This is a genomic window from Arthrobacter sp. UYEF3 (genome assembly GCF_040546245.1).
Lineage (GTDB): Bacteria > Actinomycetota > Actinomycetes > Actinomycetales > Micrococcaceae > Arthrobacter.
The window spans coordinates 1-55,963 of record NZ_JBEPNK010000027.1 but is presented as its reverse complement, the minus strand read 5'-3'; the positions used below and the strand labels follow the sequence as shown (position 1 = coordinate 55,963).

Here is a 55,963-nt window from a genome sequence, read left to right as displayed (position 1 = left end):
GGTTCTAGACAAGCTCCATTTTCCTTGAAAAGACGGGCATTCTCGGTTTAAATCGCCGTCGGCGCCCCGATCAACATCGGTGGATCAAGGCTAAGCAGCCGTTCGCAGCCTGGGAGGACCACGCATTTGCCCGCGAGGCCAGGGACCTGAAGAGCACGACGTTCCTGGCCCACGTCCGGTATGCCAGCACGGGCGCGCACACGATGGTCAACACGCACCCGTTTGAGCAGGACGGGCGGCTGTTTGCCCACAACGGTGCGTTCGGTGGCCTCGAGCGGCTCGATCAGCGCCTGGCCGCGCTGGGGGTCGCCGGTCTCGTGCGTGGACAAACCGACAGCGAACGCCTCTTCGCGCTCATCAGCGCTGAGAGCCGCCGGGCCGGCGGCGTGGCAGACGGCATCGTCAGGGCGGTCACGTGGATCGCCGAGGAGCTGCCCGTCTACAGCCTGAACCTCGTTATGACGACGGCGACGGATCTGTGGGCGGTAAGATACCCGGCCACCCATGAGCTGCATATCCTGGAACGGGACCCGGCAGCCGCTACAGTTCCGGCGCCGCTGGAGGCCCGGAGCGCACGCATCCACGCCCGCAGTGAAGAACTTGCCGGCTCCCCGCACGTCCTCATCGCCACCGAACCGATGGATCAGAGCCCTGGGTGGCGTCTCATGGCGCCGGGTGCATTGCTGCACGTCGGACCGGATCTCGCTGTCACAACCACCTTGCCGTTCCCGGAAACCGTTGCCTATCCGCTCGCCCTTTCCGATCTTGAGCCGTCCGCGGCGGCATCCCAACGCCCCTGACCCCGCCGCCCGGCCCGGGAGCTCAGACGCGCCCGCTCCAGAGCGCCTTTCGGAGCAGTCCCTTCAGCTCGCCGGCCTCGGCATCGCTGAGCCCGGCCAGGGCCGCGGATTCCGCCGCCCGCGCGGCAGCCTCGGCCCGCCGGAAGACGGCCGATCCTTTGGGGGTGGCGGAGACAATCTTGGCCCGGCGGTCCAGCTTCCCGGGTGCACGGATCACCAGGCCGCTCTTCTCAAGTTCATCAATCAGGGCGACAATCTGACTGGGGTCCAGGCTGAGGAACTCCGCCATTTCGCGTTGCGTGGGCTCCAGTTCGCTGTTGGCCAGCGCCAGGACCGAGTAGGAGCGCTCCTTGAGTCCAAACTCGACCAGCGCCCGGTTGTTAAGGACCGAGCCTGCGGCGTGCAGCTTGGCCAGCAGGAAGCCCACGTCGCGGCTGATTGACGCCGCCATAAGCTTGTCCGCCGGCCGGAGGACCGACTCCTCTTCTACTTCTGTCGTCATGCCCACTCCAATAGACCAATAAATAAATCATTGACATTCTCAATGATCCATACTTTCATGGATACAGAACAGCATCCCATGCCGCAAGGCGGAATGCCCACAGCAGCTAGCAAAGGAGCAGCGATGAGCCTGTCAGGAAAAGTAGCAATTGTCACCGGAAGTGGACGCGGCCTCGGTTTGGCCTACGCCCGCGAGCTGGCCAGGCAGGGCGCCGCCGTCGTGGTCAACGACGTGGACGCGGACGTCGCTGCCGAGGCGGTGCGGACCATTCAGTCCGACGGCGGCAGGGCCGCCGCCGTCGTCGCTCCGGTGGGCAGCTCCGAGGTCGCCAAGGAACTTGTCCAGGCAGCCGTCAGTGAGTTCGGACGGCTGGATATCCTGGTCACCAACGCCGGGATCCTGCGGGACAAGAGCCTGCTCAAGATGACGGATGACGACTTCGACGCCGTCATCAACGTGCACCTGAAAGGCACCTTCACGTGCGCCCGGGCGGCGTTCGGCTATTTCAAGGAGAACGGCATCCCCGGCCGCATCATCACCATCGGCTCACCGACCGGCCAGCGCGGCAACTTCGGCCAGACCAACTACGCCGCGGCGAAGGCCGGAATCGTCGGCATGGTCCGCACCTGGGCACTGGAGATGAAGAAGGCGGGCGTCACCGCCAACGCCGTCATCCCGGTGGCGGCCACCGCGATGACCAAGACCGTCCCGTACTTCCAGAAGGCCGTCGAGGCCGACGAACGCGGCGAAACCATGCCGTCCTTCTTCCGCCACGACCTCGGCTTCGGCACCGCCGACGACGTCGCCGGGCTGGTGGCGTTTCTGGCCTCCGACGCCGCTGCCGGAGTCACGGGGCAGGCGATCGGCGCCGGCGGGGACCGGCTGCAGCTCTGGACCCATCCGGAGGCCGCCGCCACTGAGTACCGTGACGGCGGCTGGGGATACCAGGACCTCGTGGACAACTTCGGGGCGCTCTTCGGCGACAAGCTGCAGAGCGTAGGGGAGGAGTTCCTGCCGCTGCCGGAAGACCTCAAGCCCGAACCTGCCGAGGCGCGCTGAGATGTCCGCCGCCCGGTATGAACTAGGCATTGACGCCGCGAAGCTGTCAGCGATCGACATGCACGTCCACCTCGAAGTGGACGGCCATGGCCACGAATCCCTGCCGCAGGCGCTGACCGAGGCCTCCGCCAAGTACTTCAAGGCCGAGGAACGGACGCCGTCGCTGGATAGGATCGCGGACATCTACCGCGAATTGAACATGGCCGCCGTCGTCTTCACCGTGGACGCCCGCACCCAGCTCAAGCATGAGCCCAACAGTATCCCCGACCTGATTGCCGGGGCCGCGCGGAACAACGACGTGCTGATTCCGTTCGGCAGCGTCGACCCCCGCACCGGGCCCGAAGCGATCCGCGGCGCCGTGCACCAGGCCGAGGAGCTGGGCGCCCGCGGCTTCAAGTTCCACCCCAGCTTGCAGGGCTTCGACCCCTCCGCCGAGCAGTTCTACCCGCTCTGGGAGACTCTCCAGGAACTGGGCCTGCCGTCAATCTTTCACACCGGACAAAACGGGATGGGGGCCGGCCTGCCCGGCGGCTACGGCATCAAGCTGGGCTACTCCAACCCGCTGCTGCTGGATGCGGTCGCCGCGGACTTCCCCGAACTGCAGATCATCATGGCCCACCCGTCGGTACCGTGGCAGGACGAGGCGAACTCGATCGCCACGCATAAGTCAAACGTGTTCATCGACCTGTCCGGCTGGTCCCCGAAGTACTTCCCGGAGTCGCTGGTGAAGATGGCCAACTCCGTGCTGCAGGACAAGGTGCTGTTCGGTACCGACTACCCGTTGATTACCCCGCAGAAGTGGCTGGGCGCCTTCGCGGACCTGCCACTCAAGGACGAGGTCCGGCCCAAGATCCTCAAGCACAACGCCGTACGCCTGCTCGGTTTGGAAGGCTGAGATGAGTTTGGAGACCGCCGTCGCCGCCCAGGAGCGGCTTTACGGTGTCTGCGACTACTACGACGCCGAGTCCCTCCTGACCGCCGGGGAGCGGAGGGTGCTGGGCCGGCTGCGGGTCTTCCTGGACGAGCAGGCCCGTCCGTTGCTCGCCGAGTACTGGGAACGCGGTGACTTCCCGGACCAGTTGGCCCAGCCGCTGATCGACCTTGACCTCATGGAGCCGGTCGAACTGACCGGAGCCCCGGGGGCAGAGCAAACGCCTGCCCGGGGGATCTACCAGGGCTTCCGGATCTTCGAACTCGCCCGGACCGACGCCTCACTGGCCACCTTCTACACGGCCCAGGCCGGCCTGTTCCGGACCGCGATCAGGGTCGGTGCCTCCGCGGAGCAGCAGGCCGAGTGGATGCCCAAGGTAATCGATTTCTCGCTCAAGGGCGTGTTCTCGCTGACCGAGCCGGAGTCCGGCTCGGATATCGCCGGCGGACTGTCCACGAGCGCCCGCAGGGAAAAAGACGGTGAGGGGGACACCTGGATCTTGGACGGGGCCAAGCGGTGGATCGGTGGAGCAGCCAGCGCCGATGTCCTGGCGGTCTTCGCCCGGGACGAGGCCGACGGCCAGGTCAAGGCGTTTCTGGTCGAGCGCGAGGCGGCCGGCGTGGCGCTCGAGAAAATCCATGGCAAGACTGCGCTGCGGATGATGCAGAACGCAGACATCACCCTGACCGGGGTCCGCGTTCCCGAGTCGATGCGGCTGCACAACGTCAACTCCTTCCGCGACGTCGCCGCCATGCTGCGGGCCATGCGCTCCGACGTCGCCTGGATCGCGACCGGCATCGCCGCCGGCGCGTTCGAAGCCGCGCTGCGCTACGTCAAGGAACGGCAACAGTTCGGCCGGCCGCTCGGTTCCTTCCAGCTGGTCCAGGAGAAACTCGCCCGGATGCTGGGCAACGTCACCTCGGCGCTGTCCCTGGTGGTGCGGCTGACGGAGCAACAGGCCAAGGGCATCTACCGGGACCAGGATTCGGCCCTGGCCAAGATGCAGACCTCACTCCTGATGCGCGAGACGGTGGCGCTGGCCCGCGAAGTGGTGGGCGGCAACGGCATCACCCTCGAGACCGACGTCGCCCGGTTCCATGCCGACGCGGAAGCCGTCTATTCCTATGAGGGCACGCACGAAATCAACGCCCTGATCATCGGACGCGCCCTCACCGGCGAAAGCGCCTTCACCCGCTAAACCCAGCCACCTGACTGACGCAACACCCGCACCCGGCGCCGGCGCCGGACAGTTCCCTACCCCACCCATCCCTCCAGGAGGACACCATGCCCAATCTCGTCGTCGACTTCGACAAACTGCTCACCCTCGCCGGCACCGACCTCGGCGCCACCGACTACGTTGAAATCACTCAGGAACAGATCAACAAATTCGCGGACGCCACCGGCGATGACCAGTGGATCCACGTGGACCCGGAACGCGCCAAGGACGGCCCGTTCGGCGCCCCGATCGCCCACGGCTTCCTCACCCTCTCGCTCATCATCCCGTTCTGGGGCGAACTGTTCGACGTCGACGGCGTCACCACCAAGGTCAACTACGGCCTTGACAAGGTCCGCTTCACATCCCCGGTGAAGGTGGGCTCCCGGATCCGGATGCAGGCCACCATCGCCGAGGTCGCCGAGGTCAAGGGCGGCGCCCAGATCAAGGTCGCCTGCACCATCGAAATCGATGGCCAGGAACGCCCCGCCGTCGTGGCCGAATTCCTCGCCCGGTTCTACAAGTAAACCCGCCAGCCCCTCCGCCGTAAGGAACAATGATGTCCCAGAAATCGCAGCTTCAGGCCATGGATACAGGCGCCCGGCGCAAGGAAGTACGCACGGTCATCGCCTCCAGCTACCTGGGCAGCACCATCGAGTACTACGACTTCCTTCTCTATGCCACAGCCGCAGCGGTGGTCTTCCCCAAGGTGTTCTTTAGCGGCATGGATGACTGGGTAGGAGTCGTGGCCGCCTACGGCACCTTTGCCGTCGGCTACGTGGCCCGTCCGCTCGGCGGAATCGTCTTCGGCCACTTCGGTGACAAGATGGGCCGCAAAAACATGCTGATCATCTCCATGCTGGTCATGGGCATTTCTTCCACCCTGATCGGTCTCGTACCGGGAGCCTCGGTGATAGGGCCCTGGGGGGCAGTACTGCTGGTGATCCTGCGCGTCTTCCAGGGCATCGCCGTGGGCGGCGAATGGGGCGGAGCCGCCCTGATGGCACTGGAGCACTCCGACTCCGGAAAACGCGGCTTCGCGGCATCCTTTGTCAACGCCGGGGCCCCCACGGGGGCCGTGCTCGGCACCTTCATCTTGGGCTCCTTCTCCGCCCTGCCGAACGACCAGTTCCTCGCCTGGGGCTGGCGGGTGCCGTTCCTGCTCTCCTTCGTCTTGCTGGGCGTGGGCATGTTCGTCCGGCTCAAGGTTTCCGAGAGCCCCATCTTCAAGGCTGCCCTGGAACAGGAAAAGGCCGAGAAAGCAATGGCCGAGCGGGAAGCCAGCCAGCAGGGCATCACCAGCAAGCGGGACATCCCTTTGCTGGTAGTTCTGCGACGCCCCAAGACCCTGATCTTCACCATGCTGGCCGGGGCCGCAGGCTTCGCCCTCCAGGTGGTCCTGGCGACGTTCTCGGTGACCTATGCCGTCTCCAAGGGCGCTGACCGCCAGGGTGTGCTGTACGCGTTTGCCGCAGCCTCCCTGCTCTCCATCGTGTTTGTGATCATGGGCGGAAAGCTCTCCGACAAACTCGGCCGGCGGCCGGTGATGATCGGCGGACTGGTGCTCTTCATCATCTACCTCGTCCCGATGTTCGCACTGCTCTCCTCCAACAACATCATGCTGATCTTCGTGGCCTTCGCCATCGGCCTGATGATCCACTCCACCCTATTCGGGCCCTTGGCGGCCTTCGTGTCCGAGCAGTTCGGAACCACCTCCCGCTATACCGGGGCATCACTGGGCTACCAGCTGGCAACCCTGCTGGGCGCCGGCTTCACCCCGGGGATCGTGGCGCAGATCTTCAAGGACTCCGGCCAGGACACTGCATCGGTGGCCACATACCTCGCAATCATGTCGGTGGTCTCCATCGTCTTCATCGTCCTGACTCGGGAGCCGAAGAACAACGACCTCCAGACGGTCCAGGCCTGATCCAGCAGCGACAGACTAACCTCACAGTAGAAAGGATTCGCCGTGGACAATTTTGGCATCGGCTCGTGGTTGCCACGTCGTCGCCCGAAGTCCGGCAGCAAAACCGCCCTGATCAGCGGAGACCGCGAACTCAGTTATAAACAGTTCGCGGACCGCAGCGCCCGGCTGGCCAACGCCCTTAGGGACCGCGGGGTGGGCAAGGGGGACAGGGTGGCGTATCTCGGTGAGAACCACCCGTCATTCCTGGAAACCCTGTTCGGCTGCGCCAGCCTCGGTGCCATCTTCGTCCCGCTGAACACGCGGCTTGCTCCTCCGGAACTGCGGTTCCAGCTGCAGGACAGCGGGGCCATGGCCCTGATCCACGCCGGCAGCCTGCGCGAACTGGCTGCCCGCGGGGCGGAGGGCACCGCCGTGGCGAGGCTCATCGCCGTCGACGATTCCATTGACGGTGCGGAGGCTGACGGCGGCGAGCCGGCCGCCCTCGGGGCGGACGGAGCGGCGGTGGAAGACTTCGAGGAGGTGCTGGCCTCCGGCGCGGACCAGCCCATCGATGAACCGGTGACCCTGGACGACGGCGCCATGATCCTGTACACCTCCGGCACCACAGGGCGCCCCAAGGGCGCCCTGCTGACCCACGGGAACATCACGTGGAACTGCATCAACGTGATCGTGGACTTCGACTTCTCCTCGCAGGATGTGGCGCTGATGATTTCGCCGATGTTCCACGTGGCGTCCCTGGACATGGGGGTCCTGCCAACGCTCCTCAAAGGCGGAACTGTCATCCTCGAATCCAAGTTCGATCCCAGCCGGATCCTTTCCCTGATCGAGCAACACAGTGTCACCACGATGAGCGGGGTGCCGACCACGTACCAGCTCATCTGCGAACACCCGGCGTGGGCAACCACAGACCTCAGCTCACTTAACAAGCTCACATGCGGGGGGTCCGCACTCCCGATGCGGGTGCTGGACGCCTATGAGTCCCGCGGCCTCCAGATCGGCAACGGCTACGGCATGACCGAAACCGCGCCCGGAGCGACAGTCCTCCCCACTGCACGGTGCCGCGATAAGGCCGGTTCCGCCGGGCTTCCGCACTTCTTTACGGATGTCCGGATCGCAGACCCAATGGCTGGAATCGCGGCGCCGGGGACTGTGGGGGAGATCCAGATCAAGGGTCCCAACGTCATCCGGGAATACTGGGACCGGTCCGACGCCACCGCCGAATCCTATGCGGACGGCGGCTGGTTCAAATCCGGGGACCTCGCCTACAAGGACGAGGAGGGCTTCGTGTTCATCGCCGACCGGCTCAAGGACATGATCATCTCCGGCGGGGAAAACATCTATCCGGCCGAAGTGGAACAAGCCATCACGGAACTCGACGCGGTGGGAAGCGTGGCAGTGATCGGCGTGCCGGATGAGAAGTGGGGCGAAGTGCCACGCGCCGTCATACTGCTGCGTGAGGGGGCCCGGCTCACGGAAGAGCAGTTGCGCGCCCACCTGGAGGGCCGGCTGGCACGGTACAAGATCCCAAAGTCGGTGGTCTTCGTGGCCGAAATGCCGCGGACCGCGAGCGGTAAGATCCGGAAGGCCGAGCTGCGGAAGCTCACGTCCGGGGCCGCCTGACCTGACGAAGGGAGCAGCATGGCCGTCGAATGCTCGCCGGACAGTGCCCCGAGTCCTAGTGAATCAGGGCCAGCAAAATGCCGACGGCCATGAACAGGACGCCGAACGTCCGGTTAAGGATCCGCTGGCCGCGGGCGTCCTGGGTGAAGCGCTGGAACGTCGTGGCCGCCGCCGCGAAGAAGAACCACATGACCAGGATGTCGATCACGATCACGGTCACCGACAGCACGAGGTACTGCGGCAGCAGCGGCCGCTCCGGACGGATGAACTGCGGCATGAAGGCGAGGAAGAAGACGATCGCCTTCGGGTTGAGCAGGTTGACCCACAGGCCACGGCGGAACATGGACGCCGCCGGCTCGTTGCGCAGCGCGGCGGCTTTCTCCCGGTCCAGGTCGGGCTTGTGCCGGAACTGCTGGATGCCGAGGTAGACGAGGTAGGCGGCGCCGGCGTAACGGATCACGTTGAAGGCCAGCGGTGAACTCGCCACGAGAACGCCGACGCCGAGCGCCACGATCAGGATGTGCACCACCAGCGCGGCCTGCTGGCCCAGGATGCCCCAGATGGAGCGCCGGAAGCCGGAGTTCAGCGAGTTACTCATGGTGTTGATGGCGCCCGCGCCGGGAGTGAAGCTGATCAGGACGCCGGCGCCGGTCAGGGCCAGCCAAAGGGAAGGTTGCACTGAGCCAGTTTAGGGGCGCACCGGGGGCCAGTCAGATCAGCGGCCAGGGGTAACGCATTCCGGTGCGGTCAACCGGCAGCACGCCCTCGTGCCGTAAGCGCTGCACCCGGCGCCGGAGCGCGGCAACCTCCGCGTCGTCGAGGAGTTCGGCCACCTCGGGCGGCACGGCCTCGGCGAGCGGAGCGATGTCCTCAAGCAGGGCATCGGGGATGGGGTCGCCCGCGAAGTCCCAGATCACGGTGCGCAGTTTGAAGCCTGCCGAGAAGCACAGTCCATGATCAATGCCCCACACGCGACCGTCCTCGCCGCGCAGCACGTGCCCGCTCTTGCGGTCGGTGTTGTTGGTGATGCAGTCGAACAGGGCCATTTGCGACAAGACGCGATGCGTCTCGGGGGAGTCCGCGTACAGGGTGAAGTAGTGTTCACCGAAGTCATTTTCGATGAACCACTGCAGCGATCCGACCGCCAGGGGAGCGTCCTCACGGATTACCGTCGGCGGCACGAGGCCCCAACCCAGATGCTCGCTAAGTAGGTAAGCTGCCCGTTCCCGACGGTGGAGCCCGGGCTCGAAATCGGACAGCGGCCGTTCGCCGGCCTCCGGTTTGTAGACCGCCCAGGCCGAGTCATCTCCACAGGAGACCTGGACGAGGAACGTCTCGTTACTGCTGCGCAGGATGCGTCCGAGCATCTCGATCCGGCCGTCAGTGAGCAGGGTCAGCTCCCGTTCGGACACCGTAACCCCCAGCTCATGAAGCCCTCAGCCCGCTGAGAGGTTCCGTTGTCGAGTTCACCAGGAGCACCGCGGGATCCTTGCCATCCACAAACGAGATGGCCGACACCGAGCCCGGGCTGATCACGATGCGCTGGAAGAGGTCCAGCGGGGTGCCCAGGGCGTGGGCCAGGCCCGGGAAGCGGAAGGCGGATGGGCTGTGCTGCACGGGCTGCCACTGCGGCAGTGCCGCCAGCTCAGTGATCGCGGCGCCGGTCCAGTCGCCGACGTCACACTCAAAGAGCCCGTCGTCATGGTTCCCGTCGTCGGCGTCTGCCCATGGCGCACCAGCAACAGGAGCGTTCCCGGCCGCTCAGGTGGGGGACCGGACGGCGGTTCCGGCGCAGTTACAGCAGTCATCAATATCCAGCGTACGTTCGTCACAGCCCAGCGCGCAGGAATCTCAAGAAATCCCTCGATCCCGGTACAGGGGAGGTCTACGGTAGAGGAGTGAGTGATCGCCCCGAAATCTTCACTGTTGGTGAACTGCGTGCAGCCGGCCACGTGCACAAGGACCTGCGCCGCGAAATCCGCGACAACCTGCTCGCCGCGCTCGCCGCCGGCCGCGACCCCTGGCCCGGGATGTTCGGCTTCAGCCGTACCGTCCTCCCTCAGCTGGAGCGGGCCCTGCTCGCCGGGCACGACGTTGTCCTGCTCGGCGAACGCGGACAGGGCAAGACCCGGCTCCTCCGCACTCTGGCCGGGCTGCTTGACGAGTGGTCGCCGGTGATCGAGGACTCGGAACTGAACGAACACCCCTACGAACCGATCACGGAACACTCCCGCGCCCGTGCTCTCACCGAGGGTGACCGGCTGCGGGTGGCGTGGCGGCACCGCTCGGAACGTTACGTCGAGAAACTAGCGACGCCGGACACCTCCGTCGCCGACCTGATCGGCGACGTCGACCCGATGCGGGTGGCCGAGGGCCGCCGTCTCGGGGACCCGGAAACCATCCACTACGGCCTGGTCCCGCGCTCCAACCGCGGCATCATCGCCATCAACGAGCTGCCCGACCTCGCCGAACGGATCCAGGTTTCGATGCTCAACGTGATGGAGGAACGCGACATCCAGATCCGCGGCTACGTGCTGCGGCTGCCGCTCGACGTCCTGGTGGTCGCGTCCGCCAACCCGGAGGACTACACGAACCGCGGCCGGATCATCACGCCGCTGCGGGACCGCTTCGGCGCCGAGATCCGGACGCACTACCCGATGGAGCTCGACGACGAGGTGGCCGTCATCGAGCAGGAGGGGCAGCTCGTTGCTGGCGTTCCGCCCGTCATCCTGGAGATCCTGGCCCGCTACACCCGGGCATTGCGGCAGTCCCCGGCGATCAACCAGACTTCGGGAGTGTCCGCGCGGTTTGGCATCGCGGGCGCCGAAACCGTCGCCGCGGCAGCCCTGCGCCGCGCCAGCGTCCGCGGTGAGGACCAAGCCGTCGCCCGGATCATCGACCTTGGCGCCGCGGTGGACGTGCTCGCGGGAAAGATTGAGTTCGAGTCCGGTGAGGAAGGGCGGGAACAGGACATCCTGGACCACCTGCTGCGCATGGCCACCGCGGAAGCCGTGCGGGCGCACCTCCACGGGATCGACATGGGTGAACTCGTGGCCGCCCTCGACGGCCACTCCACGGTGACCACCGGGGCGCTGGTCACCGCCCGCGAGTTCCTCGGAAACCTCCCGCCACTGAATGGTTCCCGGCTCTACGACGAGATCAGTGAGCGGCTGGGCGCGAGCAACGACGGGGAGCGCGCCGCCGCCGTCGAACTGGCACTGGAAGGCCTCTACCTCGCCAGGCGGATCTCCAAGGACTCCGACGACGAGGCAACGATCTACGGGTAAGTAGAGGAGACTCTGATGAGCACTCACAATCGATCCCGGTACGGCCGGTACGCGGGCGGCCCGGATCCGCTCGCCCCGCCTGTGGACCTGGCCGAGGCCCTTGACGCGGTCGCCGAGGACGTCATGGCCGGCTACTCGCCCGGGCAAGCCCTGCAGGAGTATCTGCGGCGCGGGGGCCGGAACCGGGAAGGGCTCGATGACCTCGCCGGCCGTATTCAGCAACGCCGCAAGGACCTCCTAAGCCGGCACAATCTGGACGGCACCCTGAATGCAGTCCAGAAACTGCTCGACACTGCGGTACTGGAGGAGCGCAAACAGCTGGCCCGCGACGTTCGAATGGACGACACCGACCGCGCCCTCCGGGAGATGCAGCTGCAGAATCTGCCGAAGTCTGCGGCCGCAGCGGTCAACGATCTCGCCTCCTATGACTGGCAGTCCAGCACGGCACTGGAGGCCTACGACAGGATCAAGGATCTGCTGGGCCGCGAGGTGCTGGACCAGCGGTTCGCCGGCATGAAGCAGGCGCTCGAGGGCGCCACTGAGGAGGACCGCGCGGCCGTGGCCGAGATGTTGCAGGACCTTAATGCGCTCCTCGACAAGCACCGCCGCGGCGAGGATATCGACGCCGACTTCCAGGAGTTCATGGCGAAGCACGGCCAGTTCTTTCCGGAGAACCCGCAGTCTGTCGAGGAACTGGTGGACGCGCTCGCCCAGCGCGCGGCCGCTGCCCAGCGGCTCCTGCAGTCCATGTCCCCGGAGCAGCGCGAGGAGCTGATGCGGCTCTCCGCGCAGGCGTTCCGCTCGCCCGGGCTTATGGCACAGCTGGGCCAACTCGACGCCAACCTGCAGGCCCTGCGACCCGGCGAGGACTGGAGCGGCTCCGAACGCTTCGAGGGTGAGGAGGGGCTCGGGCTTGGCGACGGCACCGGAGTGCTGCAGGACCTCGCCGAGCTGGACGAGTTGGCCGAACAGCTTTCGCAGTCCTACAACGGGTCACGCCTGGACGACCTGGACCTGGACGCCCTCGCCCGCCAGCTGGGGCAGGATGCCGCAGTGTCGGCCCGCACCCTCGCGGAGATCGAGCGGGCCATGCACGACGGCGGCTTCCTCCGCCGCGGGGCCGACGGCGATCTCAGCCTCTCACCGCAGGCCATGCGGAGGCTCGGCAGGTCGCTGCTGCGGGACACCGCCAAGCAGCTCTCCGGCCGGCAGGGGCGCCGGGAAACGCGGGTTGCCGGCGCGGCCGGGGAGCAGACCGGCTCCAGCCGCCCGTGGGAGTTCGGCGACGCCGAACCGTGGGAGGTCACACGCACTATCACCAACGCGATCCGCCGCACGATCGCAGACGGCGGCGACCCGCGCAGTGGGCTTCGTCTGGCCGTGGACGACATCGAGGTGACCGAGACGGAGGCCCGCACGCAGGCCGCCGTCGCCCTGCTGGTGGATGTGTCGTTCTCGATGGCCGCCGAGGGGCGCTGGGTACCGATGAAACGCACCGCGCTGGCCCTTCACCATCTCGTTAGCACCCGGTTCCGCGGCGACCGGCTGCAGCTGATCACGTTCGGCCGCTACGCGCAGTCCATGGACATCGGCGATCTCACGGCCCTGCCGGCCCTGCGGGAACAGGGCACCAACCTGCACCACGGCCTGCTGCTGGCCGGCCGGTTCTTCCGCCAGCACCCGTCCATGCAGCCGGTCCTGCTGGTGGTGACCGACGGCGAACCCACCGCGCACTTGCTGGCCGGCGGCGACTCGTGGTTCAACTGGCCGCCCGATCCCGAGACCGTCCGCGTCACAGTCGCCGAGCTGGACCGGCTGGGGCGCGCCGGCACCCAGGCCACGTTCTTCCGGCTGGGCGAGGACCCGGGCTTGGAACGGTTCATCCAGAAGATGGCCCGCCGTATTGACGGCCGCGTCGTTGCGCCGGAGGCGGGGGATCTGGGTGCGGCCGTGGTGGGGGAGTACCTCCGCGCCCACTTTCGCGGCCGCCCCTACGGCGACGCCGACTGGGCTTCCTAGGCGCGCGGCCGCCCGGACGGGTCAGCCGGCCCGGAGCCCGTAGTTCAGGATCATGTTGCCCTTGCTGGTCTGCTGGGACGACTGCAGCTCAAGCCGGGACAGTGGATCGCCGTCGTTGAAGAGCCGCCGGCCGCTGCCCGCGATCACGGGATGAACGATCAGCATCAGGCTGTCGAGCAGCCCGGCGAACAGCAATTGGCGGACCAGCGAGATGCTGCTGAAGACCCCGATGTCGCCGCCGTCGCCGTCCTTCAGTCCCGCAACGAAATCCTCCAACGGTCCTTGTATCAGTTGCGAATTTTGCCACGCCAACTCACCGGTCAGGGTCCGGGACGCCACGAATTTGGGCATCGGATTGATGAACCCGCCGAAGTCGGCGTCGGCGTCGGGCCAGTACTCGGCCCATTGCTGGTAGCCGACGCGGCCCAGGAGCCCGGCATCAATCCGGCCCATCATCTCGCCCATCCCGGCCCCCAGCTCCTCGTCGAAGCTGTCGAATTGCCACCGGAACGGGTCTTCCACGACACCGTCCACGGAGCTGAACAGGCCGGCCGTTACTTTGCGCATGGTTCTCCTCGCCTCAGGGTCTTTGACTGCACCCTAGCGGGAGATCTGAAGCCGGGGAATACCCCGGAGCGTGGGGGTGCTGGCAGCGACGGTCTGCCGGGGCCAGTAATACCGGGCCGGCCGACGTCTGCGGCTGTTACCAGCTTGGTCCGCGGAGATTTGGCAGGACTTTGGCGCCACCGTGGGGGTGCTGTGAAGTGGGCTCAGCCACACTTACCCAGCTTCGAATGAGCCCAGTGGAACATGGTCCGGGGAAGATCCTCGTAGCCTGGATACTGGTCGAAGAAGGACCGTGCTTGGGCTGACATATAGCCCGTTTCGTCGATGGCAAAGTGGCCGATCAGCTGCATGCCCCGTTCGGCTGCCTTCGATGCCAACGCGCGGGCCTCGTCAATGATCGGCTCCGAAACGTCATACTCGCTGAACCTGCCAGGATGTGCGATGGCAAAATATCTGGTGTGTTCCGGGTCCAGCGCAAACAAGACAGCGTCCTGGAAAGGTGCCAGCGACCCGGAGAAATCGTCGGCGACGACCTCAACGCTGTTGAACCGCATTTCGGTATCCACACAAATCACCACCAGGTGTGGCATGAGTTTGCCGTCTTGGACGATGAACGGGCGGGCGAGTACCTCGAAGTCGAAGCCTGCTTGAATGATCATGTCCTGATGTTAGGAAACCCGCCCCAGGACCCGTCAGGGGTGACTTCGGCTATGTGGACAACGGCCCGCGGGTCAGGCCCGTGCGATCACTTCGCCGTTGGGAATCAGGAACCAGCCGTCGTCCGTGGAACCCCAGCGGTGCCAGCCTGCAGAGATCCGGGCCAGGTCTGCCGCCGTGGCGAAACCGTATTCGAGGGCCTGGTCCGCGAAGGCCGAATGCAGCACCCGTTCGCCCCAAACCCGGGCCTGCCAGCGCCGCTGCTGCGCGGTCGCGTAGAGCCAGTTGCTGCTGGTCGGCGCGGCGTCGGCGAACCCGGCTGCCTGCGCCCAGGATACGAGCCGCCGACCGGCGTCGGGCTCGGCGCCGTTCCGGCGTGCGATCCGCTGGTAAAGCTCCATCCATTCGTCCAACTCTGGGACGACGGGGTACCAGCTCATGCCATGGAAGTCGGCGTCGCGGACGGCCACGATTCCGCCGGCTTTGGCCACCCTGCGCATCTCCGTGAGCGCGGACACCGGATCGGTGAGGTGCTGCAGCACCTGGTGCGCGTGCACGACGTCGAACGTCTCGTCCCCGAAATCAAGGTCATAGATGTTGCCGGCGACAAAGCGGACGTTGGCCACCCCGCGGCCCGTGGCCAGGGCGCTCGCCTGGCTGATGATCTCGGGTGAGCGGTCCAGGCCGGTGACCTCGCCGGGGGCAACCAGCCCGGCGAAATCGCAGGTGATGCTGCCCGGCCCGCAGCCGACGTCGAGCACCGACACCCCCTCCGTCAGGTACGGGAGCACGAACGCCGCGGAATTCTCCGCCGTCCGGGAGGCGTGCGCGCGGACCACTGACTCGTGGTGGCCGTGGGTGTAGACATCGTCAGGCTGCTGGGCACTCATAAGGGAACGCTACGCCGTCCCCGCCTGGAAATGGCCCAACTGACCCGCACTTGTTGTCGTTTGGACGCCCCGGAACGGCAGCAAGTGCGAGCTACCCGGGTTACGGCGAGGGTGTGCGGGAGCCATCCCGGGCCGCTTCTTCTCCGGCGCGGACGGTGGCCTCGATCATGGCACTCATGAACCGGGTGGCGACCGCCAGTTCCTCCGGCGAGAAGTCCTGCATCGCGGCGCCGATATGCCGGGCCAGCGGCCGGAACATGGCGCCGCCGTCGCGATAGGCCTTGGGTGTCATCCGGAGCTGGACCTGGCGGCGGTCCGTTCCCTGCCGTTCCCGGACCACATGCCCGGACTTGTTCAGTCTGTCGATCAGGGCCGTGGTGGCGGGGGAGCTGAGGTGGAGTTCCTTGCGCAACACGCCCGGGGTGACCACCCGGTTCTTGGCGGTGTACTGCATGATCACGGCGAGGGCATTGAGGTCGGTGCGGTGCATGTCGTTGCTGCCGCCCGCGGCATCGACGTAACGGTTGGACTCGAGGCTGAACTCCTGGAGCAGATGCACCAGTGGCGGCGGTCCAGCGGCGCGGGGGCGTCCCGGTGCTTCAGCTGTCACGGCGGTCCTCCTTTCTTGCTCTGCTGTTTCCTGCTGCGCGGAATACCTTCCCGTCCTCAGCGCCCTCCGGAGTTTACTTCAAGCACCGCTGCCGGGGGCCTGTCGGGAGCCTGCGGGAAAAATCATTTCAAAGCTTTATCTCTATGATGGAGATAGTCTATGATGGATTCAATCGTACTCTTCCGAGGCCGCACCCGAAGGACGCCATGAAACACAACCTCAAGCACGCCACCCGTGTCCCGTTCTGGCTGCGCTGGCTCGTTCCCATTGTTCTGGTGGTCGCCTGGCTGGCCATTGCCGGGATCGGCGGACCCACCTTCGGGCGGCTGAGCGAAGTCTCCTCCAATGACCAGGCGTCCTTCCTGCCAGCGGGTGCCGAGGCAACAGCGGCGCAGGACTGGCAGGCCAAGTTCCGCGATTCCAAGGAGATCCCGGCCGTCATCGTGATCGAGGGCGATTCTGCCTTCACCCGGGACCAGCTGGGCCAGGCCGCGGCGCTCAAGGGCAAACTCGAGGCCCTGAAGGTCGGCAGCACGGTGATCGGTCCGATTCCGTCCAAAGATTCAAAGGCTGTGCAGTTTGTGGTTCCGATCGATTCTTCCGGCGTCGTCAAAGACGTCGTCAAAGAGCTTCGGTCGGAGGTAACCGCGTCCGCGCCGGACGGCACGCGGACCTTCGTGACCGGACCCGCCGGCCTCACCGCGGATCTCGTCAGCGCCTTCGCCGGCATCGACGGCATCCTTTTGCTGGTTGCCCTCGGGGCTGTGTTCCTGATCCTGCTGATCGTCTACCGCTCGCTGCTGCTGCCGGTCGCTGTGCTGTTCACCTCGGTCTTCGGGCTCTGTGCCGCCATCCTGCTGGTCTTCGGGATGGCAAAGTTGGGCTGGATCCAGCTCAACGGACAAAGCCAGGGCATCCTCTCCATCCTGGTGATCGGTGCCGCCACGGATTACGCCCTGCTTTACGTGGCCCGATTCCGCGAAGCCCTGACGCACACCACCAACCGCACCGCCGCCGCGCTCACGGCGTGGAAGAAATCCTGGGAACCCATCCTGGCGTCCGGTGCCACGGTCATCATCGCCTTGCTATGCCTGCTGTTCTCGGACCTCAACTCGAACAAGGCCCTCGGCCCCGTGGCGGCCGCGGGAATCCTGTGTTCGCTCTTTGCCGCGCTGACCCTGCTGCCGGCGATGATGGCGTTGCTGGGCAGGGTCGCGTTCTGGCCGTTCCGCCCCAAGCTGCTCCCGGCCACCGAGCGGGAGCCTGAGCTCGTCACCGGGCTTGAAGGCCAGAAGGGCCTATGGCGGGCCACGGGCTCCCTCGTTTCCCGCCGGCCGCGGACCGTCTGGGTCGCCTCCGTACTGCTGCTCCTGGTTGCCTCGGCCGGCATCCTGCAGCTCAAGGCCAACGGCGTCCCGCAGACCGACGTCATCCTGACCGCCTCCAACGCCGTCGACGGCCAGGCCGCCCTGGCCCGGCACTTCGACGCCGGCTCCGGCAGCCCCGCAGTGATTGTCGCCGACGAGGCAAAAGCCCAGGACGTGCTGGCCAAGACCAAGGCGGCCGACGGCGTCGGCGACGCGTATCTGCTGGCCGAGGGCAGCGCCCCGATCATCACCGGCGCTCCCGGCGCCCCGGCGGCCCCGGCAGTCCGGGACGGCAAGGTCCTGATCAACGCGACGCTGAACTTCGCCGCCGACTCCAACGACGCCGAGAACGTCGTGGTGAACCTCCGCCAGGAACTCAAGAAGGTCGACGACGGCGCTCTGGTTGGCGGCGTGACCGCGACCGCCCTGGACACGAACACCACCGCCCAGCGTGACCTCGTCACCATCATCCCGGTAATCCTCGCGGTCATCCTCGTGATCCTGATGTTGCTGCTTCGCTCCGTGCTGGCACCGGTCCTGCTGGTCCTCTCCGTGGTGCTGTCCTACGGCGCCGCCATGGGCGTCTCCGCCTTCGTGTTCAACCACATCTTCGGCTTCCCGGGAGCCGATGCCACCGTCCCGCTCTTCGGCTTCGTCTTCCTGGTTGCCCTTGGCGTGGACTACAACATCTTCCTGATGAGCCGGGTCCGGGAAGAATCCATCAAGCACGGCACCCGGCCCGGCATTCTGCGCGGGCTGGGCGTCACGGGCGGGGTCATCACCTCCGCCGGTGTGGTCCTCGCCGCCACCTTCGCGGCCCTGGGAGTCATCCCCATCATGTTCCTGGTGCAGTTGGCGTTCATCGTTGCCTTCGGCGTGCTGCTGGACACCATCCTGGTTCGTTCGCTGCTGGTGCCGGCCCTCGCCTTCGACATCGGCCCGAGGATCTGGTGGCCGGGCAAGCTGGGGCGTCCCGAGGCCGACGCAGCCGTTACCCGTCCGGCTGCAGCGGAGCCGGAATCCGCGGTGTCCGGGGTCCGCTAGCCGGTACCCCGCTCCCGGAAACCCCCGACCGCAGCCGTCGTCACCTTCCCTGGTCCCCCCACCAGGCGACGGTGGCGGCGGCTGCTTCGTTCAGCGGCGTCGGATGCAACCCCAGAGCCACCTCGCTGGCGTGCGAATCCATGACGAAGGGGCGCTCGAACTGGTACAGGGTTTCGGCCAGTTCCCGCATCCCGGGCGCGAAAACGCCCATCGTCCGCACCGCCCAGCCGGGCACGGCAGCCACCCGCGGCGTCCGGACGCCGGCGGCAACGGCGAACGCCTCGACGAGCTGGCGCTGGCTCACTGCAGGGCCGGTCGGGGCGTGCCACACCCGGTTCCACAGCTGACGGTCAGCGGCCGCCGTCATCATGGCGGCGGCCAGGTCGGGGACGTAGGTGAAGGAATGCGGAAGGTCCGCACTGCCTAACACCACGACCGATGTGCCTGCCGCGACCGGACGCAACATGCGCTCGCCGGCGTGGGAGAACCGGACCCGAGGTCCGAAGAAGTCGCCCGCCACAACACTGGCGGTGTCGGTCGCGGATGCGGTCCGTGCGGCGAGCAGTGCAGTCCGGACACCACGCTTGCCGCCTTGGGCCAGCCGCGGGCTGTCCTCGCTCATGACTTTTCCCGGCTCGCTGCAGGAATACAGGCTTTCCGGGAAAACGACGACGGCGCCTGCGTCGCCGGCCGCGGCCAGCACCACCTGCTCGGCGGCGGGCAGCTCAGCCGCCCAAGCCTTGGCGGTGTACCGGGAGCCGTGGACGCAATGGAAGACGGCGCGGGCGCCCCGGAACAGCTCTCCAAGCCGCGCCGGATTCGAGACATCCACGGCAAACCGCTCGACCAGCGGGTGGCTTGGGCCGCTGCCTGAACGCGTCAGGACCCGCACGCGGCGGCCCTCAGCGGCCAGTCTTTCCGCGACGGTCCAGCCCACCGGCCCGGCGCCCGTGACGAGGTAAAAGGCGTCTGCCCGCGGGGAAATGGCCTGGGACATGGTGTTCTCACTTTCGCTGTGACCGCCCGGACGGCTGCTGCCCGGGGTTTCTGAATCTCATTGAGAGCAGTGCTCTCAAAACTCAGGATGCGGCCGATCCCTAAAAGTGTCAAGAGCACTGCTCACATTTGTTGACACTGCTCTGGTTTATGAAAAGCTGGAGCCATGACCTCCGGATCTGCCGCGCACGCAAAGCCGCCCACGCCCCGCGAGCGTGCCCGGGAGCGGACCCTCCAGGACATCGTGCGCATCGGCCGGGAGCATCTGGCCCTGCACGGGGCCGCCGCACTGTCGCTGCGCGCCGTCGCCCGGGACCTCGGCGTCGTCTCCTCTGCTGTCTACCGGTACGTGGAGAGCCGTGAGGAGCTGCTGACCCTGTTGCTAATCGATGCCTACAGCGAGCTGGGCGATGCCGTGGATGCTGCAATCGGGACCTGTCCGGAGGATGCTTTCACCGGCAGGTTCGAGGCGCTGGCGGCTGCAGTCCGGAACTGGGCGTTGGCCCACCCGGCCGGCTACGCGCTGCTTTTCGGCAGCCCGGTGCCCGGCTATCAGGCGCCGGCTGACCGGACCACGGGCCCCGGCACCAGAGTTGTTTACGCCCTCATGACAGTCCTGGACGGCGCCTACCGGGCCGGTCAACTGACCTCGGACGGGCAGGACGCTGCCTTCACCCCACTGCTTGCCGCGGATCTGGCGCGCATTCGCGAGGAAGCCGGGCTGCAGGTTCCCGGCGACTTGCTTGCCCGGGGTGCGCTGGTCTGGACGTCGCTGTTCGGGGCCATCAGTTTCGAAGTCTTTGGTCAGTATGGCGCGGAAACCTTCGCTGCACGCGACGAACTCTTCGCGCGCCACTTAGCTGTCTTGGCCCGGGTGGCCGGTCTGCGGGCCTAGGCGCGGCGGGGCTGGGCGCGGCATTTTTCTACACCGCGTTCCCGAATGGACCCCTTTTGCCTCCCGCTAGTGCTCGATAGACTGCGATTGCGCCCACGCGGACGCCCAACGCTTGCAGGAGGGATCCAAACATGTCTGAAAACAGTGAGTTTGATCAAACAGCAGCGCAGAAGCGCCATGGCGCCAGCACGGCTTCGGCCGCGGAAGAGCCAGCCGCAACCCGCGTGACGGGCGCTGAGGAGCCGGCCGGCGACGAACCGGCGGCCGAGGGTGACGCCGGCCAGTACGTCGAGGGCGACTACGGGCACGCGGGGGTCGCGGGCGAGAACCCGGCGGCCGCTCCCGAGGGCGAGTACGCCGAGGGGGACTACGGCAACGCGGGCGTCGCCGGCGGCACGACGGTCGGGTCCGAAGCGGGCGACTATCCCGAAGGCGACTACGGACAGGCGGGCGCCACCGGCCCGGACGCCGTCGCCGGCGAGGAGGGCGAATACCCCGAAGGTGATTACGGCGCCGCGGGCGCCGCGGGTGCCGGGCGCACCGGCCGCCGCGCCGCCGAAGAATCTGCCGCTGACGAATCCACCGGCGACGGCACTGACCGCGACGCTACCGTCCGGGACGCTGCCGGCCGGGACGACGTATAGATCCACCCCTACCGTCTCGCCGACCGTTCTCGCACAGCGAAATCTTGTCCAAAGGAATTTGGCGCTGCCTAAAAGCCGGAGAAATCCGCGCTGTGGCGGCCGCCCGGATTCGTGCGTGGCCATGCCTTGGGCCAACTTGAGTCAGGTTGGCTCAAGTTCGGATTGACATCGCAACGTGCGTCTGTAAAGTTGAGTGCAGAGCGCTCAATAAGTGGGCGCGCCTCGTTATCGACGGGCTCGATCCCCGGGTATGGCCCGGTCGCCGGGCACCCGCCCGATGTCCGGGGCCAGCAAGTTTCCACGGAAAGAAGGAAGCAACACATGTCACGAGCAGTAGGTATTGACCTCGGAACCACGAACTCCGTCGTCTCCGTTCTCGAAGGTGGCGAGCCCACCGTCATTGCCAACGCCGAGGGCGGCCGCACCACGCCGTCGGTTGTTGCATTCTCCAAGTCGGGCGAAGTGCTGGTCGGCGAGATCGCTAAGCGCCAGGCCGTAAACAACATCGACCGCACCATCGCATCGGTCAAGCGCCACATGGGCACCGACTGGAGCGTAGCGATCGATGACAAGAAGTACACGGCCCAGGAAATTTCCGCCCGCGTCCTGATGAAGCTGAAGAACGACGCCGAGTCCTACCTGGGTGAGAAGGTCACGGATGCCGTGATCACCGTTCCCGCGTACTTCAACGACGCCGAGCGCCAGGCCACCAAGGAGGCCGGAGAAATTGCGGGCCTCAAGGTCCTGCGCATCGTCAACGAGCCCACCGCGGCCGCCCTGGCGTACGGCCTGGACAAGGGCAAGGAAGACGAACTCATCCTCGTCTTCGACCTCGGCGGCGGAACCTTCGACGTGTCCCTCCTCGAGGTCGGCAAGGACGAAGATGACTTCTCCACCATCCAGGTGCGCTCCACCGCCGGTGACAACCGCCTCGGCGGCGACGACTGGGACCAGCGCGTCGTGGATTACCTGCTGAATCAGCTCAAGGTCAAGGGCATCGACCTGTCCAAGGACAAGATCGCCCTGCAGCGCCTCCGCGAGGCCGCCGAGCAGGCCAAGAAGGAGCTCTCATCCTCCTCAAGCACCAACGTTTCCCTCCAGTACCTCTCCGTCACCCCCGACGGCCCGGTCCACCTGGACGAGCAGCTCACCCGCGCCAAGTTCCAGGACCTCACCAAGGACCTGCTGGAGCGCACCAAGAAGCCGTTCCACGACGTTATCAAGGAAGCCGGAATCAAGCTTTCCGAAATCGACCACATCGTGCTGGTGGGCGGCTCCACCCGGATGCCCGCCGTCACCGAGCTGGTTAAGGAACTCGCCGGCGGCAAGGAGCCGAACAAGGGCGTCAACCCGGACGAGGTCGTCGCCGTCGGCGCCGCACTGCAGGCCGGTGTCCTGAAGGGCGAGCGCAAGGACGTGCTCCTGATCGACGTCACTCCGCTGTCCCTGGGCATCGAAACCAAGGGCGGTGTCATGACGCACCTGATCGAGCGCAACACGGCCATCCCCACGAAGCGCAGCGAAACCTTCACCACCGCCGACGACAACCAGCCGTCCGTGGCGATCCAGGTCTTCCAGGGCGAGCGCGAGTTCACCCGCGACAACAAGCCGCTGGGCACCTTCGAGCTGACCGGCATCGCGCCGGCTCCGCGCGGCGTCCCGCAGGTCGAGGTCACCTTCGACATCGACGCGAATGGCATTGTGCACGTCTCCGCGAAGGACAAGGGCACCGGCAAGGAACAGTCGATGACCATCACTGGCGGCTCCAGCCTCTCCAAGGAAGACATTGACCGCATGGTCCGTGACGCCGAGGAGCACGCGGCAGAGGACAAGGCCCGACGCGAGGCGACCGACACCCGCAACACCGCCGAGCAGCTCGCCTACTCCGTGGACAAGCTGATCGCCGACAATGCCGACAAGCTGCCGGAAGAGGTCAAGACCGAGGTCCAGGCCGACGTCGACGCCCTCAAGGCAGCGCTCGAGGGCACGGACGACGCCGCCGTCAAGACCGCGTTTGAGAAGCTCCAGGCTTCCCAGACCAAGCTCGGCGAGGCCATCTACGCCCAGCCCGGAGCCGCAGACGGCGCCGCTGGTGCCCAGGATGCCCCGGCTGGCGAGCACGCAGCTTCGGACGAGGACATCGTCGACGCCGAGATCGTTGATGAAGATGAGAAGAAGAAGTAGCCATGCCGCACCACGGTAACGAAGAAGAGCACAGCGCCTCCGGGGACCGCCGCGACGAGCAGCGGCAGGACGACAGCCAGAAGCCGGTGATCCACGATAACCGCAAGGTTGATCCGAAGACCGGTCAGGCACGCCACCCCGACCAGGAGCGCACCACCGCAGGGGAGCCGGAGTCCGGGGACGCACTGTCCCAGGCCGAAGACATCCTCAATAGCGTGGACGTCCCGGCGGCCGACTCGGTCGCCCAGGGGGTCAACGCCGCGGAGGCGGAGGAACTGAAAAACGACCTCCGCCGCCTGCAGGCAGAGTACGTCAACTACCGCAAGCGCGTCGAGCGTGACCGCGCCGTGGCGGGGGAGATGGCCGTCGTCGGCGTCCTGAACTCGCTGCTTCCGGTGCTGGACGACGTCGACGCCGCCCGGCAGCACGGCGACCTCGCGGAAGGCCCCTTCGCCTCGATCGCCGTAAAGCTGGAGAACGCGCTGAAGACCTACGGCCTGGTGCGTATCGACGAGACCGGCGTGGAGTTCGATCCCACGATCCACGAGGCCCTCATCCAGCAGCCCGGCCAGGACGTCGAAACCGACACTGTCAGCCAGGTCCTGCGCTCCGGCTACCGGGCCGGCGACCGGGTGCTCCGAGCAGCCCAGGTCATCGTGGCTGTACCGGCGTAACAACACGCCATCGAGATGACAGTTCGCGTCAGTGTTTCGCGGAAACATTGGCGTGAACTGTCATCTCGGCACACAGATTTGAAAGGAAACGCTATTGGCTAGCCAGGATTGGGTGGACAAGGACTTCTACAAGATCCTTGGTGTTGCCAAGGACGCTTCTGACGCTGACATCAAAAAGGCCTACCGGAAGCTGGCGCGGAAGCACCACCCGGACACTAACGCGGGGGACACTGCGTCGGAGAAGAAGTTTAAGGACATCTCCGAGGCCTATTCCGTGCTGTCCGACGCGGACGAGCGTCAGCAGTACGACGCCATCCGGGCGATGGGCGGCGGCGCGCGCTTCGCTCCCGGCAGCGCCGGCGGAGCAGGTGGCGGCGCCGGGTTCGAGGATCTCTTCGGCGGCCTCTTCACCGGCGGCGGTGGCCGCCACCCCGGCAGCTACAGCACGGCCGGCGGCATGCCGCCCGAATTCGCCGACCTTTTTGGCGGCGGCGGCCAGTCCTTCCAGCGTGCACCCCAAAAGGGCGCCGACCGCACCGCCGCGACCAGTATTTCCTTCGCCGGCTCCATCCGCGGCACCACCATCGGGCTGCGTGAGCCGGACGGCGAAGTGATCGACGTGCGCATCCCGGCCGGCATCAAGGACGGCCAAAAGGTCCGTGTCCGGGGCAAGGGACAGTATGGACCGGCCGGCAATGGCGACCTCATGGTCACGGTCGGCGTAAAGCCGCACGGCTTCTACACCCGCGACGGCGACAACCTGCGCATCCACGTCCCGGTCACGTTCGCCGAAGCCGCCCTGGGCGCCGACATCGAGGTCCCGACCATCGACGGCGAGAAGGTCAGGGTCCGCGTTCCGGCCGGCACCCCCGCCGGCCGGACCCTGCGAGTCAAGGGACGCGGCGTCAAGCACACCAAGGCCACCGGGGACTTGCTGGTCACCATCGACGTCGCGGTGCCGAAGAAGCTGAGCAAGGACGCCGAGGACGCTGTGAAGGCATTCGCGGCCGCCACCGCCGGCGAGGATGTCCGCGACGGCCTGGCAGCCAAGGCCCGGCTCTAGGAGTCCCGCCGTGGACATCGAGTTCGACCAGCCGATTTTCGTCATCTCCGTCGCCGCGGAACTGGCGGACATGCACCCGCAGACGCTGCGCCAGTATGACCGGCTCGGCATCGTCTCGCCCAGCCGGGCCCCCGGCAAGTCCCGGCGATACTCGCAACGGGACGTCAACCGGCTCCGCGAGGTGCAGCGCCTCTCCCAGGAGGGCGTCTCGCTGGAGGGCATCAAGCGGATCCTGCAGCTGGAAAACCAGGTTGCCGCGCTGCAGCGCCGGGTGGCCGAGCTGACCGAGGAAGTCGGCCGGCGCCGGCAACCGCTGGACTCCCGCATCTTCGCCGCGGGGGCAGCGGGCGACGTCGTCACACTGGCCCGCGGCCAGCGGCCCCGGGCCCGCTCGCAGGCTCTCGTGGTGTGGCGGCCGGGTGCGTTGGATAAGTAGGCCCTGCCGGCTGGGCCCTGCACAGACGGGGCCTTGGCCTGAGCCGCTTGAGGGGCATGGACTAGCATGATTAAGCAGGCCGCGCGCCACCGGGAGCCCCCTGCGCACGGCTGCCTATCCTTCCGGATCGGGGCCGCCTACGTCCCCGCACCCTGACGCCGGCCTACGTGGCCAACCGGAGGAGGACTTCATGGCTGAAGAAGCAAGTGCACGCCGTCCCGGGAACGGTCCCCCGAAAACGCTGATCCAACGGACGCTGCTCGGCGGCACCGACCGCCGCAACAACGTTCCGGACTTCGAGAACCGGCCGCCGATCTCCAGCCAAGAGCTCAGCAGGGGGCCGGCCGAACTGATCGAGGACCGCCGGCCCAAGGTCAACTGGCGCGTCTTCATCATCGCGTCGTGCATCATCATCACCTTCTCCGCCTGGGCCATGGTGACGCCGACAGGTGCCGCCGCGACCATGAAGAACGTGGTGGCGTGGATCGCCCAGAACCTTGGCTGGTTCTACGTCCTGACCGTTACCGTGGTGATCGTGTTCGTCCTCTGGGTCGCCTTTTCCAAGGAAGGTTCGGTCCGGCTCGGCCCCGACCACTCACGCCCGCAGTACAAGCTCTTCACCTGGGTGGCCATGCTCTTCGCCGCCGGCGTCGGGATCGACATGCTCTTCTTTTCCGTCACAGGACCCATCAGCCAATACATGAAGCCGCCGTCGGGACCGGGCCAGAGCCAGGCGTCAGCCCAGGACGCTGTGGTCTGGACCATGTTCCACTACGGCATTGCCGGTTGGGCCATGTACGCGCTGCTCGGCATGGCCATGGGCTATTTCGCTTACCGCTGGGGCATGCCGCTGTCCATCCGGGCAGCCCTGTATCCCCTGCTGGGCAAGCGCGTCCGCGGCGGGATCGGTGACACCATCGATATCCTCACCCTGGTGGGCACGGTCTTTGGCGTGGCCACGTCCATGGGCATCGGCGTGGTGTTGTTGAACGTCGGGTTCGCCCTGCTGTTCGGTCTGCAGCAAGGCCTGGGCCTGCAGATCGCCCTGGTGATCGTCGCCGTCGTGATGACCATCGCGGCGTGTACCTCCGGAGTCGACAAGGGGATCCGCTGGATCTCCGAACTGAACATCTGGAGCGCGGCCGCCATGCTGCTGTACATCCTGGTCACCGGCCAGACCTCCTTCCTGCTCAACGCCCTGGTAGAGAATATTGGCCGGTTCATTTTCACCCTCCCCGACCGCACCCTGCAGACCTTCGCCTACGAGGCGGGCGGCTCGGAGTGGATGGCCGGATGGACGCTGTTCTTTTGGGCCTTCTGGATGGCCTGGGGCCCGTTCGTGGGCCTGTTTCTGGCGCGCATCTCGCGCGGCCGTACCCTGCGCGAGTTCGTCATCGCCGCCATCACCGCCCCGGTGCTTTGCGACTTCCTGATCGTGAGCATCTTTGGCAACAGCGCCATGCATGAGGTCCTCAGCGGAAACACGGAGTTTGCCCAACTCGCCATAGCCAGCCCGGAACAGGGCTGGTACGCGCTCCTAAAGATGTTCCCCGGCGCCGGTTTCCTGATCGGCCTGGGTACCCTGTCCGGCCTGCTGTTCTACCTCACGAGCGCAAACTCTGGCGCCATGGTGATGTCCAACTTCTCCTCCTCGATCCCGGACCCGTCCCAGGACGGCGCCAAGTGGCTCCGCATTTTCTGGGCGGTGCTGACCGCGCTGCTGACCATTGCAATGCTGGTGGCCGGCGGCGTGACCACCATGGAATACGCCACGCTCATCTTCGCGCTGCCGGTGACCATCATCGCGTTCCTGGTGATGGCCTCCTTCTCCAAAGCCCTGCGGATGGAGCGCGCCGAACGCGAAGGCCACGTCCTGCGCCGCCAGGCGACTGCCGCGCATGGCGGGCTCGTGCCCGAACGCAGTTGGCGCCAACGGCTGGCCGGGATGCGCTCCTATCCGTCCAAGAAACAAGCAGCCCAGTTCATGGAGCGCGTGGCGCAGCCGGCCCTGGCCGACGTGGTCAGGGAGTTCAGCCAGCAGGGCTACCAGGCCACGCTGGACAGTATCCCGAACGAGGAGACCGGAATCTCCAGCCACCGGCTGCTGGTCATCATCCCGGACCACCGCAACTTCGACTACGAGGTCCAGGCACTGGAAGTACCGGTGCCCATGTTCGGCGGCCGCATGTCCCGCGAAACGGACGTCTACTACCGGGTGGAGGTGTTCACCCAGACAGGTTCCGAGGGCTACGACCTGATGGGGGTGACCCACCAGCAGATCATTGATGACGTCCTGGACCGCTACGAGGCGCACCTGGGCTTCCTGACGTACTCGAGCCAGCACGACTACGCCTCCGTACTCACGCCGCCGCCCGCACCCGCCACCGGCGCCATCGACAGGGTGGAGCCGGCGGAGGACGGCGGCCAGGAAAGTCCCGCCCCAAAGGACTGAAGCGGTCCGGCCGCACCGGCCGCGGTTCAGTCGTTGAACAGCCCGGCCAGGTCCTCCGCGGTCAGTGCCCCGCCCGACAGCGCGTCGCCCGCCATGACATCCGCGAACAACTGTGACTTTTTGGCCTTGAGCGCCATGACCTTCTCCTCGATGGTGTCCTTCGCGACCAGACGGTACACCATCACGTTGCGCGACTGGCCGATCCGGTGGGTGCGGTCCACGGCCTGCGCTTCCGAGGCCGGGTTCCACCACGGGTCCAGCAGGAACACATAGTCCGCCTCGGTCAGGTTCAGGCCGAAGCCGCCGGCCTTGAGGCTGATCAGGAAGACCGGCGCCGCGCCATTCTTGAACTCGTTGACGACGTCGGTGCGGTTGCGGGTGCTGCCGTCGAGGTAGCAGAACTCGATGTTTTCCTCGATCAGCCGCTCCCGGACCTTGCCGAGGAACCCGGTGAACTGGCTGAAGATCAGCGCCCGGTGGCCTTCCGCGACGAGGTCCTGCAACTGCTCGAACAACACGTCGAGTTTGCTCGAGCGCACCCCTGAGAGGGACGGGTCGATCAGCGACGGGTCGAGGCTGAGCTGCCGCAGCAGGGTCAGGGACTGGAAGATCGTGAAGCGGTTCTTGTTGACGTCCTCGATCAGGCCGAGAATCTTCTGCCGCTCGCGCTGCAAATGCGTCTGGTAGACCTTCTGGTGCCGCGGGTTGAGCACCACTTCGAGGATCTGTTCCTGCTTGGGCGGCAGGTCGTGGATGACTTGCTCCTTGGTGCGGCGCATCATGAGCGGGCGGACCCGGCGCCGGAGCTTGTCCAGCTGCGCCCGGTCCCCGTTCTTCTCGACCGGCTTCTGGTAATACTCGGCGAAGCGCTTGGGGCTGGAGAAGAGCCCCGGCGCCACGATCGAGGTCAGCGCCCAGAACTCCATCAGGTTGTTCTCCAGCGGCGTGCCGGTGACCGCCAGCTTGAAGTCGGCGGGCAGCTTGCGGGCGCACTGGTAGGCCTTGGACTGGTGGTTCTTCACGAATTGCGCCTCGTCCAGCACCAGGCCCGCCCAGGTCCGCGCGGCGTAGGCCTCGTAGTCGATCCGGAACAGCGCGTAAGAGGTGATCACGACGTCGGCCCCTGCCATCGCGTCGCCCGGCACCGAGCCGCTCTTGGCGAAGGTCTCGCTGATCGCCCGGACCTGAAGGCCCGGTGCGAAGCGTGCGGATTCGGCCTGCCAGTTGCCGACCACACTGGTGGGGGCTACGACCAAAAAAGGGGCAACTCCGGGGGCCCCGCCGGCGGCTGGCGCGGCGCCGACGGCGTCCGACCCGGCGGCCTTCCCTTCCGGCCCGGCGGCGGCAGGCGCGGCGTCCTTGGCGGCGCAGATCAGCGCCAGCGTCTGGACGGTCTTGCCCAGGCCCATGTCGTCGGCCAGCACTCCGCCCAGCCCGTGGCGGTAGAGGAAGCTCAGCCAGTTGAAACCTTCGAGCTGGTAGGGGCGCAGTTCCGCGTTGAGCGATGAAGGCAGCGGAAGACCGTTGACGCCGCCTTCGAGCAGGCCGCCGACCGCTTCCCGCCACGCGGCGGCCTGCTGGTCCACGATGCCCAGCTGGGCCAGCTCGTCCCAGAGCCCGGCCTGGAACCGGCTGATTTGCAGCGGCGCGTCCTTGTTGCCGGGGTTGTCCTGCAGGATGCGGGCTTCATCGATCAGGGCCCGCAGCTGGTGCAGCTCGGGCAGGTCCAGGGAGAAATATGCGCCGCTGGGCAGCAGCATGCGGGTCTGGCCGGCGGCGAGGGCGGAGAACAAGGCCGAGAAGGAGACCGGCTGGCCCTCGAGTGTGATGACGATGCCGAGGTCAAACCAGTCGCGGCTGTCGGTGGCTTTGGTGGAGATGGCGACCACCGGCGCTTCCTCGGCCTCCCGGTAGTCGGCAATGTCGCCGGCTGTGTCCACGGAGACGTCCGCAAGGTCGCGGAGCCGGGGGAGGACCTCCTCGGTAAAAGCCAAGGTGTCCAGGCCGGTGAGTTCCGCGGACGCCGCCAGCCGCGGTGTGCCCCAGCCTCCGGTGGCGGATTCGCCGAGCTTCGGCACCACGTCCCAGGGCTGGCCCACGGTTTCCAGGATGCGGGCTTCGGCGGCATCGTCGCGGTAGCCATGGTCGCCGGGGTGCCGCCACAGGGGCTGGGCCGTGACCAGGGTGCCGGCCTTGTAGTGCCACTCCCAGTGCAGCCGGACCCGGTGGTCGGCGCCGTAGTTGGCGAGCACGGAGAGGGTGGGCACGGCCAGGGCGGGCAGCTCGACCGAATCATCGGTGGCGGTCACCCGGGCGGTCTGCTTGAGCTTGGGATAGAACCCGGTCAGGAACCGGCCCTCATCCCGGGCAGGAATGTGCAGGGTGGTGCCGGCGGTGACGAACGTCAGGAGTTCGTCGCTCAGGCCGCCTTCCAGGGGCGCGAGGGTGATCGCGGCGTCAGCCGGGCCCACGCCGGGCAGCACGCCCGCGTCCGAGCTCACGAAAATCCCGTGGGCGGGGTGGCCGATCGTTCCGACCGAGGCCGGGTCGACCACCCCGCCGTCGACAGTGATGTTCGGCGCGAGCGCCAGCCCGCCGTCGTCGGACGTCTCCGCACCGAGACGGGTGAGGTTGAGGCCGACGGCGGCCGGTTCGTCGGCCAGCCGCACGGGTTCGTTGCCCCGCCCGTGCACCAGGGCCAGGCCGATCTTCCCGGCCTCGGCCAGTAAGCTCCACAGGTTCTTGCCGGCGTAGGTGTTCAGCCCCAGCCAAGGCGCGGTGCCGGCGTGCTGGCGGTTCGCCAGGGCGGTGTGCGAGGCGAGGAACTCCTGCATCCACTCCACGTGGGCTTCGTTGCATTCGCGACGGTAGTTCAGGTAGCTCAGGGTGTTCCAGGAAACGTCGCCCCGGATCCATTTGCCCTTGGAACCCATAATGACGGGCCGGGCCTTCAGCTGGCGCACGCTGCGCAGCGGATCGCGGCGTCCCGTGTAGGAGAAATGCGGGGCCGGTTCCTCCAGCTCAAACTGCAGGGCCAGCGGGACGCCGTTGCTGGACTTGGTAATCCCCGGCCGGGCGAGCAGCGGGCTGAGGGCCTGCTCCCAGTCCGGCAACTCCAGTCCGGCGGGGGGGCGCGACAGCCGGGAGGATTCCGGCGGGGCCAGCAGCTGGACGCGGATCGCCGGGTTGTCCTCGGCGGCGAAGAGCAAAGCGGCGACGTGCTTGCAGTCCTTGCGGACCGGGCAACTGCAGACGCCGACGGTGCAGCTCCAGCCGCCGCCCTTGCGGACCAGCTTCGCCGTCGTCGAATAGGGCACAGCGGCGCCGCCGCGGACCTTTCCCAGCATCAGCCCGGTGCCGGCGTCGAAGGACATCCCGGAAACCCGGCTGCCCATGGCGTAGGCGAGCCCGGCCGCCAGGGAACGGTCGTTAATCGCGGGAGTCTGTATTGCCAGTGCCGCACTCTCGTCCGGATGGGAAGGCATGTGGGCACTACTTTCAGCGGTTGGTCATCTGATCCATCTTAGCCAGCCCGGCGGGGCCCGGAAACTTCGCCTGACGTTCACTTCACGCTCCGGCCGTCCGGGTCGGGGCGGGCCTACCGTGGAGGGGAACGGAGCAGCACCCGCCACCACCGTGAGGATTCCCATGAGCAGCAGCCTGACCTCGAACCCGACCGCCACCGAACACGCCCCGGTCCTGACCAAGGAGAGCCTGCACGGCGGCAACGTGGACGTCGTGGACGCCAACGTCGACGTGGTCAACGCCATGTACGCGGAACTGCTCGACGCGGACGAAATCGCGCCGAACGCCCTGCGCAGCTACTACGTGGACTTCTACCTGACGCAGGCGCTCGGCGGCGGCTTCGCGCAGTACGTCTTCACGGTGCCGGAGCGCGAGGAAATCGACAACTACGTCCGCGAAGGCCTTGCCGGCATGGGAGCCACCGCACACCTGGACCTGTTCAACCGCAGCGTGGCAGCCTTCGACTCGCTCTCGGACGAGGAAGCCGACTCCTACCTCGACGGCGATGCCGAGCCTGGCTTCGACGCCGACGCCGACGCCGACGCCGACGCCGACGCCTCCGGTACCGACGGTACCGGTGCTGAGGCACCGGAGGCGGTCCGGCTCCTGGAGCAGCTGGACGACGCTTTCGAGCCGCTGCTGGAAACCGAGGACATCGTCGCGCTCAACGCGGCCTGGCTCCGCAGCCAGCCGGACCTGCTGGTTCTTGACGAAGGCGAACTCGACCGGCATATCCACGAGCGGGTGTCCCGGATCCCCAACCTGGCGGAGCGCCAGGCGGAGGCAGCCGAAGAAGAGCTCAGGAGCGCTCCTGAGTTTGAACTGATCATCCGGGAACTCTGCGAGGTGGCCGGCCACACCCTGGTGAAGATCACCATGGGCGACCCGAACTACGACCACAACGGCGAAAGCGTCCTGGCGTGGCACTTCACCACGGACCAGGGCGAGTTCCTGATGGTGGAGGACGACGAGGAGGCCTTCATGATCCACCCGGACACCCGGGAGATCCTGGCCGCCGTCGAGTTCGAGTTCGACGAATCCGAATCCGACACCGGCACCGACGACTAGCCGGCGCCGGCTTATAGCAATCCCCGCCAGCTCAGTATCCCCCGACGGCGGCGGGCTTAATCATGTCACCGGCGGGGTCCACGAGGTACCAGACGCCGCCAACGCCCTGGCCGGCGATGTCACCGGGGGCCCGGTCCTTGGCGAAGTGATACACCGGCATCCCGCCGATGGTCAGCTGCTTTTTCCCGTCCGGGGTCGTGATGGTGCCGAGCCTGGCAGTGACTCCCTCCGCCGCGGGTGCGGCAGAATCGGTAAGCACCGGGGGCCACGCAGCAGCACAGGACCCCGTGCAGGCGCTCGTGCCGGCGCCCTTCGTGTCCTTGGTGAAGACGTAGACGCTCATGCCCTTCGAGTCGACCACCGCCTGCCCGCCGCTGGTCGACGCGGTCTTGAGGTCGGCGGCCCCACCGGGGGCGGTGGGCCCGCTGGCGTCCGGCGCCGACGTCATCGGCGCGGAGGAGGCGGGCGCAACTGTGGCGGACGGGCCCGACGGCGGGGGAGGGGACGCCGTCGTCGTTGTCCCGCTGCCCCCTGCGCAGCCGGAAACGACGACGGCGAGGGCAAGCGCGGACAGTGTGGCGCCGATGTGCTTACTCATTTTTTGCTCCTTGGCTGGATGCCGGCCATCGTGCGGTCCGGCTAGCTGATACGACGCCGCCGGGTGAAGAATGGTTCACGCGCGGTCCGTTGAACTTTTGCGCCGGGACGTACGTCCTAGTGGGCAGCAGGACCAAGCCCTGGAGGTTCCGCATGCCACTGGATGAAGACGTGGTCGCCGCGATCTACCGCGACCACGGGACCGCGCTGCGGCGGTTCGTCCTGGGCGCCTGCCACGATCCGCAGGTGGCGGACGACGTCGTGCAGGAAACGGTGCTTCGGGTGTGGCAGCAGGCGCCGCAGATCACCGGCAGCCTGCGCAGCTACCTGTTCCGGACGGCACGGAACATCATGATAGACAACTACCGCAAGGCCCAGCGCCGGCCGCGCGAAGCCGCGGAGCGTGAGGTGGCCGCTCCTGCCGGGGCCACCGAACGCGTCGATGAACTGCTCAACAGGGTCCTGATGGAGGAGGCCCTGCTGCGCCTTAGCGCCGAGCATCGGAACGTGCTGGTGGCCCTCCACTACCGCCGCCTCACCGTCCGGGAGGCCTCCGTGCACTTGAACATTCCTGCCGGCACGGTGAAATCCCGCGCCTTTTATGCCGTCCGCGCCCTGCGGACCATCCTCGACGAAATGGGGGTGCAGCGGTGAGCGGAACAGAACTCCACCGGCTGCTGGGCGCGTACCTGCTCGGTGGCCTGGATCCGGACGAGGCCGCGGCGTTCGATCGGCATCTGGCCGATTGCCGGGACTGCCGGGCCGAGCTCGACGAGCTTGCCAGTCTGCCCGCGCTGCTCGACGCCGTCCCGGTGCCCGACGCGGTGGCGCTGACCACCCCCGGGCGGCCCGCCCCGCCAGGGCCGCCCCCTCCGGGTCTGCTGGCCGCCCTTGCGGGCCGACGCCGCCGGAGCCGGCTGTTGTGGTCGGCGGCGCTGGCTACTGTTGCCGCTGCCTGCCTGGCACTCGGTGTCCTGGCCGGTCCGCTGCTGGCGCAGCATGCCGGCCCCGATGCCAGCTATTCGGTCGCGGCCGCCAACGGCCCCCGGTTCACCGTGGACCTGGTGAAGAAGACCTGGGGCACTGAGCTGGCCGTCGACGGAAACAGCATGCCGGTGAACGGCACCCTCTCGCTCTGGGTCAAGGGCCGCGACGGCGCCGAGGACCGGGCCTGCGCGTGGACCGCCACCCCTAGCGGTAAGGTGCGCATCACCGGCGCCACCCCGCTGCAGCTGGCCAGCATCGGCAGCATCGAGATGCGTAACGGCCGGCAGCAGACCGTCGCGGTGATCACTGTTGCGCAGCCGTAGGGGCGGCGGCCTCATTTCTGTCACCCTCCTGCTCTGCTGAGTCGTACCTTCGGGGAAAGAGCTCGCCGAACGCATTGCTGCCCGTGGAGAACGCTGCCCGCGGCCGTTGTCGACTGGCACCCCGGAATGCCGGAAACCGCATCGATCTCGAGTACCTCGCGAGGGAAGCCGGAAGGCTTGCGGAAGCTTTCTGTCTGGAAAACGGGCCGGAAAGTTCCAGCCTCAGCGAACTACTGCCGCCAGTGGCAGATGCGTACGGCAACGAGGTCCGGGCAGTGCCCCGGCGCGTTGGCAGCCGGGACACCCCGGGGAGTTTTTAGCGGGTCCAGCCGGGGTAGGGTTTCCGGTCCTTCTCCGGGTGAGCGGCGGTGGAGTGGAGGTTGTCCGGTCCTTCGGACTCGCCGGAGGCCCAATGGCAGAACACCTCGGCGGTGATCGCTTCAAAGCACGCGTCCTGGGACCGGAACCAATAGGTGAAGGTGCCGCCCGCAACGTAGGTTGCGTAGCCGCGCAGCTCCCCGTTCCCGTCGCGTGTGCGGGCGACGGCGAAGACGATGTAAGGCCAGGATTAGTCGTCCCATCCCTCGCTTCCCCAGTTCGGCAGCACGGACGAGGGCGTGCCCTCGGGCGTGTCCATCCAGTCGTGCCCGTCGCCTGTCCGCGTGTCGACGGGCACAGACACGACGGGTCGCTTTGGCCCTTCGTTTGAGCAAGGTGTCTCGTCGGCGGTCGTTCCCGGGCGATCGCTTCCAGGTCGGCTTACCGGGCCGTGCGACGAGTGAAGATCAGATGGAGAACTCCGGATGGGGAAGGGGTCGCTTCGATTTCAAAGCGTTGTTCGAGTTCTTCCAATCCGTCCCAGAGCCGTTCGCCCCGGCCCAGGACGATCGGCACGAGGACGACGTGCATGTGGTCTATCAGATCGGCCTCGAGGAACTGTCGAATCGTGCTGACGCCGCCACCGATCCGGACGTCGAGGTCCCCGGCCAGTGCGCGAGCCTGCTTGAGCGCGGAGAGGGGGTCGGCGTCAACGAAATGGAAGGTTGTTCCGCCTTCCATTTCGAGTACCGGCCGCGGATGGTGGGTCAGAACAACGACAGGGGTGTGGAAGACAGGGTTATCGCCCCACCATCCCTTCCATTCCTCGTCCTCCCAGGAACCGCGTTGAGGGCCGAACTTGTTGCGTCCCATGATCTCCACGCCGATCCCGGGCCCCCACTTGCTGGCGAACGCCTCGTCGACGCCGAAGGATCCCTCCGACTCCCCGGGGATGCCCATCTCGCGGAAGGTGCGCGTCCCCATAGCCCACTCCATTAGCCGTGAGCCTGCGTGACCGAACGGGGCGTTGAGTTGCTGGCCTTCGCCGGTGCCGAAGCCGTCGAGGGAGACTGAGAAGTTATGCACGCGGACGAGGGACATGTCATCTCCTGAAGTGTCGTTCGCATCACTGTATGGTGATCGATGCCAACGACTCAAGTCCGACGATGAGAGAATCAGTCAGCGGGGCTGCACGCGGCCAGCGCACCGGTTTGGGCTGTGAACCGCGGAGTTATCCGGGCGCTTTTCGCATCGCTGTTTGGCCTGATCGTCCTCCGTCGCGCGTCGGGGATCCGTCAGCGTGCCGTGAGCCGGTACACCGATACGTGACTGCGGGATTCGGCGGTGAATTCGCTGCGGTCCCAGTCCGCCCACCTGGATTCCAGCTCAAACCCGGCCAGCCTCGCCATGAGGTCGAGCTCGCTGGGCCAGATGTAGCGGTGTGGTGTCCGTCCGATCCGGGCGTCCCGCCCATCCGATAGTTCCGGGCCGAATCGCACGTGGTGCGAGATGACTTGCTGATGCAGCACGTCGTAGGTATCGACCAGGAGATACCCGGGCTCACTCGCCTCGACTGTCCCGCCGCGTCCGGCTGGTAGCGAACGCAGTTGCGGCACCCAGAGCTCAATGACAAAGCGCCCCCCAGGTCCAAGATGGCGGGCCGCGTTCTCGAAACACCGGACCTGTTTGTCCTGCGTCAAGAGGTTGGCGATGGTGTTGAACACCAGAAACGCCAGGGAGAAGTTTTCGCCTGCCGCTACCTCGGTCATGTCGCCCTGAATGACGGGAATACCGTCCTCTCCGACCTTCTCTCGTAGGCGGGAGATCATCGCGTGAGACAGTTCGATGCCGCTGACCCGGACCCCAGCCTCCGAAAGGGGGATGGCGACACGACCAGTGCCAATGGCAAACTCAATAGCCGGACCGTCGCCCGCCAGCTCTAACAGGACCTCTACCGTGGGGGCCATTACCTCGGGGGAGAACATGCCTTCTCCGGGCGTGTCGTACAGTTTCGCGGCGTCGGCGTCCCAGAGCTGTTGCTGGCTGATCATCCCGCCACTATTGCACCCGCCTGTGCAGCAGGTCTACCGGCGGGCCTCGCCTACTTGAGCCAATGCCAAATTTTCCGATATGCGGTGCCGGGTCGATGGCTGGTCGCCAGTGCAGGCGTTGTTGAGGTCTTCGACGCCGGACAGCTGATCTCTTTTCCACACGATGTCGTGCAGGCCGCACGCGCGGTGCACTAGTGAAGTCTTAACCTCCTTTTTCCAGCACGTTCGCGATGACCCGACTGGCAGCGGTTCTTGCGACCCTATCCAATGGCTGGACGACGCGCTCGACGACCGCCCTGCATTGCCATCCGCGCGACATGAATGATATCGAAGCTTTGATCAATGCCGAGCGGGCCCGGCTGCTGGACGTGCTGCCACTCTCCTGGTTCCGCCCCGGCAGGCAGCCCCGATCGGTACACGCCGGAAAAAACATAACCAGATTGTTTCATCTTTTCGAACCTGCCTTGACGAATAGCCAGACGTGCGTAGTATAAAACCAATTGAATTCAAAACAGTTAGGTTATATAGGTGACTACCGATTTTCTAAGTGCTGTCTTCGGCGCACTGGCGGACCCGACGCGGCGGGCGATTCTCCAGCGCTTGACCGTGGGTGATGCGAGCGTTGCGGACCTGGCCGGTCCGTTCTCCATTAGTCAGCCTGCAGTGTCCAAACACTTGAAAGTCCTAGAGGCCGCCGGCCTGATCTCGCGACGGCGGGTGTCCACAGCGCGACTTAGCCATTTGGAAACCGAGCAACTGAAGGAGGCTACGGAGTACATGGAAAAATACCGAAGGTTCTGGAACGAATCATTCGACCGCCTCGACGGCGCCCTCGCCACGTATCAACGATCCACCAAAAAACCGGATGGGAACGTCGATGTCTGAGACCAGACCGGACCTTGCTGATCGCGACGTCTTCGTCACCCGCTCGTTCAAGGCGCCGAGGGATGTGGTGTGGCGTTTCTGGACAGAGCCGACCCTGCTGGTCACATGGTTTGGACCCGCCGGAGTGAGTGTGCCCATCGACAGCGTCATCGTGGAGCTCCGAGCTGGCGGCCGTTGGGAACTTTCCATGATCGACAGCACCTCCGGTGCCGTGAATCCAATTCGCGGACGAATCTCATCGTTCCTCGCGCCCGAATTCCTTGAAATTCAGATGAACGCCGACACCTCAGCCGGACCCGTCGAGGGAGTCCTGCTGCGCCTAACGTTCCATGACCACGGTAACCTCACCCGCGTCAGCCTTCACCAGGGCCCGTTCTCCGAAGAGATCCGCGACATGACGATCGCCGGCTGGGAGCTCTCCTTCAACAAACTGGAACTTCTCATCGAAAGGCTCTCAGCATGAAACAGCGAACCAACGCCACCGCCGTCGGAGAAGTCATCTCCGCTGACGGAACTGTGATTTCGTATGAGAAAACCGGGTCCGGACCAAGCGTCGTTCTTGTGGATGGAGCCTTTTGCGGCCGTTCCTTCGGACCCGCTCGCAAGCTTGCCGAAGAACTGGCCCCATCGTTTACCGTTTTCTTCTACGACCGCCGCGGCCGCGGCGACAGCGGCGACACGAAACCCTATGCAGTCGCGCGGGAAATCGAGGACCTCGCCGCAGTGATGACAGCCGCCGGGGAGAACCCGTACGTTTACGCCATTTCATCCGGTGCCGCGCTGGCGCTCGAAGCGGCAGCGGCCGGTATTCCTATCCGTAAACTGGCAATCTTCGAAGCGCCCTACACCGGCATTGGCACGGTAGACGGGGTCCCCGTGAACCACGAGGGTCGCCTCAACGAGCTGCTGGCCGAAAATAAGCGCGGGGCGATGGTTTCCTACTTCCTGGTCAGAATGATCAACCTGCCCGCCTTCGTTCCCCTCATGCTGCACTTCATTCCCGGCGTCTGGAAGCACCAAACGGCAGCCGCCAACACACTGCCCTATGAGACGAAAGTGATGAACAACTTCATTGCCCCCCTCGAGCGGCTCACGGCGATCTCAGTACCCACCCGGGTCATGGTGGGCGGGAAAGCAACAGCGGTGATGGCAGCCGCACAATCGGAAATCGCGGGGTCTATTCCGGGCGCCGAGCACCGCGTCCTCGATCGCCAAACCCACCAGGTTTCCGAAAAGGCAGTCGCACCGCAGCTCATCGAGTTCTTCGCTACCTGACACCGTTCCCGTCTCGCTCCCAATCCACTTCAGGAAAGACAGCCATGACAACCAGAACAGCGTCCACTAATAGCCCCACACCTGATTCGATCCCTGCCACCACGGATGCACGCACCCGTTTCCTGCTGGCCTGCGGAATTGCCGCGGGCCCTCTTTACCTCATCGTCGGGTTCGCTCAGGCCTTCACCAGACCCGGCTTCGACCCGGCCCGCAACGACCTAAGCGTGCTTGCCAACGGAGATCTAGGCTGGATTCAGATCACTAACCTCTTACTCACCGGGCTCCTGACTTTTCTCAGTGCACTAGGAATCCGCCGTGTCCTCCGCGGCGGAAAAGGCGGCATCTGGGGGCCGGCGGCGTCGGGTTCATCGCATTCATCGCGGGATGCTTTGTGCTCTCCCGCCGGTTCTTCTCTGCGGGGGCCCAAGGATTCGGCACGTATACAATCACCACCGGCGTTTTTTTCCTTTTCGGTTGCGGAGACAATCCGCGCACCCGTGGACATAGCAGACCACCGCGGATCACTGCCCATTCTTCATTCGACCTTGAAGAGGGCAAGATCGGTCGGGCGCACCTGCATCATCGCGAGCGCGGCAGTCGCGAGTCGCCAGCCGAACGCGAGGTAGAGCCATAGACCCACCCTGCAAACCGGCCACGGTCTGCTGTGCAGAAAGTTTCTCTTACCCGTGGGGCAGTGGCTGAAAGATCTGCCGCTGATCACTCCCCGGCTAAACGCCGGCTCGACCATTGCTGTGTCTCAATCTTGGCCCATCTTCGTCTGGAGACGCCGGCCACGTACTAGAGGCACTTAGAGTAAATTCATCCGATCCATCGACACAAATGTAAGGAGCCCTCGATGCCAAAGCCCGATATTGCCCCAGGTGATCCCTGCTGGATTGATCTCATGACCTCCGACCCAGGGAAGTCCTGTGAGTTCTATACCCGCCTTTTCGGCTGGACCTACGAAACGGGTGATGAGGAAAAATACGGCGGTTACATCACGGCCTTCGCCGAGGGCGCTCCGGTGGCCGGCATGATGAAGAACGACGGCCAGTCCGGTTATCCGGACGTGTGGACCACCTATCTGCGTGTAGAAGACATCAGCGCGGCGGCCGAAGCAGTCGTCGCGGCCGGTGGGCAGGTATTGATGCCGCCCATGGAAGTTCCGGATCAGGGCCACATGGCGATGTTCACCGACGCAGGAGGTGCGGCCTTCGGTGCGTGGCAGTTCGGCGGCCACACCGGGTTCCAGCTCAAAGGCGAGCCCGGAGCCCCGTTTTGGCATGAGCTTCACACCCGGAAGTACACGCCCTCGGTGAAGTTCTACCAGGACGCTTTCGGCTGGGACACCGCCGTCATGAGCGACAGTGACGACTTCCGGTACACGACGCTCGGATCCGGAGAACACTCACGCGCGGGCATTATGGACGCTTCGTTTTACCTTCCGGACGGGGTTCCGTCGAACTGGCAAATCTACTTTGGGGTGGAGAACGCCGACGCCATCGTGGAAGCCGCCATGGCTCTTGGCGCCCAAGTGATACATCCCGCTGAGGATTCGCCGTTCGGCCGCATGGCTACGCTGACAGATCCGACGGGTGCGGTTTTCAAGATCGCCCAACGACCTGACCCGGCTGCCTGACCACCGCCGGCCCTCGGCACACACCACGTCCCCGGTTCAGCCGTGTTATGCAGCCAAAGATGGCCGGCAGCGTCCGCGTCCGGGCCAGGGTGTAGGTGGTGCCGTCGCGGAGCATGGCCCAGAGGACGTTGAGCCTGCGGCGGGCGAGGGAGAGCATGGCCTGGACGTGGGTTTTTTCTTCACCGCGCTTCCGGTCGTAGTAGGTCCGTGAGGCGGGCAGGATTCAAGGTCGAGAGGCCGGAGCGGTAGAAGACGCGCAGGAGCCTGCGGTCGTAGCGCCGGAGGCGGTGGCGGTGGCGCACGCTGTTCCCGCGCTGCCATCGAACAAAACGTCGCGTCCGCCCGCAGGCTGCATTTTTGGAAACGGACGGAAGGCACAGTGGAGTTGTGCAGGGTGGTATTGCACGACGACTTCAGGCCGTAGCCGCTGGTCCGGCCCGCCCCTACATCCGGGCGAGCCGGGCCCTTACCGCCATGAAGATGCCGTAGCAGATCAGGCCCGCGCCGACCGCGGCCAGCATGTAAATGCCGAGTGGCTGCTCGCGCAGAGCTCTCAGGCCGCCGTCGAGCCCGGTAGACTCCGCCGGGTCGGCCTTCACCGTGGCGATGACGATCAGGAGTCCCGTCAGCAACAGGGCCACGCCCTTGGCCGCATACCCCACGATCCCGGTAACGGTCACCGCGGTGCGGGCCTGCTCATTGGAGGGCATCCGCAGGTACTTGACGAACGACTTCCTAAAACCCCGGATGGCGTAGACCACCCCGGTCACGGCGACGGCGGCGCCGACGACGATCAGCAGGGCGGTGCCCCCCGGCGCCTTCATGAGCTGCAGGGTGAGGTCGCTTGTAGACCGGCGGTGGTCCGCCTGGGCGCCGATGGCGACGGACGCCAGCGTGAGGGCAAACCCGGCGTACACCACGGCCTGCACGGCCGCTTTGAGCTTATTGACCACCTTCTTCTTGGTCGGCAGGTGCTCGAAGTCGAAGACGGCATCGCTGGCCTGCCAGATGGCCAGGGCGAGGCATGCGGCAAACGCGCTCCACAGCAGGACGGGGCCCGCCGGTTGTACGGCCAGCTCCGCGACGGCGCCGCTGACGTCGGCCCGCCCCTCCCCGCCCATGGCCAGCCGGATTGCGACGAGTCCGATCAGAAAGTGCAGCAGGCCGGAGACCGCAAACCCGGCGCGGGCCGCGTATTCGAGCGGCTTGGAATTGGTGACGTCCTCGGCGACTTCCGAGGCGTTCTTGAGTTCTTTTTTAATGGTCGGTCCCTCGCATCGTTTAGCTCCTCCGGTGGAGGTTTTCCCCGTCGCGGCGCCGGTAGCAGAGATCGAAGATCAGCCGCCCGGCGTCGTGGGCCTTGTTCTCGAAGCTCGTCAGGATCCGTCCGTCAAACCTAGGGGCCCAGCCGCCGAGTTCATCGACACCCTCGTTGGGGCCGGTATGTTCGGTGCTGACGGGCGCGCGGCCTTCCTTGACCGGAGCTCCGCCCACCACCGACTCCACTCCGGACTCCCAGACCTGCGTCAGCGGGCTGTCCTCACCGCTCCGTTCGCCCTCGTGGAGATTCTCAAACTCTTTCGAGCCGGCCAGGACCTCGCGGACGTGCACCGCGTAGTTGGACCAGTCGGTCGCGATCCGCCAGAGGCCGCCGGGTTTGAGGGACCGGGCCGCGAGGCCCGCGAAGGCCGGCTGGATGAGGCGCCGCTTGTGGTGCCTTGACTTGTGCCACGGGTCGGGGAAGAAGACCCAAAGCTCCGCGACCGAACCCTCAGGGAGCATGGTGGCCAGCACCTCGGGAGCGTTGGCCTCCACCACCCGGACGTTGCTCAGCCCGCGGCTGTTGATCTTGATGAGGGTGTTGGCCAGGCCAGGGGTGTAGACCTCCACGGCCAGGAAGTCCGTGTCCGGATTCTGTTCGGCCGCATGGCAGACGGCGTCGCCGAGCCCTGAACCGATCTCCACGATCAACGGGGCCTTCCGGCCAAACTCGGCCTCGGCGTCGAACACGTAGTCGGGGTGCACCGAGGTGTTCGCGATATGCCGGGGGACCTCGACGGCCCACCGCTCGGCGTGCTCTTCCCATGCGGCCTGGCGCCGGCCCTGCAACCGGGTGCCGCGGCGCACGAAGCTGACCGGCCGGCCGCCGTAGGTGCCGAACGACGCCTGGCTGCCGGGCGTGACCGTGCGGGGAGCCTGCTGCGGCTGAGGGGATTCTGGGGCTTCACTCATCACTTCCAGAATAGTGGAGTTCCGGGGCGGCGGCTGGACCGGGAGCCCGAGACGGCCTGCCACAATAGGTCAGTGACGACACCACAAAACGTGCCGGGAGCGGTCCGGACCGCCGACAAATCCGCCGCGGACCCCTTCGTGGACGCTGAGATCGACGCCATTCCGGCCGCGGAGCCCACCGCCGCCGGCAGCCGCCGCGCGCTGGTCTACCTCGGGGTGTGCCTGGTACTGATCGGGCTGAACCTCCGCACCGTCTTCTCCAGCTTCGCCGCGGTGCTCGCGGAGGTGACTGCCGACGTCGGCCTTCCGGGCTGGGCGGTAGTGGCGCTGACCACAGCGCCGGTGACCCTGCTCGGCGTGTTCGCCCCGCTCGCGCCGCCGCTGGCCCGCCGGTTCGGCGCCGAACGGCTGCTGCTCGGAGCCATGGCGGTGCTGACCGCAGGGTTGCTCCTGCGCCCGGCTGACGCACCGGGTGTGGGCCACCTGGTCGCGCTCCTGGCCGGCACGGCAGCCTGCGGGGCCGCTATTTCGTTCTGCAACGTCCTGCTTCCGGGCCTGGTGAAGCGCGATTTCCCGCACCGGCTGGGGCTCATGGGCGGCCTCTACACCACGGCGCTCTGCGCTTCGGCGGCCCTCGGTGCCGGCTTCACCTATCCGCTGTTCAGGGTGACCGGGCAGTGGACGGCGGCGCTGTGGTTCTGGGCACTGCCCGCCGGCGTCGTCGTGCTGATGTTCCTGCCATTGGCCGTGCGGCAGCGCCACGGGCGGCAGCACGGAACCTCCGACGGGGTCAGCGTCTGGCGCTCGGCCATCGCGTGGCAGGTGACCGGGTTCATGGTGCTCCAGGCGATGATGTCCTTCAGCGTCTTCGCCTGGCTCGCGCCGATCCTCCGCGAACGCGGGGTCGACGGCGGCACGGCCGGCCTGATCGTCTCCGCCTCGATCGTGCTGCAGATGCTCGGCTCGCTGTTTGCCCCCGCACTGGCCGGCCGGCTTCGGGACCAGCGCGCCATCAATGCGACGGTGGCGCTCATGGCCGGGGGCGGCTTCGCGTTGAGTATCTTCGGACCCCTGGACCTGATCTGGGTGTGGACCGGGCTGCTGGGACTGGGCCAAGGCAGCCTGACGGCGGTGGCGCTCACCATGATCATGCTGCGCACCCGTGATGGCCACACCGCCGCGCACCTGTCCGGCATGATGCAGGGCGTCGGCTACGGCGTCGGTTCGGCCGGAACCCTGCTGGTCGGGCAGTTGCACCAGGCCACCGGGTCCTTCGCCCCGGCGGGCATGCTCTTCCTTGCGGTAGGTTCCCTCGCCGCGGTGTTTGGCTACCGGGCGGGACGGGACCGCTTCGTCGGAGGCTGATGGCGCCAGCGTCCGGCACGGGAGCCGGATCAGACGGTGAGGTCCTTGCCCTTCGTTTCCGGGATGGTGAAGACGAAGACGGCGGAGGCGGCGAGGAGAAGGACCGCGTACACGTTGAACAGCTGCGGCATGTGCAGGCTCGTGCCAAGCCACTGCTGGAGGTAGGGCGCGGTGCCGCCGAAAAGGGCCACGCAGATGGAGTAGGGCACTCCGACGCCCACGGTGCGGATGCTTGTCGGGAAGAGCTCGGCGTAAACGGCCGGAACGATCGCAGCGCTCGCCGCGATGAAGATCAGCATGACGGACATACTGACGGCCACCTGCCAGGCGGAGTCCTTAAGCAGCGCGGTCATCGGAAAGTGCATGATGCCTGCGCCGATGGCACCGGACCACAGCACTTTCTTGCGGCCGATACGGTCGGATAGCTTGCCCCAGAAGCCGCGGTGTTCACTCGGCGCTATCTCGGACAGGTAGGTCTGGGACGAAGGCAGCTCCCCGCCGTGCGCCAGGCCCTGGACCAGGCGCGCCATCAGGAGCATGAGCGAGGCTCAGGCGCCGACAGCCGCGAAGGTCGGCGCGATGCCGATCATAAGGCTGCCCACGGACGCGAGGCCCACGGCAAGGGTCATCGAGGTCTTCCGGCCGATCCGGTAGCCCATCCAGCCGAACAGGAAGCCGCCGAAGGGGCGGGCCACGAAGCCGACAGCGAAAACCGCCAGGGTGAGTCGGTCTGGCGTGGGTTGGATCCGGCGGGGCCCGCTTGGTCTATTCTGAAGTGACCTGATTCACAGGGGAGGGAAGGCCTGGAAATATGCAAAAGACTACCCGCGTAGCAGGTTTTATGCATAAGGGGAAGGGATAACAATGGAACTCAGCGAAGATGACCTCGCGCTGATCAATGTCCTGCAAATTGCCCCCCGCCTGAGTTGGGCAGACGCGTCGGCCGTGCTGGACGTGCACGCCACAACCCTCGCAGCCCGCTGGGAACGGCTCCGCGGAGCCGGCGCTTCCTGGATTACCGCCCACCTGATCGGCGACCCCCACCAGATGTGTCTGGCTTTCGTCGCCGTCGATTGCGAAATGCGCGGGCGTAAGGAAGTTACCGCTAGGCTCGCGAGGATGCCGGAAATCGTCACAGTGGAGGAGGCGGCCAGCAACCGTGACCTGATGCTGACCGTAATTACGCCCTCCCTGGACGACTTCAGCATCAAGGTCATCTCGCGGCTGAAGGAGATCGACGGCCTGCTCAAGTACCAGACGGCGCTGTGCACCAGGCTGCATTCCAGCGGCGGCGCCTGGCGGCTCAACGTGCTGAGCCGCCAGCAGCAAGCCGCCGTCAGGGCACTGGCCGGTCGCGAAACTACCGGGGTTGCCCAGGCCGCCGCGAGGGAAAACCTGCCGGCCAGTCACCTGGCGCTGCTGCCGTTCCTGGCCAAGGACGGACGTGCCACTGCGGCGGACATTGCCCGCGGGCTGGGCCGGCACCCTGCCACCGTCCAGCGGCAGCTCAACCGTGTGCTCTCCAGCGGGATACTGTCCTTCCGCTGCGAGGTCGCCCAGAGGCTTTCGGCCTTCCCGGTGACCTGCCAGTGGTTCGTTAACGTACCCGCCGGCCAGCATGAGGCAGCGGCGGCCGAGCTGAGGACCATGCGTAACGTGCGGCTCAGCGCCTCCACCACGGGTCCCACCAACTTCGTGATCGTCATGTGGCTGCAGTCCCTGGCGGACGTCATGAGTATCGAGTTAGCGCTCCAGCAGAAGGTGCCCGGAATCGTGCTCGTGGAGAGTGTCATCATGCTTAGCACCGTGAAGCGCGTGGGGTGGATGCTGAACCCGGACTCCGGGGCCAGCGGCGCTGTGGTGGTTCCGGCCCAGGGGCTGGACGCAGCCGGCTAAACAGTCCGGCTCCGGCGTGCGGCGGTCTCCGGAGTGCCCCCTGCCCGCCGGAGTGCCCCTCTTGTAGGCTGTGGCACGTGCCCCGAACAGACCCGCCCGCACCGCGCGCTGATCCCGCCCCGGAAATGGCCGGCATCTTCCACCGCGACTACCTGCTGGTGACCCTGGGAGCCTGTGCCCTCGTGTTCCTGGCCGCCTTCGAATCGCTGGCGGTGACCACCATCATGCCGTTGGTCAGCCGGGAACTGGATGGCGCGGCCCTCTACGCGCTGGCGTTCGCCGGTCCTCTGGCCACCGGCGTCATCGGCATGGTGGCGGCCGGAAACTGGTCGGACCGGCGGGGCCCGGCGGGGCCGGTCTACGCGTCCGTGGCGATGTTTGCGCTGGGCCTGCTGATCGCCGGAACCGCGGGAACCATGCCGGCCCTCGTAGCCGGCCGGCTGGTCCAGGGCCTGGGCGGCGGGGCCATGACGGTGGCGTTGTATGTTGTGCTTGCCCGGGTCTATCCGCCGGTGCTGCACCCGAAGATCTTCGCGGCCTTTTCCGCGGCCTGGGTGGTCCCCTCCCTGGTGGGCCCCTTCGCGGCAGGCCTTGTGGCGCAGCTGGCCAGTTGGCACTGGGTGTTCCTCGGCGTGGTGGGGCTGGTGACTCCTGCCTTGCTGATGATTGTGCCGGCCCTGCGAGGGCTGCGTGGCGGTTCAAGCGGAACCGCGAAGGAAGCCGCGCCGGGAACCGCGGCGAAAACCAAGGCGAAAGCCGCGGCGGGGGAGGTGGCCGCGAGCGGTCCGGGCCGGTCTTCGGGCTATGGCAGGCTGGCTTGGGCCGTGCTCGCCGCGCTCGCGGTGCTCGGCTTGAATCTGTCAGACCGGCTTCCGGTGGCGGGGGGAATCGCGGCCGGGGCGGCCGTCGCCGTAGCACTCATCGCCGTCCGTCCGCTGGTGCCCAGGGGGACCCTGGCCGCCCGCCGCGGCCTCCCCAGCGTGATCCTTACCCGAGGTCTGGCTTCTGCATCATTCTTCGGCGCCGAGGTCTACCTGCCGTATCTCCTGGTGGAACGTTACGGTTTCTCGCCTACCTACGCCGGACTGACCCTCACCGGCGGCGCCGTCGCCTGGGCTGCCGGCTCAGCGATCCAGGGCCGGCTCGGGGCACGCCTGGATCACCGCCGCGCGGTCCGAATCGGTGCCGCCCTGGTGCTTGGCGCCGTCGTGATGGTGCTGGTTACCACGGTCCTCCTCTGGCCCGCCGCGGTCGTGATCATCGCCTGGGTTTTCGCAGGCGGTGGCATGGGGCTGATGTATGCGCGTCTGAGCGTGATGACACTGGCCCTGTCTGACAAGCACAACGAGGGCTTCAACAGCTCGGCGATGTCCATTTCCGATTCTCTCGGCGGCGCTCTGGCGCTCGCCGGTACGGGACTGGTCTTCGCGGCATTCACGACGGCGACGACGGCGGCCGGCGCCGGCGTCGCGCCCTTCGCGGGGGTCTTCGCACTTACCGCCGTGATCGGCGTCGGCGTCGTGGCGGTCGCGCCAAGAGTGTCGCGAACGTCGCGGCGGCAGCAGCAGTAGCCCCGGGGCCGGCCGCACAAGAGCGGGCGGCCGCAGATGATAGACTGAGGGAACTTGATGTGCAGTGATGCCCACTTTGGATTCGATTGACCAGCTTTGGTTGATCAGCCGGATCCCCTGCAGGACTCCTCGGAGCCCGGACGCAGGCGGTGGGCTTTATTCATGTGAGAGGCACATCCTGCGTCGATGAACGCGTTCTATTTGGTCCCGGCCGCCCGCAAAAGCTTGCGGGAAGCCCGGTTGATCACCTGACTTTTCTTCGGCGAACCCCTGGGCCAACCGGCACCGGGGGCCGATATCCGTATGGATACCGCCTGAAAGACCTTTGAAACACATGACTACTTTTGCTGCGCTCGGCACGCCCAAGGCCCTCGCCGACACCCTCACCGCCCAGGGAATCGTTGAACCGTTCCCCATCCAGGTCAAGACCCTCCCGGACACGCTGGCCGGACGCGACGTCCTGGGCCGCGGCCGCACCGGTTCCGGCAAAACCATCGCTTTCGCCATCCCGCTTGTAGCACGACTCGCTGAGCGGGAAGCCAAGCACTTCCGTAAGCCCGGCCGCCCGATGGGTCTGGTCCTCGCTCCGACCCGTGAGCTGGCCACCCAGCTGAACGCGACCATCGAGCCGATGGCCACGGCCATGGGCCTGAACACGACCGTTATTTATGGCGGCATCTCCCAGGCCCGCCAAGAAAAGGCGCTGCGCGCCGGCGTCGACATCGTCATCGCTTGCCCGGGCCGCCTGGAGGACCTGATCCGCCAGCGCGTCCTGACCCTCGAAGGTGTCGAGATCACCGTCCTGGACGAGGCCGACCACATGGCCGACCTTGGCTTCCTCCCCGTGGTCAAGAAGCTCATGGACATGACCCCCAGCCAGGGCCAGCGCATGCTGTTCTCCGCCACGCTTGACAACGGCGTGGACAAGATCGTCCAGCGCTACCTGTCCAACCCGCTCACCCATGCGGTGGACGAATCACAGGCCGCGGTGACCACCATGGAACACCACGTACTCGTCGTGAACGACCAGACCGTCAAGAAGCAGCTGATCGTCGAGCTCGCCTCCGGCGCCGGCCGCCGGGTGCTCTTCCTGCGTACCAAGCACCACGCCCGGAAGCTGGCCAAGACCCTGACCGACGCCGGCATCCCCGCCGTTGATCTTCACGGCAACCTCTCGCAGAACGCCCGCGACCGTAACCTGGCCGAGTTCTCCTCCGGTGAGGTCCGCGTTCTGGTCGCCACCGACGTCGCCGCCCGCGGTGTGCACGTCGACGACGTCGAACTGGTCATCCACGTGGATCCGCCCACGGAGCACAAGGCCTACCTGCACCGCTCCGGCCGGACTGCCCGCGCCGGTTCCGACGGCACCGTGGTCACGCTGACCCTGCCGGAGCAGCAGTCCGACGTGAAGAAGCTCATGAAGGCTGCCGGCGTCGAGGTCAACTTTGAGCGCGTCACCGCCAACTCCCCGCTGGTCGCCCAGCTGGTTGGCGAAATGGCAGACAAGATCGATCCGCGCACCCGCGCCGCGCTGCTGGCCGCCAAGTCCAACCAGGGCGGCGGCAGCTCCACCGGCGCGAACGCCGAGCGCAAGCGCGCCCGCCGCACCACCCAGGCGGCACCCACTGCGGGTGGCCGGGGCGGCCGTGGCGGACGCGGACGCGTCGGAACCGAGGCTCCCCGCACCGATCTTCCCCGCGCCGAGCGCCGCGCCGTGGCCTACGAAGGCCAGGCTGCCGCCCGCAACGCTGCAGAGCGCGTCATCGAGCGGAACGAGGACCGGATGGATGCCGAGCGCGCCGAGCGGCGGAGTACCCGTGCCCGCTCAACCTCATACGGCTCTCACCGGAACGATGTTCCGGCTGCAGGCGGCCGCGCCTCGGCCGGACGCGGATCGGACGGACGCGCCTCAGAAGGACGCAGCGACGCCCGGGGCGCCTCGGCTCCCCGCAGCGGCGCACCGCGCACCGGCGGCGCTCCCCGTACGGGTGGCGCAACCGGCGGCCAGCGCGGCGGACGTCCGGCGACGGGCCAGCGTGCTGCTGCCGGCGCCAAGCCCGCTGGAAGCAAAACCGGAGCAAACTCGGCTGTCTGGTCCTCCAACACCGGCGGCACCTCGGGCGGTTCCTACGCAGGCGGGGGCAACGGCCGCTCCGGCGAAGGCCGTCCGGCACGCACCGGCGGTCCGCGCCGCGCGTCCGCCCCGGCGTCGAACGAACGCCGCAGCCGCTAATCCCCAACCGCCCCCTAACCCCGCAAGCTCGGTCAGGGAATCCGGCGGTCGTGGCCCAGCTTAACCACCATCGAGTGCTCCGTAACCGCCGTTTAGAGGGTTCCTAACGGCAGTTGGGGAGCGCTCGATGAGATTTCAGGCGCTACCAGCCGCGGGCCCGCCACTCTTCGAGGTGCGGGCGTTCCGCGCCCAGGGTGGTCGGCTTGCCGTGGCCCGGATGCACCACGGTGTCATCCGGGTACACCCCGAACAGCCGTTCGCTCACATCGTTGATCAGCTGGGCGAACCGGTCAGGATCTTTCTGGGTGTTGCCCACGCCGCCGGGGAACAGCGAATCGCCGGAAAAAATGTGTGCCGGGCCCTCCGGGTCCTGGTACACGAGGGCGATCGAGCCCGGGGTGTGCCCGCGCAGGTGTACTGCCGTCACGTCGAAGCCGTCGAAGTTGCTGACGTCCCCGTGATCCAGCAGGACATCGACCGGCACCGGCAGTTCGGGCGCGTCATCCGTGCTGGCCGCAGTCTTCACACCGGTGGCTTCCACCAGGCCCGGCAGCGCGCGGACGTGGTCCCAGTGCTGGTGGGTGGTGGCGATCAGCGCGAGCTTCGGCGTCGCGGCGGTATCCGCGGCGGCGTCCGCGAGTAGCCCCTGGATGGCGGCCAGATCGTCGGCCGCATCGATCAGGAGCTGCGCGCCGGTTGCCTTGCTGGTCAGCAGGTACACGTTGTTGTCCATCCCGCTTACGGAAATACAGCGGATGGTGATGTCACGGAGCGAGTGAATGAGTGAGTCCATGGGCTTCAGTCTACGGACGGACTATTCGCGGCCCTCGGACACCCAGCTGGGATTCGCGGACCGGGAGCCGACGACGGCGTCCGCGGCGGCGTCGAGCGTCTCGAGTTGCGCAGGGGTCAGGTTGAGCACCAGGGCACCCAGATTCTCGTCGATCCGGGCCGCCTTGCGCGTGCCGGGGATGGGGACCACCGGCAGTCCAAGCTTCCGGCCCTGGGCCAGGAGCCATGCTAGTGCGACCTGGGCCGGCGTTGCGGCTTGTCCGGGACTGCCGAGCTCCGCGGCTACCGCCCGGACTGCGGCGACCACGGCCTGGTTGGCGTCCAGCGCGGCTTCGGCGAAGCGCGGGATGTTGCGGCGGAAGTCGTTGCTGCCCAGTTTTGAGGCGTCGACCGTGCCGGTGAGGAATCCCCGGCCGAGCGGCGAGTAGGGCACAAACCCCACGCCCAGCTCGGCGGCGGCAGGAACCACATGGCGTTCCACATCTCGGCTCCAGATGGACCACTCGCTTTGGACCGCGGCGATCGGGTGGACGCTGCTGGCCTCCCGCAGCTCCTCGGCCGTCACCTCGGACAGGCCAAGGTGCCGCACCTTGCCGGCCTGCACCAGCCCCGCCATGGCTTCCACGGTTTCCACAATCGGAACGCGGAGGTCGCGGCGGTGCATGTAGTACAGGTCGATGGTGTCGGTGCCCAGCCGTTTCAGGCTGCGGTCCACGGCCTGCCGCACGTAGGCGGCGTCACCGCGGATGTCCGAGTATCCGGTTCCCGGCGTCCCCACCAAGCCGAACTTGCTGGCTAGCTGCACCTCGCCGCGCCGCTCCTTGAGCAGCTGCGCGATCAGTTCCTCGTTGCTGCCGCCGCCGTAGATGTCCGCCGTGTCGATGAAGCTCACGCCGGCGTCCACCGCATGGTGCAGGGTCTTGAGGGCCTCGGCCGGATCCACCTCCCCGTACACCGGGGTCAGGGCCATGCCGCCAAACCCCAGGGGACTTACTGCAAAGCCGTCGCCGAGCTGGACTGATGCTGCCGTCATTTTGGGTCTCCTAACGCTGCCGGAATGCTGCGGTCCCTGCCAAGAACCCCGGCATGCGCGCGGCTATTCCGGCTCCGACGGAACGATTCTCCCCACCTTATGGCTGCGGCGTGGCCAGTCCGACGGCGCGCCCCGGGGGAACACGCCGTCGTACTTGCTCAGACCTGGGGAGTTTCCGCGGGGGACGGTGGCTGCCCTGCCGCCGGGACCGTCTGGTCCCCGGCCGCCAGCAACTTCAGCCCCGCCGCGCAGGCAACGATCCCGGCGATGAACAGCAGTTTGAGCGGGCTCGCGGGTTCGACGCCGGTGCCCATCGCCCAGCCGACCGTCAGGGCAGCGCCGATCCCCACCCAGACCGCATACGCCGTCCCGAGCGGGATGCGCTTCACGGCCAGGCCGAGCCCGAGCATGCTGAGCACGGCGGCGGCGGCAAACACGGCAGTGGGCCCGGGCCGTGCGAATCCGTCCGATTGACCCAACGCGGTGGCCCAGACCGCCTCCAGCACGGCGGATCCCAGCAGGACGGTCCACGACGTAGCAGCCGACCTCATGGTCATGCCACCAGCTTCAGGCCGGCCACGCAGGCCGCGATTCCGGTGAGCAACAGGATCCGCGCCGCGGTGGCGCGTTCGACTTTGGCGACCATCGCATAGCCGGACGTCAGGACGACGCCGACGCCCACCCATACCGCGTAGGCCGTTCCGGTGGGAATGGACTGCATGGCGATGGCGAGGCCGCCGGTGCTCGCCAAGACGGAGACAAGAAAAACGGCGCCCGGCGCGATCCGGCGCCGGCCGGCGACTTGGGATGTCCGGTACAGGGCCGCGGCCCAGACCGCCTCCAGCGCGCCGGAAACAATGAGGATGAACCAAGGCATGACAGATCCTTCGGCCAGTCTTGTCGCGCGCCGGGTACTGAACCGTCGTCCGGAGGCCGCCAGCGAGGCAACCTTAATGCCAGCGTAGCAACGCTCCCGCAGCGGCGAACAAGCGGCGAACAAGCGGCGCCCCGGCGGTTCCGGACGGGCGCGCTCATCCAATGCTCCGAACCGGCCCTTTTGAGGACTCATAACGGCACTTGTGGAGCAATCGATCGAGTCTAGCGATGCCGGGGCGCCGCTAATTTGCGGGGTGCTCCGGGACGGGGTCGATCGACACGACGGCGAGGAAGCCTCGGCCCAGGATTTCCGGGGTGCCGGTGTCCGAGCCGACGACGGCGTCGTACCGGCCGAGCGGCTCACCGGCGTCGGCGGCCTGGACCGAGTCGGCGTCGGCGGTCTGCCCGGCGACGGTGCTGACCGCGGCCTGGCCCTGCAGCAAGATGCCGAACTGGCCGGCGAAGACCGGGTGGGCGCGTTTCTTGGACAGTTCGATGATGGAGGTGTAGCCCTTGAATGCGCCGGTACGCGTCATGACGTTCAGGTCGCGGATGTCGCCGGTGGGCAACGCGCCGGCCGAGTCCGCGCCGCCGGAAAAGCGGAAGGGCCGGTATTTCTCCAGCGGATGCTCGGCGCCGTCGACAGTGAGGAGCAGCAGCTCACCGTCAATCACTGTGAGCACCCGCTCCATGCCGGCAAAGCCGGAAAACGCGCCCGCCCTCGCAACGTCGGCGATGCTGACGCGCCAGTCCCAGCTTTCGTCCCCGGCGGCCTCCGGGAACCGGGCCAGCTCGCGGGTGACGCCGCCGCCGTTGCGCCAGGGGCGGGGTTTGAGCTCGGCAAAGCGGATGATCTCCATCGCCCCAGCCTAGCCTCCGGTCCCGGGCCCCCTGGCGGGGAGCCTTGCAAGGCGGCTAGCCCTGCCGGGCGTAACGTCGGCGCGGCCGGGCCTGTCTTGCTAACGTCAAAGGGACAATTCACGCGTAGGGAGCGGCAATGTTCGTTAAAGTATGTGGCCTGAGCACCGAGGATTCGGTCCGGGCAGCGGTCGACGCCGGTGCCGATGCGGTCGGCTTCGTGCTGGCGCCCAGCCCCCGCGAGGTTGCACCCGAGCGGGCCCGGGAACTCCTCGCCGGGGTGCCGGCCGGGGTGCCCGCGGTGGGTGTCTTCAGGCACGAGGCGGCGGCCGACGCCGTTGCGGTTGCCCGCGAGGCAGGACTGGAATGGGTGCAACTGCACGGCGAACGCACCCCCGAAGATGTCCGGACGGTGCACGATGCCGGCCTCAAGTTCATCAGGGCCATCACCATGGCGGCCGCGCCGGCAGAGTTCGCGGACTGGGGCGAGGAGCTGCTGCTGGTCGACGCGGCCGTGCCCGGATCCGGGGAAGCCTGGGACTACGCTTCAGTCCGCGCCCTGGGGCTGGGAGGGCGGCGGTGGCTGCTGGCCGGCGGACTGGACCCGGAGAACGTGGCCCAAGCCGCCGCGGCGGCCGGCGCGTGGGGCGTGGACGTCTCCTCCGGCGTCGAGCAGTCCCGTGGCGTCAAGGATCTTGCCAAGATCAGGGCCTTCGTGACGGAGGCAAGGGGCGCCTGAGCGCGTTGCAGGGACGGGCGCACGAGCTGTCACGCCCGGACCCGGGGTGCCCCATCCGGACCTATCGCCGCGCAGGGCTTCCTCGCTAGCATGCTTGTGGGGGACTTCTGAACCCCGGCGGATCAGCCCGCCACCTATGCGAAGGAGCAACGACGATGACCCTGCCCGAAGGATTGACCCCCGGCGTTTGGACATTGGACCTATCCCACAGCGAGATCGGCTTCAGTGTTCGCCATGCCGGTATCAGCAAGGTCCGCGGCCGCTTCACCGACGGCTCGGCGGAGGCGCGTGTCGGGGATTCCCTGGCAGATGCCAGCCTGCACGCCACGATCAAGACCGCCAGCTTCGAATCCGGCGACGCCAACCGCGACGGCCACGTCCGCGGGCCGGACTTTTTCGACGTCGAGAACTACCCGGACATGAGTTTCCGCGCGACGTCGGTCAGGGGCGACGGCGAGGACTACGTACTCGCCGGGGACCTTACCATCCGCGGCATCACCAAACCGGTTGAACTGGAAGTCGAGTTCACCGGCGTCGCCGTGGATCCTTTCGGCGCGACCCGGGCCGGCTTCAGCGCCGAGACCGATATCAGCCGCAAGGAGTTCGGCTTGACCTGGAACGCAGCCCTCGAAGCCGGCGGACTGCTGGTCAGCGACAAGGTCAAGATCAACGTCGAAGCAGCCCTGGTAAAACAGGCATGATCGTCGCAGCCGGCAAACGCGGCGCCCGCTGCGGCTGCCGGCTGCTCCAGCCGCTGCCCAAAAGTCAGGGGACACTCAGGGTGAACCCGGGGTCCGGATCCGACGCGGGCGGGAGACAATGGAGCCATGAAGACACTGCTCAACATCATCTGGTTGCTTTTCGGCGGCCTGTGGCTGGCGCTGGGCTACTTCCTGGCCGGCATCATCTGTTGCGTCCTGATTGTCACGATTCCCTGGGGGCTCGCGTCTTTCCGTATTGCGTCCTACGCCCTCTGGCCCTTTGGCCGCACGGTGGTGGACCGCCCCGGCGGCACAGGCCTGTTCTCGCTGCTCGGCAACGTCATTTGGCTCCTCGTGGCGGGCATCTGGATCGCTATTGGCCATGTGGTCACTGCGTTCGCCATGGCGGTCACTATCATCGGCATTCCGCTGGCCATCGCCAATCTCAAACTCATCCCGGTGTCCCTGATGCCGCTTGGCAAACAGATTGTGCCCACGGACCGGCCATTTGCCGGCAGCTACCGCTAGCGGCCGCCCGGACGGCACACCACAAGGAAGCCGAGGCAGAGCAATGCCCGAGTCAGTAACCCCGGAGGCAGGGCACGTCGACGATGAGTTGATGCTGGTGATTACCAGGGAGTTTCGGGTCCCGATCGCGATGGTCTGGTCTGCGCTGACCGAGCCGGACCAGGCCCCGGCGTGGTGGGGTCCGCGCGGTTTTCATACCCCGAGGGAGAGCATTGACGTTGACCTGGAAGTCGGCGGCCTGTACCGGGCCTGCATGGTCCAGGACGCCACCGGGCAGGAATACTGGTGGGGCGGCATCCACACGGACATCGAACCGCCAAACTTGTTTGTGTTCACGCATGCCTGGGACAAGGATGACGGGGCCCGCGGCTTCGAGACCGAGGTGACATTCCGGCTCGAAGAGATTGACGGCGGCACCCGGATGACCTTCACGCAGGGTCCCTTCGATGCGCTGGAAAACCGGGACAACAATGGCACCGGTTGGCGGGAGTCCTTCGACCGTCTTACTGAACATCTCCGCCGGGCCGCCTGAAAGGCTCGGCTAAGCCTTGATCCACCGATCCGCGGTTGGTCCTGACTGTTTGTCAGGGGCGGCCGCGGTTCTTGGTTTCGGGCATGGCGGATTCCCGGCCTC

The 55,963-nt window shown here is 66.7% G+C and carries 53 protein-coding genes, 2 pseudogenes and 1 riboswitch; of the genes and pseudogenes, 33 read left to right on the top strand and 22 right to left on the bottom strand.

The genetic code is table 11. The annotated features are described in order from the left end of the window. Positions 1 to 17 precede the first annotated feature (17 nt). Positions 18 to 800: a class II glutamine amidotransferase gene (locus ABIB14_RS15985; RefSeq protein ID WP_354236901.1), complete on the top strand. Its 783-nt coding sequence runs from the start codon at positions 18 to 20 to the stop codon at positions 798 to 800. Positions 801 to 822: 22 nt separating this feature from the next. Here ABIB14_RS15985 and ABIB14_RS15980 read toward each other — a convergent pair whose 3' ends face one another. Then, positions 823 to 1,302: a MarR family winged helix-turn-helix transcriptional regulator gene (locus ABIB14_RS15980; RefSeq protein ID WP_354236896.1), complete on the bottom strand. Its 480-nt coding sequence runs from the start codon at positions 1,300 to 1,302 to the stop codon at positions 823 to 825. A 123-nt stretch (positions 1,303 to 1,425) separates the two neighbouring features. Here ABIB14_RS15980 and ABIB14_RS15975 point away from each other — a divergent pair, with 123 nt between their 5' ends. The 6 genes from ABIB14_RS15975 (at position 1,426) to ABIB14_RS15950 (ending at position 8,052) form a co-directional block, all read left to right on the top strand. After that, on the top strand, positions 1,426 to 2,361 hold the full coding sequence (locus tag ABIB14_RS15975; protein WP_354236895.1) for an SDR family oxidoreductase: 936 nt from the start codon (positions 1,426 to 1,428) through the stop codon (positions 2,359 to 2,361). Between the two features lies 1 nt (position 2,362). Further along, positions 2,363 to 3,256 carry an amidohydrolase family protein gene (locus ABIB14_RS15970; protein ID WP_354236894.1) on the top strand — a complete coding sequence of 298 codons (894 nt, stop codon included), beginning with the start codon at positions 2,363 to 2,365 and terminating at the stop codon, positions 3,254 to 3,256. A gap of 1 nt (position 3,257) precedes the next feature. Beyond that, on the top strand, positions 3,258 to 4,490 hold the full coding sequence (locus ABIB14_RS15965; RefSeq protein WP_354236893.1) for an acyl-CoA dehydrogenase family protein: 1,233 nt from the start codon (positions 3,258 to 3,260) through the stop codon (positions 4,488 to 4,490). A gap of 86 nt (positions 4,491 to 4,576) precedes the next feature. Continuing rightward, positions 4,577 to 5,032, top strand: coding sequence for a MaoC family dehydratase (locus ABIB14_RS15960; RefSeq protein WP_354236892.1), 456 nt, complete (start codon positions 4,577 to 4,579; stop codon positions 5,030 to 5,032). 32 nt (positions 5,033 to 5,064) lie between these two features. Further along, positions 5,065 to 6,432, top strand: a complete 1,368-nt coding sequence (locus ABIB14_RS15955; RefSeq protein WP_354236900.1) for an MFS transporter — start codon at positions 5,065 to 5,067, stop codon at positions 6,430 to 6,432. 42 nt (positions 6,433 to 6,474) lie between these two features. Then, positions 6,475 to 8,052 (top strand): acyl-CoA synthetase, encoded by a 1,578-nt coding sequence (locus tag ABIB14_RS15950; RefSeq protein WP_354236891.1) that lies wholly within the window; start codon positions 6,475 to 6,477, stop codon positions 8,050 to 8,052. A gap of 55 nt (positions 8,053 to 8,107) precedes the next feature. Here the strand turns inward: ABIB14_RS15950 and ABIB14_RS15945 are convergent, their stop codons facing one another. Genes ABIB14_RS15945 through ABIB14_RS15935 form a run of 3 tightly spaced genes read right to left on the bottom strand, consistent with a single transcriptional unit; the run spans position 8,108 to position 9,669 of the window. Continuing rightward, positions 8,108 to 8,731: a LysE family transporter gene (locus ABIB14_RS15945; RefSeq protein ID WP_354236890.1), complete on the bottom strand. Its 624-nt coding sequence runs from the start codon at positions 8,729 to 8,731 to the stop codon at positions 8,108 to 8,110. A gap of 31 nt (positions 8,732 to 8,762) precedes the next feature. Further along, on the bottom strand, positions 8,763 to 9,464 hold the full coding sequence (locus tag ABIB14_RS15940) for an SCO1664 family protein (RefSeq protein WP_354236889.1): 702 nt from the start codon (positions 9,462 to 9,464) through the stop codon (positions 8,763 to 8,765). A gap of 13 nt (positions 9,465 to 9,477) precedes the next feature. Then, positions 9,478 to 9,669 (bottom strand): hypothetical protein, encoded by a 192-nt coding sequence (locus ABIB14_RS15935; protein ID WP_354236888.1) that lies wholly within the window; start codon positions 9,667 to 9,669, stop codon positions 9,478 to 9,480. 281 nt (positions 9,670 to 9,950) lie between these two features. Between ABIB14_RS15935 and ABIB14_RS15930 the strand changes: the two genes are divergently transcribed. Beyond that, a complete protein-coding gene (locus tag ABIB14_RS15930) occupies positions 9,951 to 11,339 on the top strand; it encodes a sigma 54-interacting transcriptional regulator (RefSeq protein ID WP_354236887.1) in 1,389 nt (462 codons plus the stop codon). Positions 11,340 to 11,354: 15 nt separating this feature from the next. After that, on the top strand, positions 11,355 to 13,358 hold the full coding sequence (locus tag ABIB14_RS15925) for a vWA domain-containing protein (RefSeq protein ID WP_354236886.1): 2,004 nt from the start codon (positions 11,355 to 11,357) through the stop codon (positions 13,356 to 13,358). Between the two features lie 21 nt (positions 13,359 to 13,379). Here ABIB14_RS15925 and ABIB14_RS15920 read toward each other — a convergent pair whose 3' ends face one another. The 4 genes from ABIB14_RS15920 to ABIB14_RS15905 all read right to left on the bottom strand — a co-directional run bounded on the left by ABIB14_RS15920 (position 13,380) and on the right by ABIB14_RS15905 (position 16,082). Then, complete coding sequence (locus ABIB14_RS15920) at positions 13,380 to 13,925, bottom strand: dihydrofolate reductase family protein (RefSeq protein WP_354236885.1); 546 nt, start codon at positions 13,923 to 13,925, stop codon at positions 13,380 to 13,382. Between the two features lie 203 nt (positions 13,926 to 14,128). Continuing rightward, complete coding sequence (locus tag ABIB14_RS15915) at positions 14,129 to 14,584, bottom strand: hypothetical protein (RefSeq protein ID WP_354236884.1); 456 nt, start codon at positions 14,582 to 14,584, stop codon at positions 14,129 to 14,131. Positions 14,585 to 14,656: 72 nt separating this feature from the next. After that, a complete protein-coding gene (locus tag ABIB14_RS15910) occupies positions 14,657 to 15,472 on the bottom strand; it encodes a class I SAM-dependent methyltransferase (RefSeq protein ID WP_354236883.1) in 816 nt (271 codons plus the stop codon). A gap of 100 nt (positions 15,473 to 15,572) precedes the next feature. After that, complete coding sequence (locus tag ABIB14_RS15905; RefSeq protein WP_354236882.1) at positions 15,573 to 16,082, bottom strand: MarR family winged helix-turn-helix transcriptional regulator; 510 nt, start codon at positions 16,080 to 16,082, stop codon at positions 15,573 to 15,575. Positions 16,083 to 16,288: 206 nt separating this feature from the next. Between ABIB14_RS15905 and ABIB14_RS15900 the strand changes: the two genes are divergently transcribed. Continuing rightward, complete coding sequence (locus ABIB14_RS15900) at positions 16,289 to 18,493, top strand: MMPL family transporter (protein ID WP_354236881.1); 2,205 nt, start codon at positions 16,289 to 16,291, stop codon at positions 18,491 to 18,493. A 40-nt stretch (positions 18,494 to 18,533) separates the two neighbouring features. Here the strand turns inward: ABIB14_RS15900 and ABIB14_RS15895 are convergent, their stop codons facing one another. Next, positions 18,534 to 19,490: an NAD-dependent epimerase/dehydratase family protein gene (locus tag ABIB14_RS15895; protein WP_354236880.1), complete on the bottom strand. Its 957-nt coding sequence runs from the start codon at positions 19,488 to 19,490 to the stop codon at positions 18,534 to 18,536. A 165-nt stretch (positions 19,491 to 19,655) separates the two neighbouring features. Between ABIB14_RS15895 and ABIB14_RS15890 the strand changes: the two genes are divergently transcribed. From ABIB14_RS15890 to betT, 7 genes are all read left to right on the top strand, one after another. Continuing rightward, positions 19,656 to 20,384: a TetR/AcrR family transcriptional regulator gene (locus tag ABIB14_RS15890; RefSeq protein ID WP_354236879.1), complete on the top strand. Its 729-nt coding sequence runs from the start codon at positions 19,656 to 19,658 to the stop codon at positions 20,382 to 20,384. 131 nt (positions 20,385 to 20,515) lie between these two features. Then, on the top strand, positions 20,516 to 21,028 hold the full coding sequence (locus ABIB14_RS15885) for a hypothetical protein (RefSeq protein WP_354236878.1): 513 nt from the start codon (positions 20,516 to 20,518) through the stop codon (positions 21,026 to 21,028). Between the two features lie 321 nt (positions 21,029 to 21,349). Next, on the top strand, positions 21,350 to 23,212 hold the full coding sequence (gene dnaK, locus ABIB14_RS15880; RefSeq protein WP_354236877.1) for a molecular chaperone DnaK: 1,863 nt from the start codon (positions 21,350 to 21,352) through the stop codon (positions 23,210 to 23,212). 2 nt (positions 23,213 to 23,214) lie between these two features. Beyond that, a complete protein-coding gene (locus tag ABIB14_RS15875; RefSeq protein WP_354236876.1) occupies positions 23,215 to 23,886 on the top strand; it encodes a nucleotide exchange factor GrpE in 672 nt (223 codons plus the stop codon). 94 nt (positions 23,887 to 23,980) lie between these two features. Then, a complete protein-coding gene (locus ABIB14_RS15870) occupies positions 23,981 to 24,949 on the top strand; it encodes a DnaJ C-terminal domain-containing protein (RefSeq protein ID WP_354236875.1) in 969 nt (322 codons plus the stop codon). A gap of 10 nt (positions 24,950 to 24,959) precedes the next feature. Continuing rightward, complete coding sequence (locus ABIB14_RS15865; RefSeq protein ID WP_354236874.1) at positions 24,960 to 25,385, top strand: heat shock protein transcriptional repressor HspR; 426 nt, start codon at positions 24,960 to 24,962, stop codon at positions 25,383 to 25,385. 190 nt (positions 25,386 to 25,575) lie between these two features. Next, positions 25,576 to 27,837 carry a choline BCCT transporter BetT gene (gene betT, locus ABIB14_RS15860; RefSeq protein WP_354236873.1) on the top strand — a complete coding sequence of 754 codons (2,262 nt, stop codon included), beginning with the start codon at positions 25,576 to 25,578 and terminating at the stop codon, positions 27,835 to 27,837. 26 nt (positions 27,838 to 27,863) lie between these two features. On the opposite strand, the gene ABIB14_RS15855 is transcribed toward betT, so the two are convergent. Then, the gene (locus ABIB14_RS15855) at positions 27,864 to 31,322 is read right to left on the bottom strand and encodes a DEAD/DEAH box helicase (RefSeq protein ID WP_354236872.1); all 3,459 of its coding nucleotides are present in this window, start codon (positions 31,320 to 31,322) and stop codon (positions 27,864 to 27,866) included. A 163-nt stretch (positions 31,323 to 31,485) separates the two neighbouring features. On the opposite strand from ABIB14_RS15855, the gene ABIB14_RS15850 reads away from it, so the two are divergent. Beyond that, positions 31,486 to 32,430, top strand: a complete 945-nt coding sequence (locus tag ABIB14_RS15850; protein WP_354236871.1) for a DMP19 family protein — start codon at positions 31,486 to 31,488, stop codon at positions 32,428 to 32,430. A gap of 31 nt (positions 32,431 to 32,461) precedes the next feature. Here ABIB14_RS15850 and ABIB14_RS15845 read toward each other — a convergent pair whose 3' ends face one another. Continuing rightward, entirely contained in the window at positions 32,462 to 33,028 is a 567-nt protein-coding gene (locus ABIB14_RS15845; protein WP_354236870.1) for a COG4315 family predicted lipoprotein, read from the bottom strand. Between the two features lie 152 nt (positions 33,029 to 33,180). On the opposite strand from ABIB14_RS15845, the gene ABIB14_RS15840 reads away from it, so the two are divergent. Next, positions 33,181 to 33,681 (top strand): sigma-70 family RNA polymerase sigma factor, encoded by a 501-nt coding sequence (locus tag ABIB14_RS15840; RefSeq protein WP_354236869.1) that lies wholly within the window; start codon positions 33,181 to 33,183, stop codon positions 33,679 to 33,681. After that, the gene (locus ABIB14_RS15835; RefSeq protein WP_354236868.1) at positions 33,678 to 34,337 is read left to right on the top strand and encodes an anti-sigma factor family protein; all 660 of its coding nucleotides are present in this window, start codon (positions 33,678 to 33,680) and stop codon (positions 34,335 to 34,337) included. Before ABIB14_RS15840 ends, ABIB14_RS15835 begins: the two co-directional genes overlap by 4 nt. Positions 34,338 to 35,096: 759 nt before the next feature. Here the strand turns inward: ABIB14_RS15835 and ABIB14_RS15830 are convergent. Together ABIB14_RS15830 and ABIB14_RS15825 are read right to left on the bottom strand one after the other, a co-directional pair. After that, positions 35,097 to 35,756 carry a dihydrofolate reductase family protein gene (locus ABIB14_RS15830; protein ID WP_354236867.1) on the bottom strand — a complete coding sequence of 220 codons (660 nt, stop codon included), beginning with the start codon at positions 35,754 to 35,756 and terminating at the stop codon, positions 35,097 to 35,099. A gap of 194 nt (positions 35,757 to 35,950) precedes the next feature. Continuing rightward, entirely contained in the window at positions 35,951 to 36,706 is a 756-nt protein-coding gene (locus tag ABIB14_RS15825) for a class I SAM-dependent DNA methyltransferase (RefSeq protein WP_354236866.1), read from the bottom strand. Between the two features lie 528 nt (positions 36,707 to 37,234). On the opposite strand from ABIB14_RS15825, the gene ABIB14_RS15820 reads away from it, so the two are divergent. The 5 genes from ABIB14_RS15820 to ABIB14_RS15800 all read left to right on the top strand — a co-directional run bounded on the left by ABIB14_RS15820 (position 37,235) and on the right by ABIB14_RS15800 (position 40,505). Then, positions 37,235 to 37,591 (top strand): ArsR/SmtB family transcription factor, encoded by a 357-nt coding sequence (locus ABIB14_RS15820; RefSeq protein WP_354236865.1) that lies wholly within the window; start codon positions 37,235 to 37,237, stop codon positions 37,589 to 37,591. Then, positions 37,584 to 38,054 (top strand): SRPBCC family protein, encoded by a 471-nt coding sequence (locus tag ABIB14_RS15815; RefSeq protein ID WP_354236864.1) that lies wholly within the window; start codon positions 37,584 to 37,586, stop codon positions 38,052 to 38,054. Before ABIB14_RS15820 ends, ABIB14_RS15815 begins: the two co-directional genes overlap by 8 nt. Beyond that, entirely contained in the window at positions 38,051 to 38,866 is an 816-nt protein-coding gene (locus ABIB14_RS15810; RefSeq protein ID WP_354236863.1) for an alpha/beta fold hydrolase, read from the top strand. The genes ABIB14_RS15815 and ABIB14_RS15810 overlap by 4 nt, the downstream gene beginning before the upstream one ends. 44 nt (positions 38,867 to 38,910) lie before the next feature. After that, complete coding sequence (locus ABIB14_RS15805; RefSeq protein ID WP_354236862.1) at positions 38,911 to 39,492, top strand: DUF998 domain-containing protein; 582 nt, start codon at positions 38,911 to 38,913, stop codon at positions 39,490 to 39,492. Between the two features lie 230 nt (positions 39,493 to 39,722). After that, entirely contained in the window at positions 39,723 to 40,505 is a 783-nt protein-coding gene (locus tag ABIB14_RS15800) for a VOC family protein (protein ID WP_354236861.1), read from the top strand. Positions 40,506 to 40,596: 91 nt separating this feature from the next. Here ABIB14_RS15800 and ABIB14_RS15795 read toward each other — a convergent pair. From ABIB14_RS15795 to trmB, 3 genes and pseudogenes are all read right to left on the bottom strand, one after another. Further along, positions 40,597 to 40,729, bottom strand: a pseudogene (locus ABIB14_RS15795) (IS110 family transposase); the annotation flags it as partial. A gap of 219 nt (positions 40,730 to 40,948) precedes the next feature. After that, positions 40,949 to 41,767, bottom strand: a complete 819-nt coding sequence (locus ABIB14_RS15790) for a DUF1206 domain-containing protein (RefSeq protein ID WP_354236899.1) — start codon at positions 41,765 to 41,767, stop codon at positions 40,949 to 40,951. A 19-nt stretch (positions 41,768 to 41,786) separates the two neighbouring features. Beyond that, a complete protein-coding gene (gene trmB, locus ABIB14_RS15785) occupies positions 41,787 to 42,737 on the bottom strand; it encodes a tRNA (guanosine(46)-N7)-methyltransferase TrmB (RefSeq protein ID WP_354236860.1) in 951 nt (316 codons plus the stop codon). 90 nt (positions 42,738 to 42,827) lie between these two features. Between trmB and ABIB14_RS15780 the strand changes: the two genes are divergently transcribed. Further along, a complete protein-coding gene (locus ABIB14_RS15780) occupies positions 42,828 to 44,102 on the top strand; it encodes an MFS transporter (RefSeq protein ID WP_502909684.1) in 1,275 nt (424 codons plus the stop codon). 29 nt (positions 44,103 to 44,131) lie between these two features. On the opposite strand, the pseudogene ABIB14_RS15775 reads toward ABIB14_RS15780, so the two are convergent. Next, positions 44,132 to 44,824, bottom strand: a pseudogene (locus tag ABIB14_RS15775) (MFS transporter); the annotation flags it as partial. 142 nt (positions 44,825 to 44,966) lie between these two features. Between ABIB14_RS15775 and ABIB14_RS15770 the strand changes: the two are divergent. The 3 genes from ABIB14_RS15770 (at position 44,967) to ABIB14_RS15760 (ending at position 49,802) form a co-directional block, all read left to right on the top strand. Next, positions 44,967 to 45,998 (top strand): Lrp/AsnC family transcriptional regulator, encoded by a 1,032-nt coding sequence (locus ABIB14_RS15770; RefSeq protein WP_354236859.1) that lies wholly within the window; start codon positions 44,967 to 44,969, stop codon positions 45,996 to 45,998. A gap of 125 nt (positions 45,999 to 46,123) precedes the next feature. Further along, positions 46,124 to 47,569 carry an MFS transporter gene (locus tag ABIB14_RS15765; protein ID WP_354236897.1) on the top strand — a complete coding sequence of 482 codons (1,446 nt, stop codon included), beginning with the start codon at positions 46,124 to 46,126 and terminating at the stop codon, positions 47,567 to 47,569. Between the two features lie 334 nt (positions 47,570 to 47,903). Next, positions 47,904 to 49,802: a DEAD/DEAH box helicase gene (locus tag ABIB14_RS15760; protein ID WP_354236858.1), complete on the top strand. Its 1,899-nt coding sequence runs from the start codon at positions 47,904 to 47,906 to the stop codon at positions 49,800 to 49,802. A gap of 142 nt (positions 49,803 to 49,944) precedes the next feature. Here ABIB14_RS15760 and ABIB14_RS15755 read toward each other — a convergent pair whose 3' ends face one another. The 5 genes from ABIB14_RS15755 to ABIB14_RS15735 all read right to left on the bottom strand — a co-directional run bounded on the left by ABIB14_RS15755 (position 49,945) and on the right by ABIB14_RS15735 (position 53,363). Continuing rightward, positions 49,945 to 50,595: an MBL fold metallo-hydrolase gene (locus ABIB14_RS15755; RefSeq protein WP_354236857.1), complete on the bottom strand. Its 651-nt coding sequence runs from the start codon at positions 50,593 to 50,595 to the stop codon at positions 49,945 to 49,947. Between the two features lie 21 nt (positions 50,596 to 50,616). Then, positions 50,617 to 51,627, bottom strand: a complete 1,011-nt coding sequence (locus ABIB14_RS15750; RefSeq protein ID WP_354236856.1) for an aldo/keto reductase — start codon at positions 51,625 to 51,627, stop codon at positions 50,617 to 50,619. Positions 51,628 to 51,785: 158 nt separating this feature from the next. Beyond that, on the bottom strand, positions 51,786 to 52,178 hold the full coding sequence (locus tag ABIB14_RS15745) for a DMT family transporter (RefSeq protein ID WP_502909683.1): 393 nt from the start codon (positions 52,176 to 52,178) through the stop codon (positions 51,786 to 51,788). 2 nt (positions 52,179 to 52,180) lie between these two features. Continuing rightward, positions 52,181 to 52,504 carry a DMT family transporter gene (locus ABIB14_RS15740; RefSeq protein ID WP_354236854.1) on the bottom strand — a complete coding sequence of 108 codons (324 nt, stop codon included), beginning with the start codon at positions 52,502 to 52,504 and terminating at the stop codon, positions 52,181 to 52,183. Positions 52,505 to 52,513: 9 nt separating this feature from the next. Continuing rightward, positions 52,514 to 52,578: riboswitch (guanidine-III (ykkC-III) riboswitch) on the bottom strand. 167 nt (positions 52,579 to 52,745) lie between these two features. Further along, positions 52,746 to 53,363 (bottom strand): HutD/Ves family protein, encoded by a 618-nt coding sequence (locus ABIB14_RS15735; RefSeq protein WP_354236853.1) that lies wholly within the window; start codon positions 53,361 to 53,363, stop codon positions 52,746 to 52,748. A gap of 137 nt (positions 53,364 to 53,500) precedes the next feature. On the opposite strand from ABIB14_RS15735, the gene ABIB14_RS15730 reads away from it, so the two are divergent. The 4 genes from ABIB14_RS15730 to ABIB14_RS15715 all read left to right on the top strand — a co-directional run bounded on the left by ABIB14_RS15730 (position 53,501) and on the right by ABIB14_RS15715 (position 55,861). Next, a complete protein-coding gene (locus ABIB14_RS15730; RefSeq protein WP_354236852.1) occupies positions 53,501 to 54,100 on the top strand; it encodes a phosphoribosylanthranilate isomerase in 600 nt (199 codons plus the stop codon). Positions 54,101 to 54,255: 155 nt separating this feature from the next. Further along, a complete protein-coding gene (locus tag ABIB14_RS15725; protein ID WP_354236851.1) occupies positions 54,256 to 54,801 on the top strand; it encodes a YceI family protein in 546 nt (181 codons plus the stop codon). Between the two features lie 126 nt (positions 54,802 to 54,927). After that, positions 54,928 to 55,329, top strand: coding sequence for a YccF domain-containing protein (locus ABIB14_RS15720; RefSeq protein WP_354236850.1), 402 nt, complete (start codon positions 54,928 to 54,930; stop codon positions 55,327 to 55,329). Between the two features lie 43 nt (positions 55,330 to 55,372). Next, complete coding sequence (locus tag ABIB14_RS15715; RefSeq protein WP_354236849.1) at positions 55,373 to 55,861, top strand: SRPBCC family protein; 489 nt, start codon at positions 55,373 to 55,375, stop codon at positions 55,859 to 55,861. The last annotated feature ends 102 nt before the right edge of the window (positions 55,862 to 55,963 follow it).

Bases quoted from the DNA above. Each gene is read 5' to 3' on its own strand.
- ABIB14_RS15730 (WP_354236852.1), top strand. From the start codon at position 53,501: ATGTTCGTTAAAGTATGTGGCCTGAGCACCGAGGATTCGGTCCGGGCA.
- ABIB14_RS15980 (WP_354236896.1), bottom strand. From the start codon at position 1,302: ATGACGACAGAAGTAGAAGAGGAGTCGGTCCTCCGGCCGGCGGACAAG.
- ABIB14_RS15965 (WP_354236893.1), top strand. From the start codon at position 3,258: ATGAGTTTGGAGACCGCCGTCGCCGCCCAGGAGCGGCTTTACGGTGTC.
- ABIB14_RS15735 (WP_354236853.1), bottom strand. From the start codon at position 53,363: ATGGAGATCATCCGCTTTGCCGAGCTCAAACCCCGCCCCTGGCGCAAC.
- ABIB14_RS15765 (WP_354236897.1), top strand. From the start codon at position 46,124: ATGGCCGGCATCTTCCACCGCGACTACCTGCTGGTGACCCTGGGAGCC.
- ABIB14_RS15975 (WP_354236895.1), top strand. From the start codon at position 1,426: ATGAGCCTGTCAGGAAAAGTAGCAATTGTCACCGGAAGTGGACGCGGC.
- ABIB14_RS15770 (WP_354236859.1), top strand. From the start codon at position 44,967: ATGGAACTCAGCGAAGATGACCTCGCGCTGATCAATGTCCTGCAAATT.
- ABIB14_RS15915 (WP_354236884.1), bottom strand. From the start codon at position 14,584: ATGATCATTCAAGCAGGCTTCGACTTCGAGGTACTCGCCCGCCCGTTC.
- ABIB14_RS15900 (WP_354236881.1), top strand. From the start codon at position 16,289: ATGAAACACAACCTCAAGCACGCCACCCGTGTCCCGTTCTGGCTGCGC.
- ABIB14_RS15825 (WP_354236866.1), bottom strand. From the start codon at position 36,706: ATGATCAGCCAGCAACAGCTCTGGGACGCCGACGCCGCGAAACTGTAC.
- ABIB14_RS15885 (WP_354236878.1), top strand. From the start codon at position 20,516: ATGTCTGAAAACAGTGAGTTTGATCAAACAGCAGCGCAGAAGCGCCAT.
- ABIB14_RS15740 (WP_354236854.1), bottom strand. From the start codon at position 52,504: ATGCCTTGGTTCATCCTCATTGTTTCCGGCGCGCTGGAGGCGGTCTGG.
- ABIB14_RS15855 (WP_354236872.1), bottom strand. From the start codon at position 31,322: ATGCCTTCCCATCCGGACGAGAGTGCGGCACTGGCAATACAGACTCCC.
- trmB (WP_354236860.1), bottom strand. From the start codon at position 42,737: ATGAGTGAAGCCCCAGAATCCCCTCAGCCGCAGCAGGCTCCCCGCACG.
- ABIB14_RS15800 (WP_354236861.1), top strand. From the start codon at position 39,723: ATGCCAAAGCCCGATATTGCCCCAGGTGATCCCTGCTGGATTGATCTC.
- ABIB14_RS15925 (WP_354236886.1), top strand. From the start codon at position 11,355: ATGAGCACTCACAATCGATCCCGGTACGGCCGGTACGCGGGCGGCCCG.
- ABIB14_RS15960 (WP_354236892.1), top strand. From the start codon at position 4,577: ATGCCCAATCTCGTCGTCGACTTCGACAAACTGCTCACCCTCGCCGGC.
- ABIB14_RS15750 (WP_354236856.1), bottom strand. From the start codon at position 51,627: ATGACGGCAGCATCAGTCCAGCTCGGCGACGGCTTTGCAGTAAGTCCC.
- dnaK (WP_354236877.1), top strand. From the start codon at position 21,350: ATGTCACGAGCAGTAGGTATTGACCTCGGAACCACGAACTCCGTCGTC.
- ABIB14_RS15830 (WP_354236867.1), bottom strand. From the start codon at position 35,756: ATGTCCCTCGTCCGCGTGCATAACTTCTCAGTCTCCCTCGACGGCTTC.
- ABIB14_RS15745 (WP_502909683.1), bottom strand. From the start codon at position 52,178: ATGAGGTCGGCTGCTACGTCGTGGACCGTCCTGCTGGGATCCGCCGTG.
- ABIB14_RS15810 (WP_354236863.1), top strand. From the start codon at position 38,051: ATGAAACAGCGAACCAACGCCACCGCCGTCGGAGAAGTCATCTCCGCT.
- ABIB14_RS15715 (WP_354236849.1), top strand. From the start codon at position 55,373: ATGCCCGAGTCAGTAACCCCGGAGGCAGGGCACGTCGACGATGAGTTG.
- betT (WP_354236873.1), top strand. From the start codon at position 25,576: ATGGCTGAAGAAGCAAGTGCACGCCGTCCCGGGAACGGTCCCCCGAAA.
- ABIB14_RS15895 (WP_354236880.1), bottom strand. From the start codon at position 19,490: ATGTCCCAGGCCATTTCCCCGCGGGCAGACGCCTTTTACCTCGTCACG.
- ABIB14_RS15725 (WP_354236851.1), top strand. From the start codon at position 54,256: ATGACCCTGCCCGAAGGATTGACCCCCGGCGTTTGGACATTGGACCTA.
- ABIB14_RS15910 (WP_354236883.1), bottom strand. From the start codon at position 15,472: ATGAGTGCCCAGCAGCCTGACGATGTCTACACCCACGGCCACCACGAG.
- ABIB14_RS15840 (WP_354236869.1), top strand. From the start codon at position 33,181: ATGCCACTGGATGAAGACGTGGTCGCCGCGATCTACCGCGACCACGGG.
- ABIB14_RS15955 (WP_354236900.1), top strand. From the start codon at position 5,065: ATGTCCCAGAAATCGCAGCTTCAGGCCATGGATACAGGCGCCCGGCGC.
- ABIB14_RS15850 (WP_354236871.1), top strand. From the start codon at position 31,486: ATGAGCAGCAGCCTGACCTCGAACCCGACCGCCACCGAACACGCCCCG.
- ABIB14_RS15805 (WP_354236862.1), top strand. From the start codon at position 38,911: ATGACAACCAGAACAGCGTCCACTAATAGCCCCACACCTGATTCGATC.
- ABIB14_RS15755 (WP_354236857.1), bottom strand. From the start codon at position 50,595: ATGGACTCACTCATTCACTCGCTCCGTGACATCACCATCCGCTGTATT.
- ABIB14_RS15890 (WP_354236879.1), top strand. From the start codon at position 19,656: ATGACCTCCGGATCTGCCGCGCACGCAAAGCCGCCCACGCCCCGCGAG.
- ABIB14_RS15845 (WP_354236870.1), bottom strand. From the start codon at position 33,028: ATGAGTAAGCACATCGGCGCCACACTGTCCGCGCTTGCCCTCGCCGTC.
- ABIB14_RS15920 (WP_354236885.1), bottom strand. From the start codon at position 13,925: ATGCGCAAAGTAACGGCCGGCCTGTTCAGCTCCGTGGACGGTGTCGTG.
- ABIB14_RS15760 (WP_354236858.1), top strand. From the start codon at position 47,904: ATGACTACTTTTGCTGCGCTCGGCACGCCCAAGGCCCTCGCCGACACC.
- ABIB14_RS15970 (WP_354236894.1), top strand. From the start codon at position 2,363: ATGTCCGCCGCCCGGTATGAACTAGGCATTGACGCCGCGAAGCTGTCA.
- ABIB14_RS15815 (WP_354236864.1), top strand. From the start codon at position 37,584: ATGTCTGAGACCAGACCGGACCTTGCTGATCGCGACGTCTTCGTCACC.
- ABIB14_RS15720 (WP_354236850.1), top strand. From the start codon at position 54,928: ATGAAGACACTGCTCAACATCATCTGGTTGCTTTTCGGCGGCCTGTGG.
- ABIB14_RS15875 (WP_354236876.1), top strand. From the start codon at position 23,215: ATGCCGCACCACGGTAACGAAGAAGAGCACAGCGCCTCCGGGGACCGC.